Annotated in this window: 53 protein-coding genes and 8 pseudogenes (1 of these 61 only partly in view); 29 read left to right on the top strand and 32 right to left on the bottom strand. The window is 57.4% G+C overall.

Annotated elements, in window-relative coordinates; all coding sequences use genetic code 11:
* A protein-coding gene (locus RL_RS28515) for an LLM class flavin-dependent oxidoreductase (RefSeq protein ID WP_011654258.1) crosses the window boundary here: on the bottom strand, positions 1-122 show its start. It extends 1,228 nt beyond the left edge of the window; only the first 122 of its 1,350 coding nucleotides appear in the window; it begins with the start codon at positions 120-122; its stop codon lies off the left edge, out of view.
* A 25-nt stretch (positions 123-147) separates the two neighbouring features.
* Positions 148-1,140: an LLM class flavin-dependent oxidoreductase gene (locus tag RL_RS28510; protein WP_011654257.1), complete on the bottom strand. Its 993-nt coding sequence runs from the start codon at positions 1,138-1,140 to the stop codon at positions 148-150.
* Between the two features lie 220 nt (positions 1,141-1,360).
* Between RL_RS28510 and RL_RS28505 the strand changes: the two genes are divergently transcribed.
* Entirely contained in the window at positions 1,361-1,642 is a 282-nt protein-coding gene (locus tag RL_RS28505; protein WP_011654256.1) for a type II toxin-antitoxin system Phd/YefM family antitoxin, read from the top strand.
* A pseudogene (locus RL_RS28500) lies at positions 1,642-1,943 on the top strand (type II toxin-antitoxin system RelE/ParE family toxin). Before RL_RS28505 ends, RL_RS28500 begins: the two are co-directional and overlap by 1 nt.
* An 18-nt stretch (positions 1,944-1,961) precedes the next feature.
* On the opposite strand, the gene RL_RS28495 reads toward RL_RS28500, so the two are convergent.
* From RL_RS28495 to traA, 3 genes are all read right to left on the bottom strand, one after another.
* A complete protein-coding gene (locus tag RL_RS28495; protein WP_028743217.1) occupies positions 1,962-2,897 on the bottom strand; it encodes a nucleotidyl transferase AbiEii/AbiGii toxin family protein in 936 nt (311 codons plus the stop codon).
* Entirely contained in the window at positions 2,887-3,507 is a 621-nt protein-coding gene (locus RL_RS28490) for a type IV toxin-antitoxin system AbiEi family antitoxin domain-containing protein (RefSeq protein ID WP_011654254.1), read from the bottom strand. The genes RL_RS28495 and RL_RS28490 overlap by 11 nt, the downstream gene beginning before the upstream one ends.
* 482 nt (positions 3,508-3,989) lie before the next feature.
* On the bottom strand, positions 3,990-7,274 hold the full coding sequence (traA, locus tag RL_RS28485) for a Ti-type conjugative transfer relaxase TraA (protein ID WP_011654253.1): 3,285 nt from the start codon (positions 7,272-7,274) through the stop codon (positions 3,990-3,992).
* 287 nt (positions 7,275-7,561) lie between these two features.
* Between traA and RL_RS28480 the strand changes: the two genes are divergently transcribed.
* From RL_RS28480 to RL_RS28470, 3 genes are all read left to right on the top strand, one after another.
* Entirely contained in the window at positions 7,562-7,873 is a 312-nt protein-coding gene (locus RL_RS28480) for a hypothetical protein (protein WP_011654252.1), read from the top strand.
* Entirely contained in the window at positions 7,870-9,555 is a 1,686-nt protein-coding gene (locus RL_RS28475) for a type IV secretory system conjugative DNA transfer family protein (protein WP_011654251.1), read from the top strand. Before RL_RS28480 ends, RL_RS28475 begins: the two co-directional genes overlap by 4 nt.
* Positions 9,556-9,679: 124 nt before the next feature.
* On the top strand, positions 9,680-9,925 hold the full coding sequence (locus tag RL_RS28470; RefSeq protein WP_011654250.1) for a WGR domain-containing protein: 246 nt from the start codon (positions 9,680-9,682) through the stop codon (positions 9,923-9,925).
* Positions 9,926-9,987: 62 nt separating this feature from the next.
* On the opposite strand, the gene RL_RS28465 is transcribed toward RL_RS28470, so the two are convergent.
* Positions 9,988-10,908: an ArdC family protein gene (locus tag RL_RS28465; protein WP_011654249.1), complete on the bottom strand. Its 921-nt coding sequence runs from the start codon at positions 10,906-10,908 to the stop codon at positions 9,988-9,990.
* Between the two features lie 268 nt (positions 10,909-11,176).
* Positions 11,177-12,067, bottom strand: a complete 891-nt coding sequence (locus RL_RS28460) for a LysR family transcriptional regulator (RefSeq protein WP_011654248.1) — start codon at positions 12,065-12,067, stop codon at positions 11,177-11,179.
* 97 nt (positions 12,068-12,164) lie between these two features.
* Here RL_RS28460 and RL_RS38460 point away from each other — a divergent pair, with 97 nt between their 5' ends.
* The 3 genes and pseudogenes from RL_RS38460 (at position 12,165) to RL_RS28450 (ending at position 14,483) form a co-directional block, all read left to right on the top strand.
* Entirely contained in the window at positions 12,165-12,500 is a 336-nt protein-coding gene (locus tag RL_RS38460; RefSeq protein WP_028744357.1) for a helix-turn-helix domain-containing protein, read from the top strand.
* Between the two features lie 283 nt (positions 12,501-12,783).
* Positions 12,784-13,152 (top strand): annotated as a pseudogene (locus tag RL_RS38455) (transposase); the annotation flags it as partial.
* 617 nt (positions 13,153-13,769) lie between these two features.
* Positions 13,770-14,483, top strand: a complete 714-nt coding sequence (locus RL_RS28450; protein WP_003549684.1) for a GntR family transcriptional regulator — start codon at positions 13,770-13,772, stop codon at positions 14,481-14,483.
* A 358-nt stretch (positions 14,484-14,841) separates the two neighbouring features.
* Here the strand turns inward: RL_RS28450 and RL_RS28445 are convergent, their stop codons facing one another.
* The 14 genes and pseudogenes from RL_RS28445 to RL_RS28385 form a co-directional block, all read right to left on the bottom strand.
* Entirely contained in the window at positions 14,842-15,513 is a 672-nt protein-coding gene (locus tag RL_RS28445) for a Crp/Fnr family transcriptional regulator (protein WP_011654245.1), read from the bottom strand.
* A gap of 32 nt (positions 15,514-15,545) precedes the next feature.
* The gene (ccoS, locus tag RL_RS28440; RefSeq protein ID WP_003549679.1) at positions 15,546-15,704 is read right to left on the bottom strand and encodes a cbb3-type cytochrome oxidase assembly protein CcoS; all 159 of its coding nucleotides are present in this window, start codon (positions 15,702-15,704) and stop codon (positions 15,546-15,548) included.
* Complete coding sequence (locus RL_RS28435) at positions 15,701-17,986, bottom strand: cation-translocating P-type ATPase (protein ID WP_011654244.1); 2,286 nt, start codon at positions 17,984-17,986, stop codon at positions 15,701-15,703. Before RL_RS28435 ends, ccoS begins: the two co-directional genes overlap by 4 nt.
* Positions 17,983-18,468, bottom strand: a complete 486-nt coding sequence (locus tag RL_RS28430; RefSeq protein WP_011654243.1) for a FixH family protein — start codon at positions 18,466-18,468, stop codon at positions 17,983-17,985. Before RL_RS28430 ends, RL_RS28435 begins: the two co-directional genes overlap by 4 nt.
* Positions 18,465-20,033 (bottom strand): cytochrome c oxidase accessory protein CcoG, encoded by a 1,569-nt coding sequence (gene ccoG, locus RL_RS28425; RefSeq protein WP_011654242.1) that lies wholly within the window; start codon positions 20,031-20,033, stop codon positions 18,465-18,467. Before ccoG ends, RL_RS28430 begins: the two co-directional genes overlap by 4 nt.
* Before the next feature lie 176 nt (positions 20,034-20,209).
* Positions 20,210-20,395: a hypothetical protein gene (locus RL_RS28420; protein WP_041936821.1), complete on the bottom strand. Its 186-nt coding sequence runs from the start codon at positions 20,393-20,395 to the stop codon at positions 20,210-20,212.
* A gap of 11 nt (positions 20,396-20,406) precedes the next feature.
* Positions 20,407-21,270: a cytochrome-c oxidase, cbb3-type subunit III gene (gene ccoP, locus RL_RS28415; RefSeq protein WP_011654241.1), complete on the bottom strand. Its 864-nt coding sequence runs from the start codon at positions 21,268-21,270 to the stop codon at positions 20,407-20,409.
* 1 nt (position 21,271) lies between these two features.
* On the bottom strand, positions 21,272-21,424 hold the full coding sequence (locus RL_RS28410; protein WP_003549664.1) for a CcoQ/FixQ family Cbb3-type cytochrome c oxidase assembly chaperone: 153 nt from the start codon (positions 21,422-21,424) through the stop codon (positions 21,272-21,274).
* 8 nt (positions 21,425-21,432) lie between these two features.
* Positions 21,433-22,167 (bottom strand): cytochrome-c oxidase, cbb3-type subunit II, encoded by a 735-nt coding sequence (ccoO, locus tag RL_RS28405; RefSeq protein WP_003549661.1) that lies wholly within the window; start codon positions 22,165-22,167, stop codon positions 21,433-21,435.
* Positions 22,168-22,175: 8 nt separating this feature from the next.
* Positions 22,176-23,798, bottom strand: coding sequence for a cytochrome-c oxidase, cbb3-type subunit I (gene ccoN / locus RL_RS28400; protein ID WP_011654240.1), 1,623 nt, complete (start codon positions 23,796-23,798; stop codon positions 22,176-22,178).
* 401 nt (positions 23,799-24,199) lie between these two features.
* Positions 24,200-24,683: pseudogene (locus tag RL_RS28395) on the bottom strand (IS5 family transposase); the annotation flags it as partial.
* Positions 24,684-25,153: 470 nt separating this feature from the next.
* Positions 25,154-25,300 (bottom strand): hypothetical protein, encoded by a 147-nt coding sequence (locus RL_RS40835; RefSeq protein ID WP_155247461.1) that lies wholly within the window; start codon positions 25,298-25,300, stop codon positions 25,154-25,156.
* Between the two features lie 325 nt (positions 25,301-25,625).
* Complete coding sequence (locus RL_RS28390) at positions 25,626-26,459, bottom strand: hypothetical protein (RefSeq protein ID WP_011654238.1); 834 nt, start codon at positions 26,457-26,459, stop codon at positions 25,626-25,628.
* Between the two features lie 3 nt (positions 26,460-26,462).
* Complete coding sequence (locus RL_RS28385) at positions 26,463-27,134, bottom strand: hypothetical protein (protein WP_011654237.1); 672 nt, start codon at positions 27,132-27,134, stop codon at positions 26,463-26,465.
* Positions 27,135-28,204: 1,070 nt separating this feature from the next.
* Here RL_RS28385 and RL_RS28380 point away from each other — a divergent pair.
* The 12 genes and pseudogenes from RL_RS28380 (at position 28,205) to RL_RS38440 (ending at position 38,944) form a co-directional block, all read left to right on the top strand.
* The gene (locus RL_RS28380; protein WP_011654236.1) at positions 28,205-29,056 is read left to right on the top strand and encodes an electron transfer flavoprotein subunit beta/FixA family protein; all 852 of its coding nucleotides are present in this window, start codon (positions 28,205-28,207) and stop codon (positions 29,054-29,056) included.
* Positions 29,057-29,073: 17 nt separating this feature from the next.
* Positions 29,074-30,210: an electron transfer flavoprotein subunit alpha/FixB family protein gene (locus tag RL_RS28375; protein ID WP_011654235.1), complete on the top strand. Its 1,137-nt coding sequence runs from the start codon at positions 29,074-29,076 to the stop codon at positions 30,208-30,210.
* Complete coding sequence (locus RL_RS28370; protein ID WP_011654234.1) at positions 30,197-31,504, top strand: NAD(P)-binding protein; 1,308 nt, start codon at positions 30,197-30,199, stop codon at positions 31,502-31,504. Before RL_RS28375 ends, RL_RS28370 begins: the two co-directional genes overlap by 14 nt.
* Before the next feature lie 11 nt (positions 31,505-31,515).
* Positions 31,516-31,812 carry a ferredoxin family protein gene (locus RL_RS28365; protein WP_011654233.1) on the top strand — a complete coding sequence of 99 codons (297 nt, stop codon included), beginning with the start codon at positions 31,516-31,518 and terminating at the stop codon, positions 31,810-31,812.
* Between the two features lie 195 nt (positions 31,813-32,007).
* Positions 32,008-33,567, top strand: coding sequence for a nif-specific transcriptional activator NifA (gene nifA, locus RL_RS28360; RefSeq protein ID WP_011654232.1), 1,560 nt, complete (start codon positions 32,008-32,010; stop codon positions 33,565-33,567).
* A gap of 195 nt (positions 33,568-33,762) precedes the next feature.
* Entirely contained in the window at positions 33,763-35,256 is a 1,494-nt protein-coding gene (gene nifB / locus RL_RS28355; RefSeq protein WP_011654231.1) for a nitrogenase cofactor biosynthesis protein NifB, read from the top strand.
* 15 nt (positions 35,257-35,271) lie between these two features.
* On the top strand, positions 35,272-35,466 hold the full coding sequence (locus RL_RS38450; protein WP_003551816.1) for a 4Fe-4S binding protein: 195 nt from the start codon (positions 35,272-35,274) through the stop codon (positions 35,464-35,466).
* A 135-nt stretch (positions 35,467-35,601) separates the two neighbouring features.
* Positions 35,602-35,808, top strand: a complete 207-nt coding sequence (gene nifT, locus RL_RS28350; RefSeq protein ID WP_020048095.1) for a putative nitrogen fixation protein NifT — start codon at positions 35,602-35,604, stop codon at positions 35,806-35,808.
* Positions 35,809-35,943: 135 nt separating this feature from the next.
* A pseudogene (locus RL_RS41190) lies at positions 35,944-36,136 on the top strand (hypothetical protein); the annotation flags it as partial.
* A 306-nt stretch (positions 36,137-36,442) separates the two neighbouring features.
* Positions 36,443-37,303 (top strand): hypothetical protein, encoded by an 861-nt coding sequence (locus tag RL_RS28340; RefSeq protein ID WP_011654229.1) that lies wholly within the window; start codon positions 36,443-36,445, stop codon positions 37,301-37,303.
* A 145-nt stretch (positions 37,304-37,448) separates the two neighbouring features.
* Positions 37,449-38,018, top strand: a complete 570-nt coding sequence (locus RL_RS28335; RefSeq protein WP_011654228.1) for a glutamate N-acetyltransferase — start codon at positions 37,449-37,451, stop codon at positions 38,016-38,018.
* 163 nt (positions 38,019-38,181) lie between these two features.
* Positions 38,182-38,944, top strand: a protein-coding gene (locus RL_RS38440; RefSeq protein ID WP_122330916.1) for an IS5 family transposase whose coding sequence is annotated in 2 segments (ribosomal slippage) — positions 38,182-38,511 and positions 38,513-38,944 — 762 coding nt in all. Because the reading frame shifts where the segments join, the coding sequence is not laid out codon by codon here.
* Between the two features lie 173 nt (positions 38,945-39,117).
* On the opposite strand, the gene RL_RS28320 is transcribed toward RL_RS38440, so the two are convergent.
* From RL_RS28320 to RL_RS28305, 5 genes are read right to left on the bottom strand one after another with little or no spacing between them, the layout of a single operon-like run.
* Positions 39,118-39,897, bottom strand: a complete 780-nt coding sequence (locus RL_RS28320) for an ABC transporter permease (protein ID WP_011654225.1) — start codon at positions 39,895-39,897, stop codon at positions 39,118-39,120.
* 3 nt (positions 39,898-39,900) lie between these two features.
* Positions 39,901-40,935, bottom strand: coding sequence for a nodulation factor ABC transporter ATP-binding protein NodI (gene nodI / locus RL_RS28315; protein ID WP_011654224.1), 1,035 nt, complete (start codon positions 40,933-40,935; stop codon positions 39,901-39,903).
* Between the two features lie 37 nt (positions 40,936-40,972).
* Positions 40,973-42,250, bottom strand: a complete 1,278-nt coding sequence (nodC, locus tag RL_RS28310; RefSeq protein WP_011654223.1) for a chitooligosaccharide synthase NodC — start codon at positions 42,248-42,250, stop codon at positions 40,973-40,975.
* A 22-nt stretch (positions 42,251-42,272) separates the two neighbouring features.
* Entirely contained in the window at positions 42,273-42,923 is a 651-nt protein-coding gene (gene nodB, locus RL_RS38435) for a chitooligosaccharide deacetylase NodB (RefSeq protein WP_011654222.1), read from the bottom strand.
* Positions 42,920-43,510, bottom strand: coding sequence for a NodA family N-acyltransferase (locus tag RL_RS28305; protein ID WP_003551805.1), 591 nt, complete (start codon positions 43,508-43,510; stop codon positions 42,920-42,922). The genes nodB and RL_RS28305 overlap by 4 nt, the downstream gene beginning before the upstream one ends.
* Before the next feature lie 258 nt (positions 43,511-43,768).
* Here RL_RS28305 and RL_RS28300 point away from each other — a divergent pair, with 258 nt between their 5' ends.
* The 8 genes from RL_RS28300 to RL_RS40830 all read left to right on the top strand — a co-directional run bounded on the left by RL_RS28300 (position 43,769) and on the right by RL_RS40830 (position 53,215).
* Positions 43,769-44,701 (top strand): LysR family transcriptional regulator, encoded by a 933-nt coding sequence (locus RL_RS28300; RefSeq protein WP_003551803.1) that lies wholly within the window; start codon positions 43,769-43,771, stop codon positions 44,699-44,701.
* Between the two features lie 644 nt (positions 44,702-45,345).
* Positions 45,346-45,624 carry an acyl carrier protein gene (locus RL_RS28295; protein ID WP_011654221.1) on the top strand — a complete coding sequence of 93 codons (279 nt, stop codon included), beginning with the start codon at positions 45,346-45,348 and terminating at the stop codon, positions 45,622-45,624.
* Complete coding sequence (locus tag RL_RS28290; protein ID WP_003551798.1) at positions 45,625-46,836, top strand: beta-ketoacyl-[acyl-carrier-protein] synthase family protein; 1,212 nt, start codon at positions 45,625-45,627, stop codon at positions 46,834-46,836.
* A gap of 593 nt (positions 46,837-47,429) precedes the next feature.
* Entirely contained in the window at positions 47,430-48,002 is a 573-nt protein-coding gene (nodL, locus tag RL_RS28285) for a nodulation O-acetyltransferase NodL (RefSeq protein WP_003551796.1), read from the top strand.
* A 571-nt stretch (positions 48,003-48,573) separates the two neighbouring features.
* Positions 48,574-50,400, top strand: coding sequence for a glutamine--fructose-6-phosphate transaminase (isomerizing) (glmS, locus tag RL_RS28280; protein ID WP_011654220.1), 1,827 nt, complete (start codon positions 48,574-48,576; stop codon positions 50,398-50,400).
* 77 nt (positions 50,401-50,477) lie between these two features.
* Complete coding sequence (locus RL_RS28275) at positions 50,478-50,963, top strand: MaoC family dehydratase (RefSeq protein ID WP_011654219.1); 486 nt, start codon at positions 50,478-50,480, stop codon at positions 50,961-50,963.
* A gap of 167 nt (positions 50,964-51,130) precedes the next feature.
* Positions 51,131-52,579, top strand: coding sequence for an efflux transporter outer membrane subunit (locus tag RL_RS28270; protein ID WP_011654218.1), 1,449 nt, complete (start codon positions 51,131-51,133; stop codon positions 52,577-52,579).
* A 345-nt stretch (positions 52,580-52,924) separates the two neighbouring features.
* Positions 52,925-53,215, top strand: a complete 291-nt coding sequence (locus tag RL_RS40830; protein WP_225510626.1) for an IS110 family transposase — start codon at positions 52,925-52,927, stop codon at positions 53,213-53,215.
* Between the two features lie 20 nt (positions 53,216-53,235).
* Here the strand turns inward: RL_RS40830 and RL_RS28265 are convergent.
* From RL_RS28265 to RL_RS38420, 5 genes and pseudogenes are all read right to left on the bottom strand, one after another.
* Positions 53,236-53,632 (bottom strand): annotated as a pseudogene (locus RL_RS28265) (ATP-binding protein); the annotation flags it as partial.
* 1 nt (position 53,633) lies between these two features.
* Positions 53,634-54,093, bottom strand: a pseudogene (locus tag RL_RS40825) (IS21 family transposase); the annotation flags it as partial.
* Positions 54,044-54,205, bottom strand: coding sequence for a hypothetical protein (locus RL_RS40390; RefSeq protein ID WP_020048089.1), 162 nt, complete (start codon positions 54,203-54,205; stop codon positions 54,044-54,046). The pseudogene RL_RS40825 and the gene RL_RS40390, both read right to left, overlap by 50 nt.
* Before the next feature lie 50 nt (positions 54,206-54,255).
* The gene (locus tag RL_RS28255) at positions 54,256-55,110 is read right to left on the bottom strand and encodes a calcium-binding protein (protein ID WP_011654216.1); all 855 of its coding nucleotides are present in this window, start codon (positions 55,108-55,110) and stop codon (positions 54,256-54,258) included.
* A 286-nt stretch (positions 55,111-55,396) separates the two neighbouring features.
* Positions 55,397-55,545: pseudogene (locus tag RL_RS38420) on the bottom strand (SfnB family sulfur acquisition oxidoreductase); the annotation flags it as partial.
* A 595-nt stretch (positions 55,546-56,140) separates the two neighbouring features.
* On the opposite strand from RL_RS38420, the gene RL_RS28245 reads away from it, so the two are divergent.
* Positions 56,141-56,791 carry an outer membrane protein gene (locus tag RL_RS28245; RefSeq protein WP_026264773.1) on the top strand — a complete coding sequence of 217 codons (651 nt, stop codon included), beginning with the start codon at positions 56,141-56,143 and terminating at the stop codon, positions 56,789-56,791.
* Positions 56,792-56,814: 23 nt separating this feature from the next.
* Here RL_RS28245 and RL_RS39445 read toward each other — a convergent pair.
* A pseudogene (locus RL_RS39445) lies at positions 56,815-56,930 on the bottom strand (IS6 family transposase); the annotation flags it as partial.
* Between the last annotated feature and the right edge of the window lie 113 nt (positions 56,931-57,043).

Below are 57,043 nucleotides of genomic sequence, written 5' to 3'. Positions count from 1 at the left end.
GTCTTGACGAAGAAGTCGAAATTGACGCTGGCATCGGCCGGTCCGCTTAGATGCTTCCAGGCATTCATGTGACCGCCGGGACCCTGCAGCATGATGCCGAACGTGACGTGTCTTTGAGCCATGGGATCAATCCTTTTTTGGAAACGGTCAGGCGACGAGGGAAAGCCGCTCTTTGGCGAGCAGCTCGATGGAGGCCAGGCGCTCGGCGGCCGAAAGCGCCGGCGTGTCGAGCACGAACTCCTTGACCCCGTAGCGGCGGTGAAGTTCGTCCAGCTCCTTGCGGATCTGCTCCGCCGTGCCATGCAGCACGCTCGGCACCTTTTCCTCGATGCGGTAATCGGTGACGCCGGCCTGGCGGGCAAATTCGGCCGCCTGCTCCTCGCTGCCGACATTAACGGTCTGGCCGTTCGGCAGGAACACCTTGACGATGCGCAGCTTGCCGACGCGCTCGCGGGCATAGTCCTCGCTTTCGGCGGCGAAGGCTGCGAGCGCCAGGATCGGGCGCTTGCCGCCGGATGCCCGCTCATAGGCCTCGAAGGTTCTGCGCAAATTGTCAGGATCGCCGTTCAGGTGACCGGCGAAAACGAGTTCCCAACCCTTCTCGGCAGCGAGCTCGGCGCTTTCGACGCTGGCGCCGAGCAGGAAACGTTCGGGAGCAGCCGGCGGGAAAGGCGTTGCCTGCGCCCCCTCGTAATTCGGGTCGGCAGCGAGATATGTGTTGAGATCGGAAAGTTGGCTTGCGAAATCGGGCTTCCTGGCCGGATCGACGGCAAGCTGCAGGGCGCGCGTCGAGAGCGGAAAGCCGCCCGGCGCCTTGCCGACACCGAGATCGACGCGACCGGGCGCAAGCGATGCCAGAAGATTGAAGGTCTCGGCAACCTTATACGCACTGTAGTGCTGCAGCATGACGCCGCCGGAGCCGATGCGGATCCTCGAGGTCCTGGCGAGAAGATAGGCGATCAGTGCCTCCGGCGCGGAGCTCGCCAGATTGGACATGTTATGATGCTCAGCGACCCAGAAACGGTGATAACCGAGTTCCTCGGCCCGGGCGGCAATCTTGACCGTCGCCCGAAGCGCGTCCGCCGCGGTGAGACCATGTTCGATCGGGCTTTTGTCGAGAAGACTGAGGAGATAGGTCATGACGCCACGATCCGATCCTTGGTTGCAAAGTTTAGTCTATAAAATCAGTAGACAAACTTCATTATAAGAAATGGCATTCTCTTTCGAACGCGATGAGTGAAAAAAAGCGGCCGCACCTAAGATGGAAAATCGCCTGCCGTGGCTTTGTCTCACTGGCAGCGTAAGGCTTCTTTCCATCGCCACTTGATGGTCTATATTCTGGTCGAAACGGAGTAACCGCATGAAGCTGTCAGAACAGGTCAAGCCGATCAGCCACCTCAAGGCGCATGCGCCCGAGATAATGTCAAAGCTGAAGGATAACCTGCATCCGGTCATCATTACGCTTCACGGAGAGGCGAAAGCCATTCTTCAGGACGTCGGCCAATACGAAGAAACACCGGAGACGCTGGCGCTCCTGAAGGTGCTGGCGCTCACCAGCCGGCATGTCGAGGAGGGCAAACTGCGCCCCGCTGCGGAATCCTTCGCGCGCATCCGAAATCGTCTGGCTGACAGCCAACCCTGATGCCATCTCGTGTTCATTTCGCCGAGGACGCGGAACGCGAGATCGAGGATCGCTATCGCTTCATCGCCAGCGCGACGGCGCCGAGACGTCAGGGCACTTCCTGACGGAAATCGAGAGCGCATGCGCCGGCGGAAATATTCCGAAGGAGTTGGCGGGGATCGGAATTTCCGAATATCGGGAACTACACCATAAGCCGTAGCGCATGATCTATCGCATTATGGGCACCGATGTCGTCGGCTACTGCGTCGTAGACGGACGGCGCGACATGCAAAGCTTTCTCGAGCGAAGGCTCATCCGCTGACGTCCGGCATATCGTACTTCAGCGCTTTGGATATCCAAGCTGCTTTACTTGCAGCTGAATCCAGCCCTCATAAGGCTTCCAGCGCCATTCCCCTTCCACAGGCTGGGTCAGCGGCAATAGGAAGCGCCCGAGATCAGCGACCACCGTGCCCAAGGCGGGTGGTGCGGCCGCCATCCGTTCGCGACCAAGGAACGCCCGCCATTGCCGATCCCAGGCCTCAGCATAGGCTTCGCTGAGACCCGTTGGCCTCTCCATCGGAATACCCGTCCCTCGTCTCGCAAAGGTCTGGCGCACCGCCTCAGCGAGGGTGGACCGCTCCAGCTCGAACGTCTCGGCAATCAGCCAGAGATCATAGAAATCCTTCAGGCGGCTATTTGCCATGCCGAGCGTTACCAGCGCCTCGAATTTCTCGGCGACCACGGTCGCGACCGGATAGGCTCGCAGGCGCGGCACCGGCGCATCGAGTAGCGACGGATATTCTATGTCGACCGGTCCAGGCGTGACGGCGTCACCGAAACCTATGTCCACCTGAATGGGAATGCGCGCGCCTCCGATGGTGGCAGTGGTACGAACACGAACGCCGCCATATTCGACTTCCTCACGGATCGGCGCGGCTTCGAGTGCATCCACGTCGAAGACCACGCCATCAGCGTCGACCGGCTGCGTGCAAATGGCATGGAAAGTTTCGGCGATGGCCTTCGGGCTGTTTTCGCCGTAGCCCAGCAGATCGAGGTCCCGCGTCGGCCGAAACGGGTCGGCGACCCAGGTTACGAACAGCATCGCGCCCTTCAGGATAAAGCGGTCGCGATGCTCCGATAGGCTCAGCCGGTACAGGAGTCTTTCGAGCGCGTAGCGCGTCAGTAGGATCTGAAAGTCCGTACGCTCTGCGCGAGACCGATCCAGCAGCCGGGCGCGCACCGATGCCCCTACGTTTTTCTTGAGCTCACGCGCCATCGGCCACCGTCGCTTCGACATAGGGTCGCATGATCGACCAGATCCTGGCCTCTTTCGCATATGTCCAGAGGTCGTCGCTTGTGGTCTTGCGCCGGCGGAGCCCCTCGCGCAGCCCCTCCATCGCAACGTCGAGGCCGACCTTCGCCCGATAGCGGAAGCAATCGACGATCGAACGCGCCGGATTTGTGATCGGCACCTCGACGCCCTCGATGCGATGCCGTTCGACGCCCTCGGTGAGAGCGGACCCTTTGAAGCGTACGAACTTGATAGGCGGATAGTCGATCTTGGGGCGCCAGGCAGTGCGGTCGATCGCCATCCACACAGCCGAGGGCATCTGCAGCGTCAGTTCGTGGTATTGGAGGGCCGAGGTCAAGCAGACCACGCCCCTTGGAACCAGAACAGCCGCTTCAGCGAGTGCATGGGCCGCCTCAGCCTGAGTGTCTGGGAGTTGATACAGGCCTCGTGCCGGGCGGACTATTGCCTCCTCCCGAACGAGACGGGCGAGCGTCTCCGGTCCAATGCCTTCGGCAATGAAATCCTTCAGCCGGAGCATCCCCCGCGCTTTCAGGAGGTCGAGCGCTCGAAGTCTCTGGGCGGTGGTGAATGTCATCGCCTGTGACGATTCCTCTATTCATCGAATATATAGCAGAGGTTTTATCACAAAGCCGCTTGCTCGAAAATCCCCCATTTCGACAAAGCGGCAGGGCCCCCTTTTCGCCCGCCTGCTATACGGCGATCAGGATCAACGGCTTTCAGAGGCTAGGCTCGGCACGTCCTGATCGTCATCGCCGCCGTGAATGGCGTGGAGATTTCATGCCGCTCAACAAGCTCAAGAAGTCGGACCGGAACGCCCGGAGAACCTCGTAGAGCGAGGCTTCTGTGGAGGCGAAAGCGGCGAGCATTCACGCAAAGGGTTGTTCTGCAAAATCTGGTGCTGGGGCTATTTCGTCACCGTCGGCGAAGGAAGGAGGCTGGCCCAGCTGTGCGCGTCAAGCGCAAGCAGATCAAGAAGACCGAGCCGATCCGCTGCATCATCGACACGCAGAACGATCCGGCCGAAAACAAAAAAGACCAAAGGTCGGAGATGGAACTCTACATCCCCAATCCCAAACTCTTCGTGCGCGAAAGCGACCGCTTCAACTCCATCTGCTGGGTGAGCTCCGCGCGATGGCTACGGTCGGCAAGGCGAGCAACCTGGCGGATCCGCTCGGCGTCACCAGCCTGATCCGGCCCCACTCGCTTCAGCTGATCCGCGAGATCTGAGGGATCGGCGCGACCGAAGCGCGTTTCGATCGCGCTGACGATGTCCTTTGCCTCGGCAAGCGCTCGGCGGCCCTCCGGTGTCGCCGCCAGTCGTTCGACGAACTTTGCCTTGTCGCTATAGGCGAGATCGTCGAGCTGGCGCAGCAGCGCCTCGCTCCGGCGGCTCGGGCCCAGAATCTCGACCACGTCCTGCTTTTCCCGCTTCCAGCGCTCCGAGCCGCATTCAGCCGAAAGGCGACGCTGCCAGGTGTTGGCGGATTGGCGAACATGCGAGGCCAGTGCATCGATCCGGGAAAGCGCGTGTTTGCGTTCGGCGTTGTCTCCGAACAGGCCGGTCTTGCCGGCGAGCGCACCGATCGTTTCGGGCGAAGCGCTGAGTTGACTGGCGAGCGCGACCGGATCTGCATTCTCATCCAGGATGCGGCCGCGCAACACGTCCATTGCCGCTGGCGCGTCGTTGAACACCTGCGGCGCAAGCTGCTTTGCCGCGGCCCAATCTCGGTCGAATGCCGGCATCGCCTTTGACCGTCCAACCGCTTCCACGCTCATCGCATAGGTCTTCACGGCCGCAACGAGCACGCGGCGTTCATCGTCATTGCGGTCTTGGTGCGGAGAGCCGCCATCGGCGATGCTGCGCACTGCGAGCGGTGTCGGCGGCCGCGGCTCCTGCAGTGGCTTGGGAACCGCCGTGTCCGGAATGTGCTGTATCCCTTTGCTGATTCCCTGAGATGCGACCTCACTCTCGCCCTGCCCCCGGCGATCCTCCATGCCGCGCCGATTGGCAAAGTCATGCGTATAGTCGAGCGTCGTCTCCTTCACGCCTGAGCGGCTCAGCGTCTCCGTCAGGGCGCGCACCGTCTTGAACGCATCGAGCCCGGCATAGAGCTGCACCTCCTCGCGATGACGGGTCATCGCGACGTAGGTCAGATGCCGGTCCATCGTCGTCGACGCCAGAACAAAACTCCGGTCGACGGTAGCGCCTTGCGTCTTGTGGATCGTCGTTGCGTAGCCGTGGTCAAAGGATTGGTAACGATTGACCGGTACGGTCACCTGGCGTTGCCCATCTTGCGTCTGCGCCTTGCCGTCAAGCCGAACCTGTATTGCATCCGGCGCGACGGCGATCACCTCGCCCAGCATGCCATTCTTGACGCCGAGGTCGCGATCGTTCTCCAGGAAGACGATGCGATCGCCGCGCGCGAACGCCCGTCTCCCATTGTTGGTCTGGTAGGTGTGTTCCTCACCCTTATCGCCAGGCGGGTTGGTGCCCTTTGCCAGCTCACCGCGATCCTGCAACCGAGCACGAATGCCGGCATTGATGGCGCGCACGTCGTCGCGTCGATGGGCCATCGCAATGCGCGTGTCGTTGGGATTGGCCGATCGGTCAGCAACGTAATCGGCAATGATCGCCTTCAGCGTTTCCGCGCGATCCGTCTTCAGATGAACGCTTCCCCGTGCCTCGTAGGCCGACAGTCCGGCTGCGGTCCGATGCGAGGCGAAGTCGATCGAGGCCCGCTTTTGCCAATCGGCTTTTTGCCGGCGCACTTCCGAAAGCTGCGCATGGCCGACGGCTTCCGCGATCGCCCGGAACGGCGCGCCCGCTCCGATCGCCTGAAGCTGTTCATGATCGCCGACCAGGACGAGCTTGGCGCCGGCCCGTTTGACCTCGTCGACGAAGCGGGCGAGCTGACGACTGCCGACCATGCCGCCCTCATCGATGACGAAGACGTCCCGAGCATTGAGCCGACCGCGATCAGCTTGCCAGCTATATTCCCACGATGCCAAGGTGCGGCTCGTTATCCCGGACGATTGCTCCAGGCCTTCCGCGGCCTTGCCGGCCAATGCCGCGCCATGAACACGATAACCTTGCGCTTCCCAGGCGTGCCGCGCAGCCGCCAGCATCGTGCTCTTGCCGGCACCGGCAAAGCCGATCACGACAGCGATCTGACCGGGACCCGTGACATGCTCGATCGCATGGCGCTGTTCAGCCGACAGCCCCTGCCCCGGTGAAGGATTTCCCGCCTTGATCGATCTGTCCTGTTCGGCAATCGCGGCATCGACATTGCGCTTCGCCACACCGTGGTTTTGGCGCGCCTTCATCGCCATGACATTGCTGGCGATCACGCCCTCGATCGCCACCATCTCGACCGTCGAATAGCGTGCCTCGCCATCGCGCCCCCGAAGGCCCGTGCTTTCGGGCCTCAACTCGACGAGAGCCTTCGACGCCATGACCGCGGCAAAAGCATTCTGGAAGGTCTGCGGATCGTCGTTGATGTATCGATGCAGAGCCCTGGCAATGTCATAGCGGGTGAAGACGCTCTTCTCGTTGGTAATCAGCTTCAGGATCTCATCCGGGCGCCGCCGGATGGTCTCGGCATTTCGCTCGGCCGATTGCGGTGAGATGCGCACGCGCGAGACTGCCCCACCCTGCCGATTGATCTCAGTCGCATGCACACCGACATGTTCGGTCGGCTCGATCGTGATCCCGGCTTCCAGATGCGAACGGTTGTCGATACGGATATCGAGGCCGGCCCTCTCAAGGTGAGTGTTGGCAAGATGCTCCCAGGCCTGTCTGAGATCCTTCAGCTGCAGTTGCGATGGCGGCAGGTGATTGGCGAGAAGCCATCTGTTCTCCCGCTCGAGCAACGTCTTGTCGCCAAGACCGGCTTCCGTCACCTGGCGCGTCGTCATCATCAGATGCGCGTGGCTGTTTCTGATATCGCTTGCCTCGCCTGGCCGATGGATCGCGAAGTCGACGGCAGCGCCATAGCGATTGGCGAGATCGGCGGCAAAGGCCCGCGTCAGCACCAGGCGTTGATCCGGCGTCAGTTCGTGCGGCAGCGCGACTTCGAATTCCCGGGCAATCCGGGCGTCACTTCGCTTCTCGGCACGCTCGGCGGCATTCCACAAGGCGGATCGCTTCATCGCCCAATAGGCAGAAGAGCGAGCCGGCAAGACGATCTCGGCATGCTCGACACCTTGCCTGTTGCTAAAATCATGGGTCAGCCCATCGCGCTCATTGGTCAGTCTCACGGCGGCGCGATAGGCGGCGGACGCCACGGCGCTGCGGCCACCGCTGCGGGCGATCGGCTTCATGCTGAGATGATAGATCGCCATCGCATGTCCCCTATGTTAGCGGGCCGCCGGCCCGCGCTTTGAGTTGCCCCGCAACTCGTAAGTGCGCCCTTGTGCCTTCGTCGCTTCGCTCCTTCGGGCACTGGTGGGAGCATGCGGCAATCTCCCCATGACCTCGTAAGCCGTTCAGCCGGTTGCTTCCACGCGCAGATTTGCGGGTTTCGAAAGGCCGCTCTTCGAGACAACCTCGATCCAGGCACGCCGGCGGCTCTGATCATCCGTTCATCGCCGCGGCCAATGGCTGAACAGGAACAAGGGAGAAGATCATCATGGCGCGCAAAACCATCGGCGAACGGCTCGCCCAGCTCGAGGCCCAGCGCAAGACATTGCAGATCCGTCTCAGCAAGCAGGAACGCGCCATCGATACGCGCCGCAAGGTGCTGATCGGCGCACTGGTGCTGCATCGGCTGGAAAATGATCGCGATGTGCAGATCGGCGGAGGACTGGCAGCCTGGCTCAGATCGGAACTGCCAAAATTCCTCACCCGCGATGGCGATCGGGACCTGTTCGACGATCTGCTCGAACCACGCCCGCACGACCCGTCTCTCGGCAATGTCGGCAGCGGGAGTGCGGTATTATGATCCATGCCAACCAGATCAAAACTGCCTTCGCAAACATGATGCGCATGGCGGCCCGCGATCCGCTCTGGGCGATCGTCGCCCTGATCACGTTTCCACTTCGTTATGCCAGGTCGTTCCTGAAGGGTGCGGTCGGCTATGTCATCGTCATCGTTACCGTCTACTTCGGGATCGACTACCTCAGACGCGTGATCCTTGGCAGCAGCAGAGGTGACCTCGTCTGGCATATCGGCGACTGGGTATTCATGCTTTTTGCCGTCGTGCTGCTTATCCGGTTTTTGTCCGAGCCGCTGATCACGCATTTCGCGACAGCGAGCGACGCCGACACGCATGGGTCGGCGCGCTTTGCCGGCCGAAGAGAGATTGCGCCTCTGACAAAGGCAGAAGGCGGATTGCTGATCGGCCGTGCGAACAACTCCGGCCGGCTTCTTCGCTATAGCGGACCGGCTCATCTTCTGACCATGGCGCCGACGCGCAGCGGCAAGGGTGTCGGCACCATCATCCCCAACCTTCTGACCGCCGACCGCTCGATCATCTGCATCGATCCGAAAGGCGAGAACGCGAAGATCGCCGGTGATGCCCGAGAGACGTTCGGGCCGGTTCATATCCTCGATCCGTTCGGCATCACCGGCAGACCTTCGGCTGCCTTCAATCCGATGGACGGCGTTGATCCAGACAGCGTCGACGTCGCCGAGGATGCAACGACACTTTCCGATGCACTGGTGTTCGACGAACCCGGTGTTTCGGGGGACGCCCATTGGAACGAGGAAGCCAAAGCGCTGATCGCTGGATTGCTGCTGCATGTGATCGCCAGCCAGCCAGACGACAAGCGCACGCTGACCACGCTCAGGCATCTGCTGACGATGGCGCCGGCGGCATTCCAGAATCTGCTTCATGAGATGCAGGGGAATGATGCGATCGGCGGACTGATCGCGCGGGCCGCCAACCGTCATCTTGGCAAGTCGGACCGTGAGGCAAGCGGCGTATTGTCGGCAGCCCAGCGACATACGCATTTCCTCGACAGTCCGCGCATGACTGGGGTGTTGTCACGATCCGATTTTCGGTTCGGTGACCTCAAGGCAGACAAGGCGACCGTGTTCCTGGTCTTACCGCCGGACAGGCTTGCCGCCTACTCGCGTTGGCTGCGTCTGCTGGTGGCCCAGAGCCTGACCGAGATGGCGCGAACCGCACCCTCGCCGCATCCATCCACGCCGCCGGTTCTCTATCTGCTCGACGAGTTTGCCGCCCTTGGTCATCTGGCGCCGATCGAACGCGCCATGGGATTGATGGCAGGTTACGGTGTGCAACTCTGGCCGATCGTCCAGGACATTCATCAGCTGCGCGCCACCTATGGCCAGCGTGCCGGCACGTTTCTGTCCAACGCCGGCGTGCTGCAAGTGTTCGGGGTCAATGATCACGACAGCGCCCGTCTGGTCTCCGATCTGCTTGGCCAGGAGACCGTGGTGTTCAACACGGCGGCCCGTGCACTCGATTCGGAAAAGAGCGGCCTCTCCTTTGCCGAGCAGCATGTCGGCCGGCCGCTGCTGACGCCCGACGAAGTCCGCAACATGCATGCCAAGACCGAGCTGCTGTTCATCGCCGGTCAGCGGCCGATCGCGGCCACCAAGCTGCGCTATTATGCCGATCCGGAATTCGTCGGATTGTTTGCCAACCAGGCGAGATGAGCCAGGAGAGATAAGGCAGGAGCGATGAGCCAGGCGGTTCACATCACCCCGATGAATCGATCGGGCCTCATCGATTCACAAATGTCGTTGGACGCCGCCGCCTGGTCTTTGCGATTCTGCCGGCATGACAGTCCAGCCCTATCGTCTCTACATCGAACGTATCGATCCATCGAAGAACATGGCGCGCTTTTATGCGCTGTCGATCGAGCCGAACCTCTTCGGCGAGACATCGCTGGTGCGCAGCTGGGGACGCATCGGCAGTCGCGGGCAGCAGAAGATCCATGTCTTCGATAGCGAGGCAAAAGCCGTCGATCTCCTGCTCACGCTTTTGCGCAGGAAGCGCTCGCGAGGCTACCTTCCGCTGCAGTGATCGGCATCCGCGTCTCTCATGCCTGAGTGAAGGAAGAGACGGCCGAGTGAAGGAAAGACGGCTTACGCCGCCGCCTCCTCGTCGAGTTCCGGCTGCAAGGAATGCAGGTAGTCGACGGCGCGCTGCGCATGTGCTGCCGCCGAGAAGATGGCGCGCTTGTCGTTACCCAGAACCTTCAGCCAGCTATCGAGATAGCCTGCGTGGTCAGGGCGTGGTTCGAGCTCGGGGACGATGCCGAGATCGGCGCAGAGAAACGCGCTGCCGAGTTCGGCAATCAGCTCTTCGCGGGCGCGGTCGCTCCGGTCTTTTGCGTAGCGGCTGAGATCGCGATCAAGCCGTCGCGGTGCCCCGGTCCAGTGCGTCATCTCGTGACTGAGGATGGCCACATAAGAGGCATCGTCCCGGAAGGCATCCAGGCAGGGCATCTGGATGTAATCACGCTGAGCGGCATAATAGGCAGCCGATCCTCCGTGCCGGATCAGCGCGCCGGTATTGGCGAAGAAGCGGCCGGCATCGCCGATGCGGCTCATCGGATCCTCACCAGGTGCGACGTCGTCAAAGCGGCCGTTAAGACCGGCGATCTGATCGGTGTTGAACACCGTGTAGGCTTTGAGGAATGGAATATCCTGTTCGATCTCGGTGCCCGTCTCGGTCGTCTCGGTGCGGATGAACGAACTGGCAAAGACCACGGTTGTGCCGGTTTCGCCCTTGCGAACGGCGCCGCCGAGTTCGATTGACTGGCGAAACGTCATCCAGCGTGATGAGGCAAAGCCGCGGGCGATGGCTTGCGACCACAGCAGCAGGAAGTTGATCCCGGAATAGGGTTGGCCGTTGTGGCGCAGTGGCCGGCTGACCTCGGCTGTCGCATGTCCCGTCGTCCAGGGTTTGGTCCATGGCCGCACGCCGCCTTCGAGATCGGCGATGATCGTGTTGGTGATGCGGCTGTAGATATCGGATCGTTGATTGGATTGTTGCCTGCTCATGTTGGAACCTCCGTTTCGAGGTCGCGGCCATCGCGACCTGCTACGGCGGTCCGAAAGCCGGGCGGCAAGCGGCGCCTGCACCCGCAGGGCCGAAACGCAGTGGAGGACGGCAAAGCCGTTGCCGGCGGCGCGAGCCTGGCAGGACCAAAAGCCGGGGCAGGACGCGATGGCCGAAGTCTAGGTGGGGGATTAGACGCAGGCAGACATGGCAAATCTGCGAGGCGGCGTCACATCGCCCGCGTCACAGCTGAACCGCAGCGCAGATCGCTTACCTCACCGGCCGTGCCAATGACCTCGCGATATCGACGATGTCGTCGCGCGAGGCGGTTGGATCCTCTTTATTCCAGGCGACACCGAGCCCGATCCGGAAGTCGATGCCTCTCACCGCCTTCAGTTCGAAGGCCCGGTTCGGCAGGCCCTCGGTCCATTCCGGCGCAAAGCCGATGCCAAGGCCGGCCGAGACCAGCGACACCAGCGAATAGGTGTCGTCGCAGCTATAGGCGATGTTGCGGGTCAGATCGTATTCCTCGAACTTCTCGTTGAAGTACCGCTCGGTGTAGGAGAGGTTCTTGCGATTGAAGGCGATGATCTTTTCCGAGCGCAGGTCGTCGATAGCAATCTCCGCCTGCTCCGCCAGTGGGTTGCTCCTCGCCACCGCCAGAAGATAACGCTCATGGGCGATCGAGGAGAAGCGCAGCGAGCCGATGTTTTCCACCGGCCTGATGAAGCCGAGATTGATCTGGCCGTTCTCCAGGCCGCGGATGATGTCGCCGGTATTGCCGCTTGATATATGGATGCGGATATCCGGGTACTTGCGGGCGATCTTCGCCAGAAACGCCGGCAGCACGCCGGTGGTGGCCGGATAGACGGTGCCGATCCTGATCTGCCGGATGGTTTTGCCGGCCGCCGCCCTGGTGATCTCGGCCGACAGATCCACCTCGCTGAGGATCCCGACGCAGCGCTCGTGGAAGATCTCTCCTGCCCTTGTGAGTTCCACCCGCCTGGTCGAGCGGATGAACAGCGGGCAGCCGAGTTCGCGCTCCAGCGCCTGTACGTGGTTGGAGAGCGCCGGCTGGGCGATGCGGACCTTGGCCGCTGCCCGGCCGAAATGCAGTTCCTCGGCCACCGCGACGAAGTAGGAGAGCTGGCGTAATTCCATCGACACGACCTATCAAATTTGGAAACTACACGATGTAGTTATAACACTACATAACGTTCGTGGCCAGATCGTTATCAATGGGGAACAAATCGTTCCCATGGATATTCTGTCAAAGCGGCTTCGCGAAAGAGCTGAACAGCTAGGCATTTCGAACGCTGAGGCCGCTAGGCGAGTTGGCCTGGATGAGCGCCGATATGCTCACTACGTGGCGGGCCGAAGAGAACCCGACCTAGCAACGCTGCTACGGATAACGTCGTCACTGGGAACAACACCGAATTGGCTACTAGGCGTTACAGAACCCGCTGACGCCGTTGCTGAAATGTCCGATCTTTTGGAGCGATTCGCGAATGCCGCAAACGGTATGACGCTCGAAGAACTACAGCTATGCATCATACAGGCGGAAGCGATCGTAGCAGCAAAAAAACGGCGTTAATATTTCGGACTCGGAGGTGCTCTTGGTCGTCCCCGAAACCAATGCTGGTCGCCTTGAAGGGATTGGAACCGACGACATCCCACGCAGATCAGCTAAGTGCTTGGTAAGTCGAGTTTCGCGGCGTAACGTTGATTTATGGAACTAGGTTGTTCCCCCGACAATGCGGTATGCATGGCGGTTTGCCTGGTAGGAAGTGCGGGCGATCACGATTCTTGTTCAATCAACAGAAACAAAACGAAGCCGACGGTGACGCCGCTGTGAAGTGACGCGGAACGTCGACATCTGCCCGACCTGTGGTGGCGCATCGTTCCTGAAGGCGGCCGACAGGGTGGTCCAGGTGTTGGAGCACGTGCCGGCGTCGGTTAAGATTGTCCGCCATGTCGAAAAGCGCATGATCTGCAGGGATGGCGATACGACGGTAGCTGGCGAGATGCCTACCCTGCCGATCGAGCGCGGCAAACCCGGGCCGGGACTGCTCGCCCATATCATGATCGCTAAATTCGACGATCACATTCCCCTCTATCGCCTATCCGAGATGTACGAGCGGTTAGGGATAGACATCTCGCGATCCGTAATGGCTGACTGGGTCGGTCGCGCATCCAGTCTGCTAGCTCCTCTCGTCTCGGCTACTAGGGCCCATAGTGCCTCCCTCCATTCTAACGAAAATAATGCACCATCAAATGCCGGGACTAAACACCCAGAGCTTTTTCGATCCGCCAACCGGAATCGCCAACTCGGAAATCCGCGCAAACCTTTCAGCGGGCTGGATAATGCGTCACAAATTAGACGCTGCCTGAGTTCTTTGCCAACAGCAGAAAAAACAAAACGTTAAGGTGGCGCGATAGGCCAAAATATATCAAAAAAAATATCAATGTTATGTGTTGATATATCGCGGAGCGCCGTCTAGATCTGGTCAACAAGCGGCACGGGGGTCTACCCCGGTCAGCGACGGGAGGCTTAGGTGAACCGACGTGACAACATGCACCCAGACAAAATCAGATCCGACAGGCCAGAGATGAAGATCGCCCTCTTAGATGGAGAACGTGACAGCTTCCTCTTGCCCCATTCCGTTGAACTCAGCGGCGAGAGAGTGCGATAGCGGCCAGCTGCGGCCGCGGCTGTTATAAAGGTCCCGAATCTCGCCTGGGTTAAAACGCGTGCCGATATGGTGAGGCCAATTAATTCGGGCTTGAATCGGAACGCCGCCCGATATCAATGAATAAGCTCCTGTAGGGTCCCCGAAGGACATCGACAGAGGAAAACCATCAAATGCGGTGTTGCAAGAACGCGCCCCCACAGCGTGGGGCTGACACAAACTTTTCTACTGAACCAGAACCTGCAAAGGCCGATATTGCCTACGATGCTATTCGACGAATTCTCCACAATAACGGCCGTGTGCCGGGGCAACATCTCAGGGAACAGGATCTGGCGTCTAATCTTGATCTTGGTCGAACACCAATTCGCGAAGCACTTCAGCGACTAGCAGCTGAAGGGAAGATCCAATACATCCCTCAGAAGGGCTTTTTCACCAGGCCGATGTTGGAGGGTACTCTGTTAGATTTTTATGTTGTTGGAAGTGAGACGCTAATCTCGGCGTTGAATCGAAAGCGGCCGCAGATCCCAGAGAGCTGGGCCGTGGCAGATAAATTGTCCCCCGACGAACTCGCCCTAACGGCAGAAGCGATATTTACTAGAATCGCCGAAGAAGCATCGAATTGCGAGGCATGTAAAATCGTTCAACGATTCTGTTTTTGCACTCACCCTCTACGAATGGAAATAACTGCGTCGGAACTTAGGCCCGCATTTGTCGAAAGCCTCGAGAAATTAATTGCCGCAATGTCTGAACTAGGCGCCGCGACAAACTTGGTGGAGTCCGCGTTGATGAACCACCTTGACCTAGAACGCGATGCCGTCCCAAGGGTCGTACAAGAGGTGAACGAACGTGGGTTAACAGGGCTTCCTGGGCACGCGAAAAGCTTGTGATATCGCCGTAATCTGAAGCACTCGGCTCGAGCATTTAAAGCCTATGTCGGAATAAATGCCCGCATCATTGCGTTACTAATAGGATCGACACTATTGGGCTAGTCGGATTCTTCCGGTTCCCCGAACTCCGCGATAGATAATAAAATGATTGGCACGCGCTGGATGTTTAGACCTGGCATTAGATAGAGCGAATCTGGTGAAGCGCTCGGGTTATGAAGCCCATGCTTTGCAAATGAACTCGTAGTGTGTGGAGGCCTTGAGAGGCTTGAGTCTGCGGCGAACAGGTACCCCATTGACATGGTAGTTAATGGCAGGAACAGCGCGGCGAACTTCAACATGTGGCCCGGTGATCCAACGGTTAACATGCCTCCCGCAGCAGGTCGACGCTATCGACGAGGACGACCTTGCCTCTGACTTCGACCCCCGACGGGGCGAGCGCCGCAAACGCGCGGGAAAGGGCTTCCGGCGCCAGTCCCAGTTTGCCGGCCAGGATTCGCTTTCGGTAAGGAAGGCGGAACGTAACCCGCGAGGTGGCCGCCGAGGCGGGGCAGCGGCTCATAAGGTAGTTTGCCACCCGTTGCGCGGCTGTGAGCAAGCGGTCTCCGGCAATACAATCCATCGCGCCCAGCAGGTGCCTGCCCATGATGCGCATGACGTTCCTGTGTACGACCGGATGTTGGTCGGCGAACGCCTGCAACTCCGCAAGCGCAAACAGCGCGACCTCGGCCCCGTCGGCGGACCGCGCGCTATAAGCGTAGGAGCCGCCCCCCGCGAGTAGATATTCTCCAAAGGTGTCGCCCGGCTCGCACACGCAGATATCCGCTTCGCGCCCGGCGGATTCCGATTTTGAAAGTCGCACAAACCCGTTCATGACGCAGTAGACGAACGATTCCTGCTGGCCCTCGGCTACGATCTTCTCGTCAGCGGCGAAGGTTCGAAACTCAGCCGTTCCGGTGAATTGCTCCACAGTCGCCTGATCCAAGCCAGCAAACAGGTCAGACTGCAGAAGCATAGAATTTTTCGCAAGCATCCATCTTCCTTTCGTGTTTGGACCCACTGCGGTCAGGGTTCTCGTTGATCGGTTTCGTCCTCGGCGAGGATCCGCCAGGCGGCGCCTTGAAGGTCGTCATACTGGCCGCTCTTTAGCGACCAAAGGAATGCCAGGAGCCCTATTCCTCCCATCAACAGCGCGATCGGTATGAGATAGATCAACATGTTCATGCGGCTTTGACCTCCTCACTCCTGCCGATCCGCCCTCGAATGTGCATATCCCGACGCTTGCCGAAGGCGTTCAGGCGCAGGGCGTTCGTCACGACGATGATCGAGGATGTCGACATTGCCACCGCCGCTATCAGCGGCGTCGCCAATCCGGCGATGGCGATCGGCACTGCCAGAACGTTGTAACCGATGGCGAGAGCGAAGTTCTGCCGGATGAGGCTGGCGGATCGTCGCGCAACGGCGATCGCTTCCGGAACAGCGTCAAGGCGATCGTTGAAGAAAACCAGGTCGGCCGCCTGTCTTCCGATATCGGAGGCTGTGGCCGGCGCCATCGAGACATGCGCGGCTGCAAGTGCCGGGGCGTCGTTGATCCCGTCGCCAACCATGAGCACGCGACGACCTTCGCCATTCAGCCTCTGGCATTCCTCGACCTTCTGTTTCGGCGTCAGAGAGCCCAAAGCCCTGTCGATACCCAGGGCATGCGCCGTATTGTCGACGACGGTCTGCCTGTCTCCGGACACGATCAGCGTTTCAAGGCCGGCTGCATCGAGCCGGTCGATTGCCTCGCAAGCACCCGGACGAAGCGTGTCATCGAAGAAGAAGCGAGCAAGATCGACACCATTCTTCGACAGGACCACTTCCGAGAACGGACTGTCGGCGGTGCGGGGCACGATGCTGGTTCCGCAGGCAAACGCCAAGTTGCCCAATCGATAGACATCTGCTCCGTTCCTGGCTTCCAGTCCCCCGCCGGGGATTTCCGTGACGATGTCGAAGGACATGAGGTCGGTTTCGGTGTCCCGTACCAGGGCCCGAGAAAGGGGATGCCGTGAATGCGCTGCCAATCCACGGGCGATCGCGGTGGCGCTCTCGTCCATGGCATCCACTCTGACAAGGCGCGAACTGCCGATCGTCAAGGTGCCCGTCTTGTCAAAGGCCACGGTGTCGGTTTCGGCCAGTCTTTCGAGTGCTGAGCCGTCCTTCACCATGATGCCCTTCCGGAAAAGTTCGCCCGTGGCGACGACCTGGACCACAGGTACGGCAAGACCCAATGCGCATGGGCAGGTAATGATCAGCACCGCAACGGCGACCAGCATGGCCTGTTTCCAGTCTCCGCCCAGGAGGCCCCAGGCAAGGAAGGAGACCAGCGCCAGCAGATGCACGACCGGAGAATAGAGCGTCGCAGCGCGATCGGCGATCCTTCGATAGCGAGCTCTTCCGCCCTCGGCGGCTTCCATGAGGCCGATGATCTCCGAGAGAAGCGAATCCTTGGCAATTCTTGTCGCCCGCAGCACGAGGGAGCCGGTCAGATTCATCGCCCCGGAACTCACTTCGCTGTCGCTGGCGACGGCGACGGGGCTGCTCTCGCCGGTGACGATGGAGAGGTCCAGGTCGCTCTCTCCGCTGACGATTATGCCATCGACGGGAACCCGTTCGCCTGCGGCTATCGAGATTTCATCCCCCGCCGCGATCTCATCTACCGCAATGTAGCGTCGCGACCCGTCCGGATTGATCAGCAATGATCCGCGCGGCGCCAGTCTTGCGAGTCCGTTGATCGCCGCCCGAGCCTTTTCGCGCATGACATGATCGAGGGTTCTGCCGATCAGCAGGAAGAAGAGCAGCGAGACCGAAGCGTCGAACCACGCATGCTCGCCGTGATGGACGGTCTCCCACAATGAAACGGCATAGGAGAGCGTCACGGCGAGCGAAATCGGAACGTCCATGTTGGTGCGCCGGTGCCGCAGCGCATTCCAGGCCGATTTGAAGAAGAAGCGCCCCGCATAGACCAGCGCGGGCGCTGCTATCATCGCCGAGATCCAATGAAACATGTCGCGCGTCGCAGCATCTGCACCCGACCAGACCGATATCGAGAGCAACATGATGTTGGCAGCGGCAAAACCGGACACGCCGATCGCGAGGAGAAGTTGATTTCTGGTCTTGTCGTTCTCGGGAGCTGAGGGCGTGAAGAGATGCGCGCGATATCCGGCCGAGTTGATCGCTGCCAGGATCTTGGACGGATCGGTTGCGCGTGTCTCTATCTCCTCCTGGTAGACGCAGCTCACCCTTCGAGCCGTGAGATTGACTCGCGCTGTCTTGACGAAGGAAAGCGCCAACAACGCCCTTTCGATGGTCGAAATGCAGCCACCGCAGTGGGCGTCGGGGACGCTCAGGTCCAGCTGGCGCAATCCTTCGCCGAGCGGCTGGCTCGCAAGGCGAACCTCTTCGGCACTGAATGATGTCGTGCTGAGGGCAAGCACGCTTTCTGCGTCCATGGTACAGCAGCTCACTGGCCTAACTCCGCGGTATCGATGCGTTTTGCCTCATGCATGACGACCACGCCGCCGTTTCGCGAGATGGCCTCGACGATCCAGTCACCGTCGGCTAGATCATGCTCCGCTTCGAACCGCCCCGCGGCTGTCTTCCTGAGCGTAAGGAGGAAGTCCTCGTGGTCTCCGACCGGACGTTTGAAATTCAGAATGACGTCGTCGACGATCGCAGGCGATCCGCTCTTGTCGTGAATATCGTAGCGGATCTCGTGCCCCTTTATGGAGAGGTTGCCCTCGATGCCGGAAGCGGCCATTGCCTTCATCGCCGCCGCTTTGCGGTTGAACTCCTGACTGGCGACATAGGTGTTTTCCACGACCAGACCGCTCCAGCTGGAAGAGGCATAGAAGGCCATGGTGACGTTCACCGCGATCACCACGCCAAAGAATGCCGAGGTCGAAAGCAGCATGTGCAAGCCTGTAAAACCTTGAGCGGAGGTCTTCATTTGATGTCTCCCGGTGCATTGAACGCCGCGCGGTAGGTTGCCCGGTCGGCATGCTCGGTATCTTCGATAACGAACAGAAATTCATTGATCGCGGCTCCGGTAGGCTTGCGCGTAACGAAGACCTTCAGCGTCGTGGCGGCGTCGGGTTCGGCATGGACTGTAAAGCTGCGAGCGTCTTCCTTGCCGAACTCGGGAATGCGCATCGTCGCCCCCTCCAGCCCGACCAGGCTTATGTTCACATCCCTAGGCGTCGGCACCATGTTCAGGATACGAAGCGTGTAGCCATTCCGCAGCGAGCCGTCGCTTTCCAGAACATATTGGGGGTTTCGGTCGTGAACGACGTTGAGTTCAAGGCGCTCCCGAAAGGTGAGATGGACGAGCATGGCCACGCCGACCGACGCCCAGGCGACTGCGTAAAACACGGTTCTCGGACGAAAGATGATCCGCCAGTTGAAATGCCGGATCGCCGGAATGAAGGTCCCATCCTCGTTTCGAACTCTGGAGGGTTGGACGGCCGTTCGTCCTTCGTCGGTGGCAAGCGACATGTTGCTTGAGTATTCGCTCAGCGTGGCGTAGGCGATCAGGCCGCGAGGCTTTCCGAGCTTATCCATGACACCGTCGCAGGCGTCAATGCAGAGAGCGCATGTGATGCACTCCATCTGCTGTCCGTCGCGAATGTCGATTCCCATCGGACACACCGCCACGCAGGCATTGCAATCCACGCAATCCCCGACCGATAGGCCATTGACTAAAGCCTTCTTGGCGTGACGCGACCGCTGCTCGCCCCGCCAGTCATTGTAGGTGACGACGAGAGAATTTTCGTCGAGCATCGCACCCTGGATGCGTGGCCACGGGCACATATAGGTGCACACCTGCTCTCGCATGAGACCGCCGAGCACATAGGTCGTCGCAGTAAGGATGGCGACGGTGGTGTAGGCGGCTGCAGGAGCGTGGCCGGTGAACAGCGAAACAAGCAGACTCGGCGCGTCGGCAAAATAAAAGATCCACGCTCCGCCTGTGACGATGCCGATCAGCAGCCAGATCGAGTGTTTGACGACACGCTTCCTCAGCTTGGCAAAGCTCATAGGGCTAGCGTCAAGCTTCATTCGCGCGTTTCGATCGCCTTCTATCGCACGTTCGACGACGAGAAAAAGATCAACCCAGACCGTCTGCGGACAAGTGTAGCCGCACCATGCGCGGCCAACCGCGGAAGTGACGAGAAACAGCCCGAACCCCGCCATGACGAGCAGGCCCGCTACATAATAAAATTCCTGAGGCCAGATTTCGATGAAGAAAAAGAAGAAGCGCCGTGAGGAAAGGTCGATGAGGATTGCCTGGTCAGGCGCGTAAGGACCGCGATCCCAGCTAATCCATGGCGCGAGATAGTAGATGCCGAGCGTAACCAGCATGACGATCCACTTGATCCGACGGAATCGTCCCTCTGCACGCTTGGGAAAGACCTTCCTCCGAGGTGCGTAGAGAGGTTGCCGGTTGCGACGGGCATTGACCGGCTCGACATTGAGCCGCTCGATGTTATCGGGATATGGTGCAGTGTAGAGGTTCATGGGACCTGTCCGATTTCATCCGCCCTTGTCCCATCTGCCGCGCATCCGTTCCTTGATGCAGATCAAGAGACAAGGCCTTCCCGCGAAAGGAAAAGGCCACGCCCTGGAGAGAGGGCGTGGCCTAGAGGAGCTGTGGGAGAACAACCACCACTGGGAAGTCCTCGACAAGTCTAAAGCTAACGGCTTGTCTGCTCGTGGTCTTTGAGGCAGGTCAAACTGACGATCGAACTGCCGATCTTTGCCGGGTCGTCTTGATCGGAAGGCGGCGGCGTGGCCTTGGCGCGCGCCGACACGCGCGATCGTATGGTGGCGCGCGGCGTGCCATAGAGATCGAGGATCGGGTTGTGGCCGTGAACTGCCATGGCTTTTCTCCTCACGTCCCGCCGCCAAGCGAATGCACGAAAATGGTAAGTTCCTTGACCGTCGTATCGCCGAGACGCCCTGCCCAGGCAGGCATGACGCCATGCTTGGGAGCGGCCACCTGACGGATGATCGCATCCTCGCCGCGTGCCTTCAGCCAGATCGCATCGGCGAGATCCGGCGCGCCCATTTCGGCTTTTCCTTTGGCGTCGTCACCGTGACATGCGGCACAGTTATCGACGAAGACCTGTTTTCCGGCCTCTGCGAGACCGGGGTCCGACGGTGTATTGGTCAGTCCCCAGACGTAAGCCGCGACCTGCCTTGTTTGGAGGGGATCCAGAACTTCGGCAAACGGCGGCATCTCGGACGCATGAGTGTCCGTATCCCCGTCGAAACGAATCCCATGCGCGATCGTCGCCTGGATGGCATCCAGGTCTCCGCCCCACAGCCAGTCGTCGTCGTTGAGGTTCGGAAATCCCGGGCCGCCGCTTGCTCCCGAGCCATGGCATGTCGCGCAGTTCACCTTGAATGCAGATGCGCCGCCGGCGATCGCAAATTCGCGAAGGGCAGAATCGGAATCGATCTCGTGTACCGTCTTGGCGGCGATCAGATCATGAAGCGTCGTCTGCGATGCCTTGGCCTGATCCAGGTTCTGCTGCAGCTCGGCGCGGCTGGAAAAGCCCAGCATGCCCTTCGTGGCGTCGGTGATCATCGGGATCGCGGGATATGCGATTGCATAGCCCAACGCCCAGACAATTGTGGCGTAGAAGGTCCATACCCACCAGCGGGGCATCGGATTGTTGAGTTCGCGGATGCCGTCCCATTCATGTCCGGTCGTTTCGACGCCGCTAAATTCGTCGATATGTTTTTCCGACATCTCAATCTTCCTTCAGGGGAATATCAGCGGCCTCTTTCGCCGTCTGCTTGCTGCCTGGGCGAAGGGTGAACACAACGACGCCGACGAAGAATGCCGCCATTGCCAGGAGGCCCCAGCTGTCGGCGAAGTGTCTCATTGCAGTGTAGGTTTCCATGGATCACCTCATCGGTAGCCGGTCGCATCGTCGTAGGTCGAGAAATCGACCAACGTTCCGAGCATCTGCAGATAGGACACCAAGGCATCCATTTCGGTCAGCGCAGCAGGATCGCCGTCGAAATCGCCGGTCTTCGCCTTCGGATAGCGGGCGAGCAGCGCCGTCGTATCTGCGTTCGGATCGGCTTGGGCCTTCATGTCGGCCTCTGCGTTCGCCAGCATGTCGTCGTTATAAGGCACGCCCACATCCTCGTTGGCCTTCAGGTCCATTCCCACGTCCTTGACCGTCACCCTCTGTTCTTTGAGGAAGGCGTAACTCGGCATGATCGACTCCGGCACGACTGCCCGTGGATCCGCGAGATGCTGGACATGCCATTCGTTGGAGTAGCGTGCGCCGACACGGGCCAGATCCGGCCCGGTTCGCTTGGATCCCCACTGGAAAGGATGATCGTACATGGACTCGGCCGCGAGCGAGTAATGGCCGTAACGTTCGACCTCGTCGCGGAACGGCCTGATCATCTGGCTGTGGCAGAGATAGCAGCCTTCGCGGATGTATATGTTTCGTCCGGCCAGCTCGAGCGGCGTATACGGCCGCATGCCTTCCACTTTTTCAATCGTGTTCTGCAAGTAGAACAGCGGTGCGATTTCGACGATGCCGCCGATGCTCACGACGAGCAGCGAGCCAACGAGAAGAAGCGTCGCGTTCTTCTCGAGGATCTGATGTTTATCTAGTATCGATGCCATGTCTCACCTCATTCGGCAGGCTGTGCTTGGGGCACGAAAGTGGTTGGGATCGCAGCTTCGTCGCGCAGGCGGCCACGGATCGTCATGAACACGTTCCAGGCCATGACGAGACCACCCGCCAGGTAAAGCGTTCCGCCCACGGCGCGCAGCACGTAGTAGGGGAACATGGCCGCGACCGTCTCCGCGAAGGAATAGACGAGGAAGCCCTGGGAATTGTACTCGCGCCACATCAGCCCCTGCTGGATGCCGGCAACCCAAAGCACGGCGGCGTAGATGACGATCCCGAGGGTTGCGAGCCAGAAGTGCCAGTTGACCATCCGCGGGCTATAGAGACGCTCGCGTCCCCATAGCTTCGGCGTGAGATAATAGATCGCACCGAAGGTGATCATTCCCACCCAGCCGAGAGCGCCGGAATGCACGTGGCCGATCGTCCATTCGGTATAGTGACTGAGCGAATTGACGGTTTTCACCGACATCATCGGGCCTTCGAAGGTCGACATCCCGTAAAAGGCGATGGCGACAATCATCATCCGGATGATCGGATCGGTGCGGATCTTGTCCCAGGCGCCCGAAAGGGTCATGAGACCGTTGATCATGCCGCCCCAGGAGGGCATCCAGAGCATGATCGAGAAGACCATGCCGAGGGTCTGGGCCCAGTCGGGCAGCGCCGTGTAATGCAGATGGTGCGGGCCGGCCCAGATGTACATGAAGATCAGCGCCCAGAAGTGGATAATCGAGAGCCGGTATGAATAGACGGGTCGGTTGGCCTGCTTCGGCACGAAGTAGTACATCATACCCAGGAAGCCGGCGGTGAGGAAGAAGCCGACGGCGTTGTGGCCATACCACCATTGGGTCAGCGCGTCCTGAACGCCCGAGAAGACAGAATAGCTCTTCGATCCCAGGAACGAGACGGGCACTGCAAGATTGTTGACCACGTGCAGCATCGCGATGGTGACGATGAAGGCGAGGTAGAACCAGTTTGCCACGTAGATGTGCGGCTCTTTGCGCTTCAGGATCGTTCCAAGATACACGGCGAGATAGGCGACCCAGACGATGGTCAGCCAGAGGTCGACGTACCACTCGGGCTCGGCATATTCACGGGCCTGGGTGATTCCGAGAACGTATCCGGTCGCAGCCATCACGATGAAAAGCTGGTAACCCCAGAATACGAACCAGGCCAGGCTGCCGCCGAAAAGACGCGCGCGACAGGTGCGTTGCACCACGTAGAACGACGTCATGATCAGCGCATTGCCGCCGAAGGCGAAAATGACCGCCGATGTGTGAACGGGCCGCAGCCTTCCGAAATTGAGATAAGGGGCGATGTTGAGGTCGGGAAAGGCCAGTTGCAGCGCGATGACCACGCCAACCAGGAAGCCGACTACGCCCCAGAATACCGTGGCGATCAGGCCATACCGTATCACCTCGTCGAAATAGCCTGATATATCGACTTTCCGCCGTTGGCCTGCCGGCGAAAAATCAACTCTCCTGATCAGGACAGCAGCGCCCGCGGCAAGGCAGAAGCAAAGTATCCCCATATGGACCGCAAAGAGATGATCATGCGCGAATGCGGCTAGTAGCAGCGCTAGAAACGCCGCGACCGCGATCACCATCGTTTCCGTTGTGTAATTCATGATGTCGTCCCCAGTACGCCGACGACCGCGTCGCGGCCGTCTTTCTCGCCAGGACTGTCATGAAGCGGCAAATTGCGCCTTGATCTGCGTCAACGAGAGGGCCGGTAAATGGGACAGCGCTACGCGTCTTAAGTCGTTGGCACATTCCGACTGTCATACCGTCACCCAGGGTGTTCTTGGTTCGATCTCGCGTTTTGCTGGTGGATCAGTTCTCTGGATTGCCGGAAGCATGTTGCTTTCAGCTTGTCGGTCATTCCAGACATTGCGCTGACCACGGCGATAATCTTATTTCTTCCTGCACCGCAACTCAGCTAAATGCCGAACAACTCGAGCGTAATGACAAAGATCTCGAAAACTCGACTCTCCGAATTTGACAATGGTCGTCTTTATGTTTCACCTAGAATATCGGCGCTGTGAACCACCAGGCCGACCATCAGTCCAAGCGTGTCGACGACGATATGACGCTTGCGTCCCTTGATCTTCTTGCCCGCGTCAAATGCCGCCGCTTTCCGTGGTTTTTACGCTTTGACTGTCGATCACGCCCGCAGACGGCGAGGCTTCCCGGCCTTCCAATTCACGCGCCTCCATCACAAGATGATGGTTGATCCGACCCCATAACCCTGTCGCTCGCCATTCATAGAAATAGGACTGCACAGTTGTAAAAGGCGGAAAATCCTTGGGCATCATCCGCCATTGGCACCCAGTCGTGGCGATGTAAAGCAACGCATTCACGACCTCGCGAAGATCGGTGCTACGCGGCCTGCCCAGCCGCCTCGGTTCGGGCAGGCAAGGCGAGATCAATCCCCATTCCCGGTCCGTCAGATCGCTTGCATACCGCATTGCGCGTCGGGCATATTGCCGACGGGTGAAATCAGTCCAGCCCATTGTGGTCTCCGTTCGTCCTAAGCAAACAAACAGAATCACAACTGGCTGATTTAACTCAACTCTTTTTCGGTCAGGCTCTTAGAGATCCTTACAATGTTCTTATGAGAACTTTTACTCAAATCACTGCCAGCTTTATTCTATTCTAAGCTTTATGGCCGCCCAATGCTGGCGGGAATGCAAATCGTCAGCGTCTGGGCGGCGCGCATGACGAAGGGCTGGTTGACCGACGGAGGCCGCTGTCGCGGCCGCCGTAAACAAGACCCTCGGAGCAGGCAAGATTACATGCACGCCGGCCACCGCCTATGAACTGCTCATTAGCTGCAGTTTCTTTCATCCGCCGATTGCTTCGTAGCGTGCAGAATTGGGGCCTCAGGGTGACGAGCGCGCGACAGCGGGCGGAGGTGGATATTCGACTTTCCGCCTCAACCTTCGCGCAAGACCAGAAGAGAATTGTGGGTGTAGGAAACCCCTTACTGGCAGGCGGTCAGGCCGCCCGGATTTCGAATGGCGGCAAAACCGACGCCGTCGATCGTGTTGTCGTTACGGACAATGAAGCAGTAATTCATCGGCGGGAGGTGCGGCGACGATGCAGGAGTTGGCCCCAGCCGGAATGACATAGGTGTCCGCTCCGACGATCGCAAAGACGGAGGCCGTTCCATTCGGATGGGGCACCGGCTGCTTGGTGAACAGGATCGCATCGTTCGGCGGTGCGACCGCAATGGCCTGCTAGTTCCGGGAATCGGACGAAAATACGAGTTGTGCCGCGTCGGGCAGCGCTGTTGCGAGGATAGAGACGGTGGCAATGGCAAGCCCGGCAGCGATTTTACCGCGACGTGCTGTTTGGTCAGCGGATTTCAATGTAATACGTAACGTTGCTATATTCCTTTTGTTCAAGGGTTTATTGGCTTGCTCAAGCGTCAGTGATGATCCGGATCTCTGGGTCTATGGTCCTCCTGTCGCCGAAAAGGTTCCGTCAGCTTTGTAAGTCACGGTGTAGGCCGCGTAGCCCATGGTGAAATCGCAGCATGCCGAGTTGCTCTCGTCATAAGCGACGGTGCTTCCGACCGGCTGGTAGCCCATCTTCACGAAAAAGATCTGCTTCGGTATGCAGTTCATGACGGCGTTGGGGACAGGAGCGACAAAGCTCGAGAGTATAACCGCCTGATTGTTGTTCAGGGCGACGACGCCGCAATAGAGTTCGGGATGCGGCAACGGGGTATAGGAAGGCACGTTCATGCCAAACCCTCCGATCGCAATTCCGGCTTGATTGGCGGGCGCGGAAAGTCCGAGCGGATCGAGCGTCAAGGTCGTGCAGTTGTCCGGCGAACCGTCAACCGTGGTGAGCGTAACCGGTCGGAACGCGGATGTGCTACCGACCACGGATAGTGTGGCGGCATTGAGCGAGAGAAGCGCGATCAGCTGCGAGGGCGACGCCGCCTGTTTGGTGCTGAATGCACCTGCATAGACCTGACTGTCCAAACCGAAATTGACTTGCGCTCCCGAACTTGCGTAATTGCCGATGCTTTGGCAGCCGAGACTGCCGCTGAAGACGAGACCAGGGCTCGGCAGCAACGGAAATGCGGCCTGCTTCTGGAACACATAGAAATATTGCGTCGTCTGCGAAAAGTTCCGAACGATGATCTGGTAGGACGAACTGGTCATTGCGTGTGACAATCCCCTTAGAGATCCAGCCTGTCCGCGCCCGGGCGGCGGCGGCAACCGCGAGGATGGTGCGCAGGTGAAGAGGGGACGGTTCTTCACCTGCATGGGTGCCAAGGCTTACTGGAGCTGCGTGGTCCAGGTGCCGTCAGATTTCAGGCTGACGTTGCAGACGGAATAGCCGCCAGTGAAATCGGAAAGCGCCGCGTTCACGCTCGATTGCGTGAAGTTCATCACGACACCTGGCGTGTAGGCGCCGGTCTGGACATAATATTTAAGGATCGGCTGGCAATCGGTATTGCTGGCGGGGTTTGCCTGCACGAAGTTGGAGAGCACGATGCCGCCATTGACGGCAACCGCCGAGCCGACATTGAAATAGGGCGGCGCGTTGAAGACCGGCGTGGTGATGCGGAAGGCGCCAGGCTGCACACCCTCCCCGTAGATCGGCGAGGATAGTCCGAGCGGATTAACCGTCGCGGTCGTCCAATCGTTCGGTTTGCCGCTGCTACCGGAACTCGTAGCAAGATCGATGGCGCGGCTGGCTGACGAGTAGCCGGAAGAGGCGCCGATTTGCGGCTGTGTGTTCGCCGGCTGGATGCCGGCATAATATTGCAGGTTAACCTGGAAGGTCAGGATCGCGCCCGTGTTGTCATAGTTGCCGAGCGATTGCGAGAAAAGGCTATTCGAATAGACTCTCCCCCCGCCGGTATAAATGGCCGGCTGCTGGAAGAAGTAGAAGGTTTGCGTCTGGGGTTCGCAATTTTTCACGTTGATGGTCAGCATTGTAGACATGTCGGCAACCCTTCTGCCTGAGGGATTTTGCACTTACGTGCAACAGTCGATTTGTGAGATACTCACGGCTGGTCGGCGTGGCATGTTTCGTTCCTGTTGTTTGATCTGCGACACGTTTCAGGTGCTGTGGGGTGTTAAATGCCGCACCCGATCCTCCTTCTCATTTATTTTCCTCCACGTGTTCGAACCGATGCGGTTATCCCGCAACGCGGATGCGAAAGCCGTTCCGCTGCCTCGCAATAGCTCACAAGATTCGTGCCAAGCAGGCCGATAGAGATGACGAACAATATTTACTGCGATTCCAGTTATGTGGGCGCAAAATGCGCGATTGAGAACAGGAACGCTTGTCACGTAAACGACAAAGGTGATGACAATGTCGCAAATTGTTGTATGCGTCTGAAGGACCACAAGCTGGCGCTGGCTCAGCAGTAAGGCGCGTCAGATCAAGTGGCTTCGGCTTTGGTTATGCGGTAGCTCGCCCAACCGATCAGAACGGCGTTGATGTAACGATTGAGGCGGAGAAAAGCCAAGACCTCGACGCGCTGCAGCAGCTTTTATGGACGGCTTTCGATTGATATTTCCAGCAAGGGTTACTCGACGCTTCTGGCAATCATCCTGTTCACGCCCGCAACATCAGCTAAACCGCTTGTCCAAGCCTCACTAGGCGCCCGCAGCGTTATTTTCTCGATCGCTGTGCTTCTGATCGCGCATACGGTGTCGCTAGTCAGATTATCAACGGCAAACCGAAGCGCGATACACGCCCACCGCACCAGAGCTTCAGTCCCCGTGCTATCTCCCGGGGGATTATTCGGCGTTGAAATCTTCCAACTCGTGGCGCAGCTATCATGGACTTGTCCGACCTGAAGGCTATCGAACCGCCCCTCCACTCGCGGTGGTGATCGGGGCGGATTGCGACACGACATGTCGGCAACCCTACAAAACCCCTTCGCATAGCGACAACGAAACATGTGCAATCTCGAAGGCTTACCGGCGCAACCTGATTGGCACGAGCAGTGCTCAGAGTTAGCCGGGTCCCTAAAGCCCGAATCCGATTGGGAGCTTAAACGACGATGCACATCGTGGTCTGTATCAAACAAGTGCCGGACTCAGCGCAGATACGCGTCCACCCGGTGACAAATACGATCATGCGCCAAGGCGTACCGACCATCATTAACCCATACGACCTGTTTGCTCTCGAAGAGGCACTTCAGGTTCGTGACCGCTATGGGGGCGAGGTGACCGTTCTAACGATGGGACCGCCCATGGCTGAGCAAGCGCTACGCAAAGCCCTTACCCACGGCGCAGATCGCGCAGTGCTTCTGACCGACCGCCACTTTGCCGGATCTGACACGCTGGCGACCTCGTATGCTCTTTCTCAAGCAGTAGCGAAGATTGGCGAGAGCTATGGGGGGCCTGATATCGTCTTTACGGGAAAGCAGACAATTGACGGCGACACGGCCCAGGTCGGACCCGGAATTGCAAAGAGGCTGAACCTCCAGCAACTGACTTACGTAACGAAGATTGTCTCCATTGATCCCACTTCGCGCGAGCTCATGGTTGAACGGCACGCGGAGAGCGGCACGCAGATGCTGAAGAGCACGTTGCCATGTCTCATCACCGTGCTGGAAGGTGTCAATGCTATCCGCCGGGGCTCTCTCGATGATGCTTTCCGTGCAGCGCGAAGCCAGGGTCTTAAATGGGGGGCCGCTGACGCCGGCATTGGGGAGTTGACCAAATGCGGCCTACGAGGATCGCCGACGGTCGTGAAGCGAGTATTCGCTCCTGGTCCGCGCGCCGAAAAAGCTATGCAAGTGGACATTAACGACAAAACGTTGGCCGAGGTCGCCGCGGACACGGTCGTTGCAATTTTTGCCCGCCAGCCCGTTTTGGAACGCAAGCTCACGTCCCATGGCAATCGGTGAGCAGCGAGGAGTAGATTTTGGTCGCTAGAAAAAATGAAACGCCGTCAAACGCGGTCGGCCGCGCCAGCTCAGGGAAAAAGCTGCTTAAGTGTTTCGAAGATCACCGGCACGTCTGGGTCTTCATGGAACTTGAGGGCGGCAATGTTCATCCCGTATCGATTGAACTCCTCGGCGAAGGCCGCAGACTAGCTGACAAACTGGGTGTCCAACTGGCCGGGGTAATCCTCGGTTCGTCTGAAGGCGTGGGCACCAAGCCGGCGATCGAAGAGGCCTTCGCTTACGGAGCTGATGTCGCCTATCTGGTAGAGTCGCCCCTCCTCGCCAACTATCGAAACGAACCCTTCACCAAGGCTTTGACGGATCTGGTCACTACTCACAAACCAGAAATTCTCCTTCTCGGCGCGACTACGCTCGGCCGCGACCTCGCCGGTGCTGTTGCAACGACCTTACAAACAGGGCTCACGGCTGATTGCACCGAGCTGGATGTTGATGGAGATGGTTCACTCGCAGCGACGCGGCCAACTTTCGGCGGGTCCTTGTTGTGCACGATCTACACGCTGAACAGCCGGCCGCAAATGGCAACGGTGCGGTCCAGGGTCATGGCGACGCCACAACGCTCGGATAAGCCAATTGGACGCGTTATCCAACATCAACTCCTGATGGTTGAGGAGGAGATCGTCACCAAAGTGCTCGCGTTCCTTTGTAACAGCGGGTCTGAGCAATCCGATCTGGCCAACTCCGACATCGTGGTTGGGGGCGGACTCGGCCTCGGCGCTGCAGGAAACCTTCAATACTTGAGAAACCTGGCAACGACGATCGGCGGGGGAGTCGGGTGCTCGCGCCCACTGGTCCAAAAAGGCTGGATGCCTGCTGATCGACAAATTGGTCAGTCCGGCCATACCATTAGACCCAAGCTCTACATCGCGGCGGGAATATCTGGCGCGGTCCAACATCGCGTTGGCGTCGAAGGAGCCGATCTGATTGTGGCTATCAACCTTGACGAGAACGCTCCGATCTTTGACTTCGCCCACATCGGCGTTGTCGCATGCGCGCTGGAGTTCTTGCCGGCGTTGACAGAAGCTTTCGCCAAGCGAATGCCACCGCACAACTCTATCAAGGTTATGGACCGAGGAAGGCTAGATGACCAAGGGTAAGTTCGACGCGATAGTCATTGGCGCCGGTATGTCCGGCAACGCCGCAGCGTATTCGATGGCTAGTCGCGGTCTAAAAGTGCTGCAGCTGGAGCGCGGAGAACATTCAGGCTCTAAAAATGTTCAAGGGGCTATATTGTACGCCAACATGTTGGAGGCGATTATCCCAAACTTCCGCGATGACGCTCCTCTTGAACGGCATCTGGTAGAGCAACGATTCTGGCTAATGGATGACTCGTCGCACACGGGCGTGCACTATCGCTCTGATGACTTTAACGAACTGAAGCCAAACCGGTATACGATCATCCGCGCCCAGTTTGACAAGTGGTTCTCATCCAAGGTGCGCGATGCCGGCGGCACAATCCTTTGTGAAACGACAGCGACTAGGCTCGCTCGGAACCTGAGAGGTAAAGTAGTAGGCGTTCACACGGACCGGGAGGGCGGTGTGATCCTCGCGGACGTGGTCGTCCTCGCTGAGGGCGTAAACGGACTGCTTGGAACTCGAGCCGGCTTACGCGATATACCGAGGCCAGAAAATGTGGCCCTCGCTGTCAAGGAAATGCATTTCATGCCGGAAGAGGTCATCGCAGAGCGCTTCGGCCTCAACGGTAGCGAAGGCTGTGTGATCGAAGCCGGCGGCACGATCTCACGCGGAATGGCCGGACTGGGCTTCCTTTATACCAACAAGGAGTCGATCTCGGTGGGGATCGGCTGCCTCGTCTCCGGTTTAGCGGGAGGCATGGAAAATCCGTACCGCCTTCTTGACGCCTTCAAGCGACATCCCTCGATCCGACCATTACTGGCCGGATCAGAGATAAAAGAATACGCCGCGCATCTTATTCCCGAAGGGGGCTTCAAGGCAATCCCGCAACTCTTTGGCGACGGGTGGGTGGTCGTGGGCGATGCGGCGCAACTAAACAATGCCGTGCATAGGGAGGGATCAAACCTCGCGATGACATCAGGCCTCATGGCCGGCGAAGCGATCTGTCAGATAAAGAGCCGTGGCGGCTTGATGACGAAGCGCAATCTCTCTCTATATAAGGGCATGCTGGATAAGTCGTTCGTCATGAAAGATCTGATAAAACACAAAGATCTTCCAAGCCTCCTCCACACTGACAGTCACAACTTTTTCATGACGTATCCAACGCTTATATCTCAGGCAGCGCAAAATTTTGTGCGCGTCGACGGTGAACCTAAAATCAACAGGGAGAAGGCCACAGCCGCCTCCTTTATCAAGGCACGATCCCGTTGGGGGTTGATTAGCGACGCGGTCCGCTCCGCCGTATCTTGGCGTTAAAGGAAAATTCGATGAAGGCGACCATCATTGAGCGCATTGAGGACAAGCTGTACCAAAACCGATATCTCGTCGACACTGGACGTCCGCATATAACAGTGCGACCGCACCGGTCGCCAAGCCCGAACCTGCTCGCCTTGACGCAAATCTGTCCGGCCAAATGCTACGAGCTGAACGAAATTGGTCAGGTGGCGATTGTTCCCGATGGCTGCTTGGAATGCGGCACATGCAGAGTGTTGTGCGAAGCTAGTGGCGACATAAAGTGGAATTATCCCCGGGGCGGGTTCGGGGTCCTCTTCAAATTCGGATGAGGAGTCCCTACCTCCGGCGGGATAGCAGCGACCGATCCAGCTGCATTAGCGGCGGCGATTGAATGTGCATCCACTCAACCTTTCGAAAGGCTAATTTTTGCGCCGTCGATAACACCTATTTTTAACTTAGGAATATGCGTTAGCATATTTCGTGCAGCAGGGTAAAAAGCAGTGCACCCTCCCCTGTTTGTAGGCATGATTAAACCAGAGGCGCGGCTCCATATACTCTACGACATATCCAAAGAGCTTATCTCTTCTTTTCCTCTAGACAACGTCCTGAAGGCTGCGATGAACGCCCTCGCCGAGCATCTGCGATTGCGCGATGGCGGAATCGTGATTCACGGCTCCGGAGGAGAGCCCTGGATAAACGTACGGGCTCCCATTGGGCACGACGTTCGCTCACGTTCTCTTACGATTGAACAGGCGGACACAATAAATCGTGTCATCGCTAGCGGGGAAAAGCACTTTGGGAAAAATTCTGTCGTTCTCCCCGTTAAAGTGAACCGGAAAGCAATCGGCGCATTATGGATAGATTTCGCTCAGCAAAGCGGAGCTCAGGACGAAAGCCTTCTGGCAATGATTGCCGTCCTGATCGGCTTAGCCTGCCAGCGCTATCGCGAATTGTGCAGCGATGGCTGCTCAGTCGCCGAGGAACAACAAGCAGGACAGATTCCCAAAATCAAGCCGAAGTCTCATCCCACCCAAGTCGATAAAATCGACTGGATCGTTGGGGAGAGCCTCGCGCTCAAGAGGGTATTAGCTACCACCAAGATCGTGGCCGCGACGAACTCCGCGGTGCTCTTGAGAGGAGAGAGCGGCACTGGCAAGGAATGCTTTGCAAGAGCAATACACGCGTTATCGATACGGAAAAGCAAGGCGTTTATTAAGTTGAATTGCGCCGCGCTGTCGGAGACCGTTCTGGAATCCGAATTGTTTGGCCATGAGAAGGGCGCTTTCACCGGCGCTCTCCTTCAACGAGCTGGACGTTTCGAACTGGCCAATGGCGGAACGCTGTTGCTTGATGAAATTGGCGATGTATCGCCACAATTCCAGGCAAAGTTATTGCGCGTGTTACAGGAAGGCGAATTCGAACGTCTCGGCGGAACGAAGACATTGAAAGTAGACGTTCGAGTCATATGCGCCACCAACAAAAACCTTGAAGTGGCCGTCCTTCGAGGTGAGTTCAGAGCCGACCTCTATTACCGGATCAATGTGGTGCCCATCATTTTGCCGCCACTTCGGCAGCGCGACGGTGACATTTCGCTTCTAGCGCAAGTGTTCCTCGAGCAATTCAACAAGGCAAATGATCGAAATTTCGACTTCGCGCCGTCGGCAATAGGCATTATGTCGAAATGCGCCTTCCCCGGCAATGTTCGCGAGCTGGACAACTGCGTACAAAGGACCGCTACTCTCGCCAGTTCAAATACGATCGCTTCATCAGATTTTGCCTGTCAGCAAGGCCAGTGTTCTTCGGCGCTCCTCTGGAAAGACGGCCGCGATGGCATTGACAACGACGCGGTGCATAGTCTCAACCCGCGAGATACAATGTCGAGCGGACTGGGGCTCTACGCAGGTACCCCCAGCGGTGCCACAGCCACAATGGAGGCACCGGGTCTCACTGAGCGTGATCGACTGATCAATGCAATGGTGAAGGCTGGTTGGGTGCAGGCCAAAGCAGCTCGTATCCTGGGTAAAACGCCGCGGCAGGTCGGCTATGCGCTACGCCGGTTTCGTATCGATGTGAAGAAGGAGTGACCGCGATCGCCAAGAGCTCCGTAAGCGTGGCACAACGACTTCGGGGGCGAGCTATTCATTTCTACAAGACATCTCCGGCAGCAAGCGGGGAAACGGGCGGTAAGGCGACATAAGAGCTGAAACAATAATATCTCATCGCTCGAAATCTCTCTTGCTTTTGGAGATCTAACCTTTCCTCACCAGTGGAACAGTGCAATGTCGGAACCGGAGATAAAGGTCGGGAAGACCAGCAGTGCCCTCTTCGACCGGGCGCCGATGGCTCCCTCTATGCCCGGCGGCCGCGCATCTTCGTCCCATGGCCTTTCGGTGACGGATGACATAGATGCGCGGATCTGGGAGAGAATCAAAGACCATCCCTGCTTTTCAGAGCAAGCCCACCACTATTTCGCTCGCATGCATGTCGCGGTCGCGCCAGCCTGTAACATCCAGTGCAACTACTGCAATCGCAAATATGATTGCACCAACGAAAGCCGTCCCGGGGTCGCATCAGTAAAGCTAACTCCCGACCAGGCACTACGCAAGGTGCTTGCCGTCGCCAGCAAAGTGCCGGAGCTTTCCGTAATCGGCGTTGCCGGACCGGGCGACGCTTGTTACGACTGGAGGAAAACAGTCGCGACGTTTGAAGGAGTTGCGAGAGAAATACCTGACATGAAACTATGCATCTCCACCAATGGATTGGCGCTTCCGGATCATGTCGATGAGCTAGCTGACATGAATATCGATCACGTGACGATCACTATCAACATGGTGGATCCGGAGATAGGGGCGAAGATCTATCCATGGATAATTCACGGACATCGTCGATACACTGGCATAGCAGCTGCCGGGATCCTTCACGAGCGCCAAATGTTGGGTTTGGAATTGCTGACCAAGCGCGGCATCCTCACCAAAATCAATTCGGTTATGATTCCAGGCGTCAATGACACGCACCTCGTCGAAGTTAACCGATGGATCAGAGACCGCGGCGCATTCATGCACAATGTGGTGCCCCTGATTTCCAAGCCTTCGCATGGTACTTATTACGGTCTTACGGGTCAACGTTGCCCGGAGCCGTTCGAACTGAAGGCACTTCAAGACTGTCTCGATGGCAACATTAAGCTTATGCGCCACTGCCAACAATGCCGGGCCGACGCCATCGGTTTGCTGGGCGATGATCGCGAGCGAGAGTTTGCCCTCGACCAGATCTCCACCAAAGTTGAATTCGACACCAGCAAGCGCGAGGCCTATCGCAAGCTGGTCCAGCATGAGCGAGGGGATCAACTGGCAGCAAAATTGGACGCGAACAAAGCAGTCAAGTCACTGGGTTCTTCGGGAACCCTTGCAGTTGCCGTGGCGACTAAAGGTGGCGGCCGGATCAACGAACATTTCGGTCAGGCAAGGGAACTCCAAGTGTATGCAGTCTCACTAAAGGGGATCAACTTGGTGGGACACCGCAAGGTCGAGCAGTATTGCCTCGGTGGTATAGGCGAGAAGGCCACTCTCGATCACACCATCGTTGCACTCGACGGCATCGACATTCTGCTTTCTTCCAAAATCGGCGATTGCCCAAAAAAGCGGTTGGCAGAAACTGGCGTGCGAGCCAGTGACGCATTTTCCTATGATTACATCGAGTCTGCGATTGGCGCGCTATACGCCGCCGAGTTTGGCGGCAAACCGGCAATGCCGACGGCTTTAGGCCCCTCTAATTGAATCAGGAGCTAAAACATGGCCTTCAAGATCATTGTATCCCAATGCACCCAGTGCGGCGCTTGCGAATTTGAATGTCCCTCAGATGCGATCAGTTTCAAAGGTGAGGGATATGTTGTGGATCCAAAAAAATGTACCGAGTGCAGGGGTGAGTTTGACACGCAACAATGCGCTTCGGTGTGTCCGATGCCGAAGACCTGCGTCCCTGCCTGATCGCCACCGGACTAAAGCGCAAAGACAGAGCCACGCCGGAGATATCGGCCTGCGCATATGTCGTACTAAAATAGCAGGCTTTGATAGCGCTCGACTTCCGGAGCTCCAAAGCCGCCGCAGCGAGAAGGGACATGCATGAGAGTGACAATCAGCAGAACTGACGTCGGCTTATCGGTCTATATTCACAAGAAAGACCTTGAGGAACCGATCATTTCGGTTGAGCACAAAAACCTATGGGGCGGCTTAATTTTGCTGAAAAATGGATGGCGGATAGCCCTCCCCGACCTATCGCAGAACAGGCGCCTGCCCGTTACTGTCGACGCGAGGAGGCTATCCAGTTAGCATGTGCGCAGGTTGATAGATGAGCGTCGATGCGAAGGGCAAGCTGCATACACGCCAAATAGGGGGCATCGAGTTCCCGATCCCTTGAAGGCGGCCATCGGCAAGAGGCCGCTCGTAAATCAGGCGGAATCCGATATGACGCAACTCAACGAAACAACGCTCAAAGGCCTCGTTGGCCGCATCCTTGACGATACTGGCGGAGCGTTTAGCGTGCCACTGGTACGGATCGGAGATGCACTCGGGCTATACAGGACACTGAAGATCGGGCCGGCGAATGCCGACGAACTTGCCGATGCCTCGGGATGCGCACCTCGTATACACCCGACAGCAAGGTGAAGTGCACTCCTGAATTCCAGAGCACTCGCTTCAACCTCGGACAGGCTTTCATGCAAATCAGGGAGATAGGAGACATGCTCGCTGATCCAAGAGAAACTGGGTTGCTAGCGATTGCACAGCAGTCGGCGGAGGGCGCTCTTCAATCTTCATCCAACGCGGCAAGGCGAGCCTCGGCACGGGCCGTATCGGTAATCCAAGCAATAGCCCTAATCATCAGCTTGTAACGGCATTCGTCCCCAGTGGTTCTGACATGACTTGCCTTGCAGCAATGTTCAGATCTCAAGCAGGAGAGAAAGACATGGCCCGTATCCAGGAACATGACCAATGCTACTCAAATAAGGACTACGACATCGCACGTGCCTTTTTTCACGCTAAGCCGCTGTTGCTGGCACAGATCGATGCCGCTGCCCCAAGCGACGATACAGTAGCCAACGATCAGGGGACGGTACAGTTCCACCTCATCGGCCAGAAGACCGATGATCCGCAATACAGCGGCATCATGAATGAAAACCAGGACAATCTTCTGGCAATCGGCGGTCTCATCCATGATTATATGCACACCAACTATCCTGATATTGGCTCGAAAAAGCTCGACATTAATACCTGGACGAACGTCGTCGGCCACATTCCCAACCTTTCGGCCGGACCGCAGAAACAGAAGAGCTATTCCAACAAAGTTGCCGGCACATCCGTCTCCGGCACTTTCCTCTCGCTAATCGCAAAGGCCATCGTTACCGACGGGGCATCTCTGATGACGGACTTTCAGTCGTTCTTGACCGCGATGAGCAACCTGACTTTCAGTGCCAACCGCAAGACGCCACATTACAAAGCGGTGACATGCACCTATCAGAATTATCTTCTCGGCAACGGCGGCGGGGGATACTTCGACTACGGCGCCATCGTCTTGCGGGAGATCGAGATCAAGGAACATTTCCTTGAGCTGAAATCCTGCTGCTCGTCGACGCAATACGTCAACATCGACATGAGCTACACTGAGGTCACCAATATCGTTCAAACCCGGCGCATCCGAAAAGGCGGTCCGGATTACGAGAAATTTCAGGAACTGGTGAACAAGAATTCCACCGAGCAGTTCAGGAAGGCTCAGAACTTCTTCAACGGCGGTTCGACGCCGCAACACGACATCGAGCCGCAAGTCTGACACCGGGTCGGCGCATTGCGGCTCACCCGACAAAAGTTCGGCTTAGGACGAACGCATCGACTCCAAGGAAGCGACAGGGCAACGGGGATGCTCTGTCGGGTCGTCAGATTTCGTGATCTCCGCGGCGCTCCGGAAAGGAACTGACATGAACCCATTCGCCAAAACAGTTGCGGGTCTTTTCCTCGTGGTCGGCCCTGAGAGCAATAGCCCCCTCGACGCAGAGAGGATTTGTTCAGGCTTGATCCAGAAACTGTCGGAAGATGCCTCCCGCAATCTGGATGCCCGAACCTGGGAGAACGCCGTGCAGATGGTCCCTGATCAGATAGAAAGTGCGACAACGTCGCAAACGGTGAACTGCATAATGCCGCTCGGGGGTTTGCCGGGCAACCTTGCGATGTTTTGCACCGGAGCCGTCAGTGGAAGCCATCGGCCCACACTGGCGAAATCCATTGGCTCCTACTTGGGAAAATTTGGGAAACCGACAGCGTTCAACTGCCTCATTCTGGATCAATCCGACACGGCTGAAATCCACCTCTATCTCACGTGCCTGAATGTAACGGAGGGCCGAAAATCGGAGAAATTTAGCATCTCGTCGACCCAACTTTCGGCGACGCTGAATCTTTCGAACAAGCAAACGCAGGCCACTATCACCAAGGTCTTCGGCTCCTTCCCGGCGACGAGCGACCAACCTTTCTACCTCCGCATGCTGAATTGATGCAGATGCTCACCTAATCAAGCTCAATGGAGGATATCCGTACCCGATGCTCTGGCCGCACGTAGTCCCGACTAGTTTTATCAGTGACCATGGACTAGGCGTGGACTCTTGGGATTCCCAAGTTTGAGCAAATCAGATTCAAGTCTGTCTTTTGGAGGCAGTCATGGGTGTTTTGGATCGATTGGTGCTGCGGGATGAACAGTGGGAGCGGATTGCTCCCCACATCATTGGTGACGAGCGCACGCGCGGTTCGTCAGGCCGCGACAACCGAATGTTTGTGGAGGCCGTGCTTTGGATCGTACGCACTGGCTCGCCCTGGCGTGACCTACCAGAGGTCTTCGGCGAGTGGAACAGTGTCTTCCGCCGTTTTAGCCGCTGGAGCCAGAAGGGTATCTGGTGGCGCATGTTTGCGGCGATGTCAGACGATCCAGATTTTGAATATCTGATCATCGACTCCACCATCATCCGCGCCCATCAGCACGAACTGCCGGCGCAAAAAGGGGGCTGAAGATCAGGCCCTTGGTCGCTCTCGCGGCGGCCTGAGCACCAAGATCCACATGGTGGTGCGCGGGTTGGGCTGCCCGGTTCGCTTCACACTCACCGCAGGCCAGAAAGGAGATGCGCCGCAAGCCGATGCCCTGATCGAGGGACTTCCCGCCAAGGTCGTCATGGGTGATACCGCCTATGACAGCGATCGCCTGCGCGCCGAAATCGCCGGAAAAGGCGCAGTCGCCGTCATCCCCAACAATCCTTCTCGTGCCAAAAAATATCCGCTGGACAAGGACCTCTATGCTCAGCGCCATCTGATCGAATGCTGCTTCTCAAAACTCAAGCAGTTCCGAAGGGTCGCCACGCGCTTCGAGAAAACCGCCCGAAACTACCAAGCTGTCGTCACAATCGCCGCAACCGTGCTATGGCTCAGATAACTGTCCACACGGCCTAGCGCCTCCTCCACCAAACGCGCCCGGTCAGAAATTTTGTGCGCGTGGGGATAGTTTCAAAGCAGGTCTGGATGCCATTGGAGCCGAGGTTTCCATGGCCTAATAGGATAACGGCATGGAGAGGCGATTCTTTCCTTCGAATCGTTAAGCAGCATTCATCACCGCATTAGTCGCCGCCGAAGCAATGCGGTCGACACGAGGAACGGTACGACTATGTAGATGCAGAGAACACCGATATGCAGGCAGACATTGGCGATTGGTTGGCCCAGCATTGTCGGGCGGATAAGATCTATCGAATGTGCCAAGGGCAAGAAGGCGGCTATCTGTTGGAATGCTACGGGCAATTGGTCTACGGGAAACACTGCGCCTGACAAAAACAACATCGGTGTGATGACAAGGGTTTGGTAGAATATGAAGTAATCGTAACTGGGCGCGAGGGCCGTGACGACCATTCCAAGGCTCGCAAAGGCTAAGCCCGTGATGGCGATGACCGGAAGAGCATAGAGAAGAGCCAGCCAGTGAGTGTATCCCAACATGGCGGCGACGATACCAATACCGGTGCCTGCGAGCGACGCCTTGGTTGCTGCCCACGCCATTTCCCCAACGACGATATCCCCTAGCGTGAGCTGTGTGTACAACATTGCTTCCCAGGTGCGCTGGCCCTGCATTCGGCCAAAGGCCGCATAGATAGTCTCGAAGGTTGCAGCAGTCATCGCGCTTGTCGCGATCATTCCAGCCGCCAAAAATGCAGTGTACGATACGCCGTCAACGCGCCCGACCATCACTCCCAATCCAGCGCCGAGCCCGAATAGGTATATTACGGGATCGGCTAGATTTCCGAGAATGGATGCCAGCGCCGCTTTTTTCCAAGCCAGATAGTTTCTGCGCCAAACTGCGAGCCAGTTCAAACCGCCGGCGGGTAATGTTGCTACGCCCATCGTCTACTTCTCCATCTCGCGTCCGGTTAACCGCAAGAAGACATCCTCTAGATTTGGTGGACGCTCCAGCAAGCGCAGGTTCGAATATGCACGCAGTTGCGCGCGCACCTGCTCTGGATCAGGCGTGTAGCAGAACAGGGTCTCTCCGCTGATTTCCAGTCGCCTAGCATTTGGCCTGATCAAAAGACTTAGCTCCTGCGGATCGCCACCATAAATTTCGATCACGGGACAGCCAATCTGCTCCTCGATCAGGGCATGCGGTCGGCCTTCGGCGATCTTTCGGCCAGCTTCAAGCACGCACAGCCGGTCGCACAAGCGCTCCGCCTCTTCCATGATATGGGTCGTCAGAAGAATTGTCTTGCCGCGTGCCAACAGCGATCGAAGTCGTTCCCAGATCAAGTGGCGCGCGTGTGGGTCGAGACCGGTGGTCGGCTCGTCCAAAATGAGTAGCTGCGGGTCATTAATGAGCGCACGCGCCAAAGTGAGGCGCCGCTTCATTCCTCCCGATAGGTCTGCCACACGCGTATTCGCCTTGCTTTCAAGTCGCGCAAATTCAAGCAGCGATGGGATGACCGTTTCGATTTCTCGGGTGCTCATGCGGAAGTAGCGGCCGTATACCAAAAGGTTCTCACGGACCGTGAATTCCAGGTCGAGATTATCGAACTGAGACACGATCCCGATTTTCGCGCGCGCCAAGCGAACCTGGCCCGGCTCCTGCGCTCCGAGTACAGTGATCTTGCCTACACTCGGCGACGTCATTCCTAGGATCATACGGGTGATCGTGCTTTTACCTGCGCCGTTCGGTCCTAAAAGACCAAAACATTCTCCTGCGGCGATAGTAAACGACAAGTCATTGACGACGATTTTACCACCATATGATTTCGAAACGCCGGCCAGGTCGATTGCGACTGGGGACAATGAGCCAGAAGGCGAATCCATTGCCTTAAATTTCCATTGGTGCTGCCGCTCCGATAGGATGAGATGATCCTGGTGCCGATCAGCGATCGTCGTCTTCAAATTCGTTAATTGCCCGTTCATTTCTTGTCCCAGATTTTGAGCTGCAGTGACGCGTTCATCACTCGCCACTATAGGCAATTTCAGATGTAGCCCGCCCTGGCATTTTGGTAGCGCCCTGCTGCCCAACAGTGGGCGCAATCGCGACTGATCCGCGCGACAGCCAATCGCTATTGGATAGGGTACAAAGGGCATAGGCCTTCAAGGGAATTAAGAGAAAGATGTTCACGAGCGTGTGGAGAGCAAAACCCAAAAACCTAAGTTCGCGGGCGCGATAGGCAGCCACGCTACAGCGTACAAGAGTCATGGATCCAATGACCAGGATCGTCCACCAGGGCAGTGTGGCGGTCAGCGCAAACTGGCCAATTCCTGTCAATACCGACAGCGCAAGAAGTAGCAGGCCGACATTTTGCCCGATTGCGTCCAGCGTGAGATACCGATCGAGACCAGGCAGTACAGGAAGCGCAAGCAAAGTATCCCGAAAGGTGCTGCGTGCCCACCGTAGTTGTTGGCGTAGATAAACACCCATCGTGTCTGGAACGACTGTCGCCGCGATGGCGCTCGGAACATACTCAGTTCGAAAGCCTGCGCTCAGCATGAGAATCGTCAAATGGCGATCTTCGCCGAAGTCACTCGGCTTGCCGCGATAAAGCTGCGTCTCGTACTGATCGAGCAGCGAAAGCATAGCAGACCGACGGTACATCGCACATGGGCCGCAGCAACACATAACTGCACCGAAGCGAGCTTGTGCCGCGCGCTCCTCGTTGCAGGCAAGCCAGTACTCCATGTCAATCAAGCGAGTTAGCCAGGTGTCCGCCTGGTTACTGGCTTTCATTTGGCCCATCGCCGCACCGACTGCTGGATCCCGCATTTTGTGGGCAAGCTTAGATACGACGTCGGGGGCGATCGTGGTGTCTGAGTCCACATTCAAAATGAGATCCCCAGAGGACTGGGTTATAGCGGCGATTTGCGCTTTGCGCTTTCCAACATTTTTAGGGAGAATTGTGAAGTTGAATCTCTCATCGTCTGCATAGGCAGCGCGCTGAGCCACAACCGCGTCGCGATTTTTGGAACCGTCGTCGACTACATAGATGCGCAATTTTCCGGCATAATCTTGCTCCGCAAGCGACGCGAGGCATTCCGAAAGAACGATTGGGTCCTCGTTGAAGCACGGCACGATGACATCAACGCTTGGCACGGGGTTGGTTTCAATGTCTTTCGCAGGTGTTGTTGAAATCGTTGTCCGCCTAGCATGAAAGACCTGCGCGCTCTTGTAAACGGTGGCGAGCATTGCATAAAGCGAGATGGCGGCGATGCTGGTTGTTGCGAGCAGGGTCATGGTTTCTCGTTTGTCCAGTGTTTCAGGGAAGTGAACGAATCTCGAATCCGCGGCTATGCAGTGCCGGAATAATTCGAGAGAGTGCTATGAGCGTCTGGTCACGGAGTCCGGCAAGCGAGCATTGCTCCACCTCATCGGGAGGACACCCGTCGTGCAAAAGCACGATTGCCCCAGGCCGAGCAGCAGCAAGCACCTCATCAACGATCACGTCGACGCCCGGGCAAGACCAGTCTCTAGGGTCGGCCGACCAGTGAACGGCTCCAAGTCCAGCCCTCACCGATGCTGAAAGGACGTCTTCAGTCCAAACCCCGTAAGGCGCTCGTAAGTGCCGGACCAAGGCTTGGGGACAGGCCGAGACAATAGCTTGATGCGCCTCGTCTATTTCACGTTTCACATCCTTGGGATCGCAGGTGGCGAGGTCGGGATGCGTCATGGTATGATTGGCGACATCATGACCTTCCGCCACAAGACGCCGAATGAGTTCGGGGTGATCCTTCACGTATGAGCCGATAGCAAAAAATGTCGCCGGAACGCGGTGCTCAGCTAGAACATCCAGGATTTGCGGCGTGCAGAATGGATTAGGACCGTCGTCGAACGTCAAGTAAACGCAGCGAGCTTCCTGGCCGCTTGTGTGATTGACCGGTACTTCGCTCATATATGCGGGCCGCTTCATAGTTCCGACCCGTTTCGTTCAATCAACGAGCCCGCGGGCCACTCAGTCATTGGACGGTCGACGGGAACCACCAATACGAGGACATCTTCAGTGCGCGTGGCTGGCAGGTCGGAATGCGCGTCTGGAAGCGTCGAGCGCACACGCAGCCCGGTCATGATATTTGCGGTACCGTCTCGGCAGTATCTTTCCATATGATTCCGCATGGCGTGGCGAACTGTTCCGAAAGCAAATGGAACGCTCAACTCGCGCAGAATCGGAAACATAGCGCGGACCGAGTGAGCGATTCCTAATCCTTCTAGATCCGGTCGCACTCCGTACAGGCCTAGCTCGGCCACAAGCAAATCAGTCGTACCGACTTTTATGAAGCGGCGTAACAAGCCCATGTGGCTAGCGACGCCGTGCGAGTCATATGCGATTGCGCGGCGTTCGGGCCTCGCACCACCCCAGCTTCGGCCAGTCTCGAACGGCTTGGCATTGAACGCTCCCGTCGGCCCATAGGTCTTGCAAAAAAAATCGGCGAGTTCCGCGTGGTCGGAAGCTTCCAGCTCATTTTCCCAGCATATTTTCCATCGCACTTCAGAAGACATGCAAAAGCTCCAAGTTGTTTCGTCGCCCAACCACGATCAGAGCTGCGCGATATTGTTGCGCATACTTGTTGGATTGCCGGTTAGGCAATCGAGCGGTTAAGAGATGTAAGAGTCTCAAATCGGGCCCCTGCCCGGCGCTTCGTTTTTTAGTTCCTGGTCCTGATATTGATCAAGTTCCGGGTTTTCTATAAGTGATCCGAAAGATTGGTAAAATTGATTGTTTGGATGGCAATCATCTATGGAATGGATATTCAACCCATGCGTTTTAAAGGCCTAGATCTAAACCTTCTTGTAGCACTCGACGCTCTAATGACCGAGCGCAAGCTCACAGCAGCGGCGCGCAGCATCAACCTCAGCCAACCCGCCATGAGCGCTGCCATCTCTAGGTTGCGCGACTATTTCCGCGACGACCTTTTTATCATGCAGAGACGGGAGCTAGTTCCGACCCCGCGTGCAGAGGCACTTGCCCCCGCTGTTCGCGAAGCACTCTTGCATATTCAGCTCTCCGTTATCGCTTGGGATCCAATAAACCCAGCGGAGTCCGACCGCCGATTCAGAATTATCCTCTCAGACTTCATGGCACTGGTCTTCTTCGACAAGATAATACTGCGCTTAGCTCGGGAGGCGCCAGGAGTCAGCTTCGAGTTGCTGCCACTTGACGACGATCCGGAGGAGCTTCTCCGCCGTGGTGATGTCGATTTTCTGATCCTCCCGGACTTATTCATGTCCGGCGCCCATCCGAAGGCAAGGCTTTTCGAAGAGAGACTGGTGTGCGTCGGCTGCCCTACGAACGAGCAGTTACAAGGGCAGCTCTCCTTGGAGCAATATATGTCCATGGGACATGTTGCGGCTAAGTTCGGACGTGGTCTCAAGCCTTCCGTAGAGCAATGGCTATTGATGCAGCACGGCCTCAAGAGGCGTATTGAGCTCGTCGTCCCGGGGTTTAACTTGATCCCGCCATTGCTGTCTGGCACTAATCGAATAGCAACCATCCCCCTGCGGCTGGTCAAACATTACGAACGAACTATCCCACTAAGAATCATTGAGCATCCTTTGCCGCTTGTTTCGTTCACTGAGGCTGTCCAATGGCCGGCTCTTCACAACACTGATCCTGGAAACATCTGGATGCGCGAGATTATGATCCAAGAGGCTTTGCGCATGGAATCTGAGATGGAAAGTTGTACGTCGTAAGCGGCACCGTCGGCTCATTTCACAGCCCCAGTAATTAGATCCATACGCATTGGCTGTGTTCCCAAAGGAGGTATTACGTTACAGGCGGCCCCCCGCCGCCTCAGCTCAGCTAGCAATCGAAGCTATTGCCGAGAGCGATCGTTTCTATCTGAGAAGGTGCGATTCGTAATGCTTTCCCTGGCCTCATGCAAAAGTGATTCAAAACTTTATTCCTGTAACTTATGTTCGGCCCATCGCGGAAACCAGCATCCAGCTGCGGCGACTTCCACGACCTTCCGCACATGCCTTCTGCGCGAAATTGAGCAACGCGCCGACCCGGGATAGTAGCCGAAGCTCTACTTTCGATCCCGCAATACTTGTTCTTGAGGATTTGCAACGGCGCCGGCGCGAGAAGTTAGCCGCGGCAATATGTCGAGCCACAATCCATAGTGTGGATGCTTTTGATCCACACAATCAATTTTACCAATGATGCCATATGATCCATAGCAGGGCAGCCGCGCGGCGAGATTCCGGTAAGTTTTATTGGTTTCTGTCGTCACTTCGCAGACGAGCCGGAACATCTTCCGATGTTCGCAGCAATTAGATCGAGCCTTCTCGCAAGGCCGTCGGCTTGTCGAAATTAGGCATGATGGAGAGGAATACAAATGGCTGATCAACTCACACTGGAAATTATCAGTGCGATCAATAAGCTCGTCAAAGCTGAAAACGGCGAAAGAACGAGCGTAGCCCTCGGCGAAATAACGACTGACACTGAGTTGACTTCACTTGGCATCGATTCGCTGGGTTTGGCCGATGTCCTTTGGGATCTGGAGCAGCTCTACGGCATTAAGATCGAGATGAATACGGCCGATGCCTGGTCGAACCTCAACAATATCGGCGACGTGGTGGAAGCCGTCCGTGGCTTGCTCACCAAGGAGGTCTGAATGGACAGGCGCGTCGTTATCACCGGATTGGGCGGACTGTGCGGACTGGGCACCGATGCTTCCTCTATCTGGACGGAGATGCGCGAAGGCCGCTCCGCCATCGGCCCGATCTCAAACTCAGAGATTCATGAGCTGAAGGGGATGATCGGGACCGAGATCAAGGTGCTGCCTCAACACGACATTGATCGCAAACAGCTCATCTCCATGGACCGCTTCAGCCTGCTAGCCGTGCTTGCAGCTAAACAAGCCATGCTACAGGCCGGCCTTTCGTGCAATGAAGGAAATGCCCACCGTTTCGGCGCGACAGTGGGCGTTGGCTTTGGCGGCTGGGACGCTACCGAGAAGGCCTACCGCACCCTCCTATTGGGCGGCGCGACTCGCACTGAGCTATTCACTGGGGTAAAGGCAATGCCTAGCGCGGCTGCCTGTCAGGTAAGCATGAACCTCGGGCTGCGGGGGCCAGTCTTCGGTGCCACCTCTGCCTGCGCCTCGGCCAACCATGCGATCGCTTCAGCGGTAGATCAGATCAAGCTCGGTAGGGCGGACGTTATGCTAGCTGGAGGAAGCGACGCGCCACTCGTGTGGATCGTGCTTAAGGCATGGGAAGCAATGCGCGTACTCGCTCCAGATACTTGCCGGCCATTCTCGGCCGACAGGAAAGGACTAGTTTTGGGCGAGGGTGCGGGCATGGCCGTGCTGGAAAGCTATGAGCATGCCGCCGCCCGCGGTGCAACGATGCTTGCCGAGGTCGCCGGCATCGGCCTTTCCGCCGATGCCTACCACATCGCTGCACCAGCTGTGCATGGGCCGGAGGCGGCGATGCGCGCCTGCCTTGTTGATGCGAGTTTAAATGCCGAGGATGTAGACTACCTCAACGCCCATGGCACCGGCACCAAGGCCAACGATCAGATCGAAACGACGGCGATTAAGCGCGTCTTTGGTGACCATGCTCGATCGATGTCCATCTCTTCTACCAAATCCACTCACGCGCACTGCCTCGGGGCAGCAAGTGCGCTCGAAATGATAGCCTGCGTGATGGCGATCCAAGAAGGTGTCGTGCCGCCCACCGCCAACTATCGCGAGCCAGACCCCGATTGTGACCTGGATGTGACCCCTAATGTGCCCCGGGAGCGAAAGGTGCGCGTGGCCATGAGCAACGCCTTCGCCATGGGCGGCATGAATGCTGTCCTTGCGTTCAAGCAGGTGCCATGAAGTTAAGACCGCCACGATTGAACCCCTTGTAGGGCCAGCAGCAAATGCCTGAACCAGGCGCCGCCGATTCCCTTCAGCAAGGCTTCGCTGCAATTCCGCAGATACTCAGGCATCTGAAAGCTCACGCTACACCGAATTCACCACGTGTCGCGGGGAGCTGGAGCCCGCTATTTTTCGACGCCGGGAGCTCTCACGCGGCTCGCCGGCGACCAAAGTTTAGGCCTCACCTTTTCTGCCCGCGAATAAGGAGTGTTGCTTTCGATTCCACCTCTGCCTTCACCCGATATCCCGCCAGGTGCCAGCTTGATCGCGAATTAGTCGCTGGTCCGGTGTTTTTGGGGCGCTTGCCGCTGAGTACGGAACCTGCCAAGTTGAATCCGCACATCTGATTGTGCCCTCCCCAAGCTGGTGAAACGCAAGGTCGCTGGTGCCGTCAGCCCCTTGTGCAGGATTTGCCTCGCTTGAGCAGACGACTTCAACCGGCCGCCAAAGGGGAAAGATTGCTGTTTACTCCTCTGTGAGCTCTGCCGTTATTAGTTGAATTCCAGCGGCAATCACCGACCACCCCCACGAACAAGATCTGAGAAGATACGATGACACGCAGCCAAAAAGAGAAGATGCTAGCAGGCGAAATGTACAACGCAGCGGACCCCGAGATCCAAGCCGAGTTGCTCCTCACCGGGGCTTGGTTGAAGCGGTATAATGACACGCTGGGCGACTCCGCCGAGCGGTGGAATGGGCTCCTTTTAGAACGATTGGGAGCAGTCGGGCTTGGAGCGGTTATTCGTCCTCCGTTCCACTGCGATTACGGGTTCAACATCCGGATCGGAGCTTGGGTTTACATCAATTACAACTGCGTCATTCTTGACGTGGCAGCGGTAACTATCGGTGACGGAACCGCAATAGGCCCTGCTGTGCAGATTTACACCGCGGACCATCCACATGATCCAGAGCAGCGCCAGGCTGGACTGCAGTTGGGACGACCTGTCAGCATTGGCAGGCACGCCTGGATTGGCGGTGGAGCAATCATTCTCCCGGGCGTGACAATTGGCGATCACGCTGTCATTGGCGCTGGTAGTGTGGTCACGCGAGATGTTCCTGCAGGAAGCACGGCCATGGGAAATCCAGCTCGGGTCAAGGCTGGTGGACGCTTGCCGAAATCATAAAAGCAGGCCTTGGGGTAAATCCGGCGGTAAAGGGCTGGTTTCTTTGCTTCTGCGAACGGACTTCTGGCCGCCATGGCCCTTTCGGTTCCAACTGTCGGCACTTTCACTCTGACGCCAACCTCTTTGCAAATGCGGCTGCGCAGTCCTGCTGACCGATTCGTGATCATGTTTGCATGCAAAGGGGCAACTACGCCTTAGGGTCAGCCCGCAGACACATACCGCTTCACCTGCAGAAAAACGAATTGCCTTTCAGCCCGTGCGCCGATGAAAAACAATTGGCGGCATGTCGTCGGCAAATAACAATTCCTGTTGGCGCGAACATTTTCAGAGGCAGGCCCCACGCCCCGGTCGTAGCTTATCAGTCGACACTTTGCAGAAGGCATCATGCGCTGCCTACAGCGTCTAATCGACGCAACCCGAGTGGGCGACATCCATATCGTGGATGATAGCTATCCCAACAATCAATTTTACTAATCTGTTTGGATTTATTAGCACGCGCTGGAGGACACGCGCCGAGCGGCGTCCGCCTCCTGATTACCTGTCGGGGGCTCTTGGGACATGGGTGACGAGCATGTGTGGGATTGTTGGCATAGTGGGACATAAGCCCGTGTCGGAGCGGCTGATCGAAGCCTTGGGGCGGCTGGAATATCGCGGCTATGATTCATCCGGCGTTGCTACGATCTTCGAAGGAGAATTGCACCGGCGCCGTGCGGAAGGCAAGCTCGGGAACCTTAAAACGAGATTGAAGGAAGCGCCCCTGAGCGGCACTGTCGGCATTGCCCACACACGATGGGCGACCCATGGCGCACCGACAGAATGCAACGCTCACCCGCACTTTACCGATGGTGTAGCCGTTGTTCATAACGGCATCATCGAAAATTTCTCCAAGCTAAAGGACGCATTGGCGGAGGTAGGGACCAAGTTCCAGACTGACACGGACACCGAGGTGATTGCGCATCTCCTGACAAAATTCCGCCGGGATGGCATGGGATGCCTTGAGGCAATGCATGCCATGTTGAAGTGCGTCGAGGGCGCCTTCGCTCTTGCCATCCTGTTTGAGGATGATCCCGCGACCATAATGGTGGCGCGCAATGGACCACCGTTAGTGATAGGCCACGGCGATGGTGAGATGTTTCTAGGCTCCGACGCGATCGCTCTTGCTCCGTTCACCAATGACATCACATATCTGAACGATGGCGATTGGGCTGTTGTAGGCAAAACGAGTGTCCAGGTTTTCGATATCGAAGGCAATGTCGTTACGCGCCCACGGCACATATCGCTTGCTACCGCAGACCTGGTCGGCAAGGGCAATCACCCGCATTTTATGGAGAAGGAAATCTACGAGCAACCGGAGGTCATCGCCCGTGCTCTTGGTCACTACATCAATGTCAACGATAGTCATGTCACAACGACTTCAACCGACATCGATTTCGCCGGGGTTGAGAGCCTCGCGATCTCCGCCTGCGGCACGGCATATCTTGCGGGACTAATTGGCAAATATTGGTTCGAGCGCTACGCACGCTTAATCGTTGAAATTGATGTCGCCTCTGAATTCCGTTATCGAGAAATCCCGTTGTCGCCGCGGTCGGCAGCGCTCTTCATCTCTCAATCTGGTGAGACGGCTGACACGCTTGCATCGCTGCGCTATTGCAAAGCACATGGTCTGAGAATAGGCGCTGTCGTCAATACGCGAGAATCAACTATGGCCCGCGAGGCAGATGCCATCTTTCCGATCCTCGCCGGGCCAGAGATCGGCGTTGCTTCTACCAAGGCATTCACTTGCCAGCTTGCTGTTCTCGCTGCGCTAGCCATCGGCGCAGGCAAGGCGCGGGGCACGATCACAGACGACGAGGAACAGGTGCTCGTCCAAAGTTTGGCGACCTTGCCGGGCGTTATGCGACAGGTGCTGAACGACATCACGCCGGAGATCGAACTCTTGTCTCGGGAATTGTCGCATTACCGCGACGTGCTCTATCTCGGCCGCGGCACGAGTTTCCCATTGGCCATGGAAGGTGCGCTGAAGCTCAAGGAGGTTTCCTATATCCATGCTGAAGGTTATGCGGCAGGAGAATTAAAACACGGTCCGATCGCCCTGATCGATGAAAATATGCCAGTCATTGTCATCGCGCCACATGATCGGTTCTTCGATAAAACTGTCTCCAATATGCAGGAAGTGGCCGCCCGCGGCGGCCGCATCATTCTGATCACCGACGAAACGGGAGCTTCGATGTCAAAGCTTCCCACCATGCACACTATCGTATTACCCGATGTTGCGGAGATTATCGCGCCGATGATCTTCTCTCTCCCGCTGCAGCTTCTTGCGTATCATACCGCGGTCGTTATGGGGGCAGATGTGGACCAGCCGCGGAATCTAGCTAAATCGGTCACAGTCGAATGATTGTGACGATTGGTTAGATCGCAAATCGCCTCCCGGAAAATCCAGGACTTGATCAGACATCAAAAAAGTGAGGTCGTATGCACGAACTTTCGCTCGCCGACGTGCCGTCGCGAATTGGCCAGGAGCTCGGTAAATCCGAATGGATCACCGTCGATCAAACTACAATCGATCTCTTTGCCGATGCGACACACGATCATCAATTCATCCACGTGCACCCGGAACGCGCGGCAGTCGAAAGCCCGTTTGGTGGCACTATCGCTCACGGCTTCCTGACACTCTCGCTTCTGTCGGCGATGAACTTCAGCGGCATGCCAAAGATCCGCGAGCAGACCATGGGCCTTAACTACGGCTTAGACCGGGTGCGTTTCATGTCACCAGTTAAGACCGGCAGCCGTGTGCGCGGTCGCTTCGTTCTCTCTGAATGTCAATTTCGCGGCGCAAGCATGCTGGTGACTACCTACGAGGTTACGGTGGAGATCGAGAACGAGAACCGACCGGCACTCACTGCTAATTGGATCACTATCATTCAGTTTGATCCGAACGACAGGCCTAAAGGGATTTGACGCCAGCTCGCGCCAGCGGGTGTCGACTTGTTGTTTTGGCTGCACGCGATTTCGTAGTGTCACGCCGGAATTCTCGATCTGCTGCGTCGGCAATTGCGCGCTGGCATCATCCTTTGGGCAGGCGAAACGGGTTTGAGTTGAATTTCGCTGTAATGGAGGCTGATTGATTGCATTCGTTCCGTCTGGCCGCTGCGGTGTTGCCGCTACTTTTGTCATCTTGCATGCTCGGGCCCGACCATGCACCGCCGGAAACGCCTTTGCCGGAGAAGTTTTCCGAGGGTGCAAAACAGAGCGCCGGCGATGTTGCGGTGTCGGCGTGGTGGGATTCGTTTTCAGATCGTACGCTCAACCAGTACGTTGCCTCCGGCCTGGATGAGAACCTCAGTGTTCAGCAGGCGCTCGAAAGGGTTAATGCCGCCGCCGCGGACGTCACCATCGCTGGCGCCGGGGGCCTTCCCAAGGCATCACACACGACAAGCGGCGAGATCGGCAAAGGGGGAGATATCACGAGCACACAGAATATCTCCAGCGTGCAACTATCGTTGACCTGGCTGCTGGACGTATTCGGTCAGTACCGGCGCAGCACTGAAAGCGCACTGGCTTCTCTTGATTCTGCGCATGCGGCTGTCGACGCCGCAAAGCTAGCTCTAATCAAAGATCTTGTTTCCTCCTACATCGACGCCCGGTACTACCAGCAGCGCGTCTCGATTTCCCGAGCGAACCTGAAGTCCCGCCAGGAGACCTACGATTTCACGAATCTTCAAGTCGAAGCGGGAGCGGCTTCCCGGCAGGATGTCTTGCAAGCCGAAGGACTTGTCCGATCGACGATTGCCGAAATACCAAGGCTAGAACTGAATTTTCGCGTGTCGGCGCATCACATTGCGGCCCTCCTCGCTTTGCCGTCGGAAACAGTGATCAAGCAACTGCAGAAAAGTGAAGGGCAGCCGGTCTATCGCGGAAAGATCAATGCCGGCATTCCCGCCGATCTTATTCGCAATCGATTCGATATTCGCCAGGCTGAACGGGATCTCGCCGCCGCGACTGCACAGATCGGCGTGGCGGAAGCACAGCTTTACCCCGCGATAACGCTCTCCGGCTCGATCACCCCTTCCTATATCAAGCAGCGCGGCCGTCACGGGGGTATCTTGAAATGGTCCTTCGGGCCGAGCCTTGACCTCCCAATTCTGGACGGCGGCCGTTTGCGGGCAAACGTGGAGACTTCTAAATCGGACGCCGCAGCAGCCTACATAAGCTGGAAATTAACCGTCCTGACAGCTGTGCAGGAAGTCGAGGACGCTTTGACAGCCGTCCGACGCGACGTTCACACAGAGAACTCACGTCGCAGGCAAGTAGAAACGATCGAAGAAGCACTGAAGCTTTCGACGGCCTCGTACACGGATGGCGCCTCTTCTCTCCTCGATGTTCTCGAAGCGCAAAGGCAGGTGTCCAGCGCTCAGGCGAGCCTCGCTGCGGCGATCCAGCAACTGGCCAAGGATCACGTGCGGTTGAATGTAGCAATCCGCGGTGGTTTTGCGGCTCCCAAAGTCGCGTCACCCAGGGAGGCCTCGACGGTTGCAGCCGCAAATGCAAACATCCAATCCGCACATTCGCCATAGCCGAGCGCTGGATGCGGGATGGTTTAACCTGATCAAGTCATTAGCGCGCCAGCGCCTGAGTTGTATTGGCGCCGGCCGGGAGGTCGTCCAATCGCGGCACATGCCCTTCACCACCTCCCGCTTACGAGCAGGGCTTAGAGCTAATGGGATGGTCCGCCCTGTCTCCCGAGAGCATAACGGAGGTGGGCAAAGGAGGGCTGAAATTATGGATCGCAACCAACTGCGCCAATGCGCCGTCTTCGGCATCGATATCGGAAAGAACCTCTTCCACGTGGTCGGCCTGGATAGTTCCGGCGCGAGACGCTACTGCAGTTCTTCGAACGAGCGAACAGAACGCTTGTCGGAATGGAATCCCGTCCGGGTTCCCAATGGCTTGCGCCAAGTTGCAGACGATGGGGCATTCCGTCCGCATCATCCCGGCGCAGTGAAGTCTACGCAAAATCGAACAAGAATGACATCATCGATGCTGCGGCGATCGCAGAAGCTGCAAGGCGACCGACGATGCGCTTCGTTGGCATTAAGCAAGCCGATCAGGTCGATCTTCAGATGTTGCATTGGGTGCGTATTCCGATGAAACCGGCCACCGATTCCGATTTGAAGCCGGCTATTTTTCGGGCTGATCCTGGGTCTGTTTGATGTTTGGATCGGGTTTTGTGTCAGGTCAAGCTTTGCTGTGTTTCAAGCGCCATCGGTGAACGCTGTTTGCGCATACTTTCGCCAATGAGATCGATGCCTCGGCGTTGTGAACGAGGCGATCCAGTATCGCATCGGCGGCGTTGGGTTTGAAATAATTTCCCACCAGCGATCCAGGGGCACCTGGCTTGTGACGATCGTCGAGCGACGCTCGTAGCGGTCTTCGATGATCTCGAGAAGATCGCGGCGCTGATCATCGTTGAGTTTTTCCGGTCCCTAGTCATCGAGGATCAGCAGGTCGGTCTTGGCGATAGATTTGGGGATTCTGCCGTATCGCCCGTCACCCCTTGCAAGCGCGAGCGTGGCGAACAGCCGGGGAACGCGGTGGTATGCAACGGAGAAATCCTCGCGGCATGCTTTGACCGATGGATGCGGCCCAGCGCCGAAAGCGATCTGGTGTCCACTCAGCGTATCGCCGGTGGGAACTGGGCATGTGATCTGGGTCGGTTCCATGACGACAGCCGCCATAGCGGCGCTGATGGACGGCGATGCGCTTGCCGCGGTAAAAGATCTCGATGGTGCGCGCCGTTGCTCTAAGATCGACCTGCTGGCGAATGAGGGCATGAGGGACGGAATAGAAGAAGCTTTTGAACTCGACGTGATAATCGGTCGAGACACGGAGCAGACGCCATTCGGCGAATTCGTAGTTTCACCCGGGAGGCTAGCGAGCGCAGCACGTTCGACACGTTCAAATACTTGCCGCCGGGTAAACACCCAATCGACGCATGAGGTGATCGTTGATGCGATCAAGTGCCAATAGCGGCATTGGCCTCAGCCAGCGAGAAGAAAGTCAGCTTGCGCAACCGCCCCAGGATGCAGGTGGCGCATGGCGGCGTCGTCATCGGCGACGAGAACTTGTTTCAATGGCGTACCTTTACTGGTGCAGTCGATCAATAAAATCACGTCGTTTCTATTTTCAGTTCCCTGCGCCATGTTGGAAAAGAGAAGCGCCCCAAGGGTGGAACGCTCCTCGGATCATCGAATTAAATGAAGCCGAAATTTTCCGCCGTAAGCGAGGTAAGATCCGACATGTCGTGCAGATTGTCGACATGAGCGAAGGCATGCGCGTGGTTCGCAGAATCGACATAGGCTAGTGTCGCACCGTGAGTTTCGCCATCTTGACCGAGAGTTTTTTGATCATGGAAGACAATGATGTCACCGCGGGCTTCGTGATCAATAGCAGTCGCGGCGGCAGCGGCAGACGCAAAGCCTCGATCAGTGATTACCACGACGTGCTCGCCGTGCGCGCCTTCGGCCGCGCCGTTGTAGAAGGTGTCCACAAATTCGCCCGGAAAGCCCTTGGAATGATTGATGAAATTTGCATCAAACAGATTCCGGTCACCACCGAAATCTGCGGCGTCCAGGACAAAGCGGTCCTGCTTCGTGTCGAAATCCATCACACTCGTATAGCAGTGCGTTGTTCCAACCATAGGGTCGTGGAACCGAAACACGAAGGCGTCGCCGTCGTCGCCGCCAGTCAGAACATCTGCGCCGTCACCAGCCACAAGTATATCGCTGCCAGGGCCGGCGTAGAGCACGTCATCGCCCTCGCCGCTATGCGGTATTACGCGGTGAGGGTCGGTGACGTATAAGGGGTAGGAGGCGTCGCTGTACAAGAGATCGTCACCACCGTCGGCATGGATTACGTCTGAGCCTTTCCCGGCCCAGACAATGTCATGGCCCGGACCGGCCGTGATGCTGTCTTGGCCGTCACCAGCTTTGATCCGATCATCGCCGTTGCCGGCATCAATCCAGTCGTTCTTCTTGCCGCCATCGATTATGTCGTTTTCAGGGGATCCTTTGATAAAACTGCCGTTATCACTGCCTTTGATATTCATCGCATATACTCCTTATTAGGCAACGGGCGCCGCCTGTGCCCCTTATCTTTTCCAAGAGCGAATTAGTGAAATCCATTGTTTTGATATGACCTATTTGAATGACGGATGCGAAAATGTTTATCTCGGCCGCACGGCACGCCCTTCGTAGTTGGCCGGCAGATATGAAAACGACTGGGGGCTATGACGATCGGCGGCCGTTGACGAAGGCCACAACTTCTTCCCTCGTATACGCTGAAGACAAATCTGCAGAGCACCTGATCTCAGGGTGCTTTGCAGATCGAAAACCTCAGCTCCAGGCGTGGAGCGGTGGCTTCTCGCCGTTCAGGAAATACTTACCCAAAATGGCGTACTTCCAGCGGACGGGTCGTGCAGAGTATGGGTGCGGGCGTTGCGCCAGTGGCGATCAAGCCCGTGCTCTGCAAGGGTCGAGCGCGTTGAGTATCTTCGCTTCGGCGGTAACGATCTGGGCTTCCGCAACGGCTCAGGAAGAACAAATTGCGATGCTGATCACCAGCAGGAACAGCGCCGAGATACTGGTCTCGACGACGCCGTCAATGTTCTGAATATCCTCACTAAACTATAATATATTTGAAAATATATGACGTATAAGTTTGCTTTAAATGGCGAAGTATCAATCCATTACCGATTTTTGATATAACATAAACGAATATACGATTAAATATATCCTCTGCATCTCTTGTCTTAAATCAGGTAATTGTAGAGAGTCTGCTTATGAAAGCAGGTATGACAATGCTGAAATATTCAACAAGGGCTGTCGCAGGGAGGAACGTCGGGGGCTATGGTCCAGGAGGAAGGCTCCAGCACAGCAGGGACAACGCCTCCTATGTCCCGAAGAGCGTCGGGTCGACTCAAGACCCAACGGACGCGAGGCGAAACTTGATCCAGTCGAGCGATTTGGCTTTTCTCATGGAAGCTCATGATGCCCTCTCCGCGAGTAAGGCGTGGTTTGCAGACCCTTGCGCGTCCAGCCCAGCACCGGATGTTAGTTTCGTTCGTTATCGAGTTACATATGTCGCTAATTAAAAGAAAAATCTTCTCCGTGGGCGTCTCGATGCTAATGGCATGCGGCGCGTCGGCGGCCGATCTAGCTGACCACAGCGTTCCGAGCGCCCCCTCTTATGACGCACCGGGAACCTTCTCGTGGGCCGGGGCTTACGCCGGTCTTCATGGAGGTGTCGCGGCCTCCAAATTCAACCCGTTCAACAATGGTCGCGCCCCAGCGGTGGGCGCTCAGGTAGGTTACAATTTCCAGGCTGGATCGGGCGTTTTCGGCGCAGAACTGGAAGGCTCTTACTTGAACAACGAAGTACGTGTGCCCGTCGGCAACGTGGAAAGCCGCTTCCGAGGTGCCGCGAAAGCGAAGGCTGGCTTGGGCTTTGATCGCACTTTCGTCTACGGCACCGCGGGCGTCACAACGACCGAGTTCGAGGGCCACCGCCTCGTATCCGGATCGGACAAATGGAAATCCGGGCCGGATAGCTGGAAACACGGCTACCTCTTTGGTGGCGGCGTCGAGCACGCGTTTTCGGGCGGCGTGTCGGCAAAGATCGAGTACAACTACGTCATTAACAACGCCGTCCCGACCACGAGTGGAGGCATCAGCTCAAGGTCCGACCTCAACGATAATGTAATTGAGGCGGGCCTAAACTTTCGCTTCTGACGAATTCGTCTGAAGCCTTGAGCAAAACCCAAATACAAGGCAACCGCCCGCACGATCAGCCATGCCTCGAACAATGCCGGCGCTTGAAACCATCCATCGATTGCCGCTTCAGCTTTTCGGCAATAGCATTCAGAATCATCGGCTCGCTCCACAACTTTCGGAACGGCAATCATCTTCCCATGTCAACATACCGTTGAGCGCCAAAATTTGCGACAGGCCCTGCTTTGAAGTTCTCAGTCGTCTGCCGTACGG

The organism is Rhizobium johnstonii 3841 (assembly GCF_000009265.1).
In the GTDB taxonomy this organism is placed as follows: Bacteria; Pseudomonadota; Alphaproteobacteria; order Rhizobiales; family Rhizobiaceae; genus Rhizobium; species Rhizobium acaciae.
This window is presented reverse-complemented; position numbering and strand designations above follow the sequence as displayed.

Bases quoted from the DNA above. Each gene is read 5' to 3' on its own strand.
- RL_RS28510 (WP_011654257.1), bottom strand. From the start codon at position 1,140: ATGACCTATCTCCTCAGTCTTCTCGACAAAAGCCCGATCGAACATGGT.
- RL_RS28505 (WP_011654256.1), top strand. From the start codon at position 1,361: ATGAAGCTGTCAGAACAGGTCAAGCCGATCAGCCACCTCAAGGCGCAT.
- RL_RS28495 (WP_028743217.1), bottom strand. From the start codon at position 2,897: ATGGCGCGTGAGCTCAAGAAAAACGTAGGGGCATCGGTGCGCGCCCGG.
- RL_RS28490 (WP_011654254.1), bottom strand. From the start codon at position 3,507: ATGACATTCACCACCGCCCAGAGACTTCGAGCGCTCGACCTCCTGAAA.
- traA (WP_011654253.1), bottom strand. From the start codon at position 7,274: ATGGCGATCTATCATCTCAGCATGAAGCCGATCGCCCGCAGCGGTGGC.
- RL_RS28480 (WP_011654252.1), top strand. From the start codon at position 7,562: ATGGCGCGCAAAACCATCGGCGAACGGCTCGCCCAGCTCGAGGCCCAG.
- RL_RS28475 (WP_011654251.1), top strand. From the start codon at position 7,870: ATGATCCATGCCAACCAGATCAAAACTGCCTTCGCAAACATGATGCGC.
- RL_RS28470 (WP_011654250.1), top strand. From the start codon at position 9,680: ATGACAGTCCAGCCCTATCGTCTCTACATCGAACGTATCGATCCATCG.
- RL_RS28465 (WP_011654249.1), bottom strand. From the start codon at position 10,908: ATGAGCAGGCAACAATCCAATCAACGATCCGATATCTACAGCCGCATC.
- RL_RS28460 (WP_011654248.1), bottom strand. From the start codon at position 12,067: ATGGAATTACGCCAGCTCTCCTACTTCGTCGCGGTGGCCGAGGAACTG.
- RL_RS38460 (WP_028744357.1), top strand. From the start codon at position 12,165: ATGGATATTCTGTCAAAGCGGCTTCGCGAAAGAGCTGAACAGCTAGGC.
- RL_RS28450 (WP_003549684.1), top strand. From the start codon at position 13,770: ATGCGGTGTTGCAAGAACGCGCCCCCACAGCGTGGGGCTGACACAAAC.
- RL_RS28445 (WP_011654245.1), bottom strand. From the start codon at position 15,513: ATGCTTGCGAAAAATTCTATGCTTCTGCAGTCTGACCTGTTTGCTGGC.
- ccoS (WP_003549679.1), bottom strand. From the start codon at position 15,704: ATGAACATGTTGATCTATCTCATACCGATCGCGCTGTTGATGGGAGGA.
- RL_RS28430 (WP_011654243.1), bottom strand. From the start codon at position 18,468: ATGAAGACCTCCGCTCAAGGTTTTACAGGCTTGCACATGCTGCTTTCG.
- ccoG (WP_011654242.1), bottom strand. From the start codon at position 20,033: ATGAACCTCTACACTGCACCATATCCCGATAACATCGAGCGGCTCAAT.
- RL_RS28420 (WP_041936821.1), bottom strand. From the start codon at position 20,395: ATGGCAGTTCACGGCCACAACCCGATCCTCGATCTCTATGGCACGCCG.
- ccoP (WP_011654241.1), bottom strand. From the start codon at position 21,270: ATGTCGGAAAAACATATCGACGAATTTAGCGGCGTCGAAACGACCGGA.
- RL_RS28410 (WP_003549664.1), bottom strand. From the start codon at position 21,424: ATGGAAACCTACACTGCAATGAGACACTTCGCCGACAGCTGGGGCCTC.
- ccoO (WP_003549661.1), bottom strand. From the start codon at position 22,167: ATGGCATCGATACTAGATAAACATCAGATCCTCGAGAAGAACGCGACG.
- ccoN (WP_011654240.1), bottom strand. From the start codon at position 23,798: ATGAATTACACAACGGAAACGATGGTGATCGCGGTCGCGGCGTTTCTA.
- RL_RS40835 (WP_155247461.1), bottom strand. From the start codon at position 25,300: ATGTCATTCCGGCTGGGGCCAACTCCTGCATCGTCGCCGCACCTCCCG.
- RL_RS28385 (WP_011654237.1), bottom strand. From the start codon at position 27,134: ATGTCTACAATGCTGACCATCAACGTGAAAAATTGCGAACCCCAGACG.
- RL_RS28380 (WP_011654236.1), top strand. From the start codon at position 28,205: ATGCACATCGTGGTCTGTATCAAACAAGTGCCGGACTCAGCGCAGATA.
- RL_RS28370 (WP_011654234.1), top strand. From the start codon at position 30,197: ATGACCAAGGGTAAGTTCGACGCGATAGTCATTGGCGCCGGTATGTCC.
- RL_RS28365 (WP_011654233.1), top strand. From the start codon at position 31,516: ATGAAGGCGACCATCATTGAGCGCATTGAGGACAAGCTGTACCAAAAC.
- nifA (WP_011654232.1), top strand. From the start codon at position 32,008: ATGATTAAACCAGAGGCGCGGCTCCATATACTCTACGACATATCCAAA.
- nifB (WP_011654231.1), top strand. From the start codon at position 33,763: ATGTCGGAACCGGAGATAAAGGTCGGGAAGACCAGCAGTGCCCTCTTC.
- RL_RS38450 (WP_003551816.1), top strand. From the start codon at position 35,272: ATGGCCTTCAAGATCATTGTATCCCAATGCACCCAGTGCGGCGCTTGC.
- nifT (WP_020048095.1), top strand. From the start codon at position 35,602: ATGAGAGTGACAATCAGCAGAACTGACGTCGGCTTATCGGTCTATATT.
- RL_RS28340 (WP_011654229.1), top strand. From the start codon at position 36,443: ATGGCCCGTATCCAGGAACATGACCAATGCTACTCAAATAAGGACTAC.
- RL_RS28335 (WP_011654228.1), top strand. From the start codon at position 37,449: ATGAACCCATTCGCCAAAACAGTTGCGGGTCTTTTCCTCGTGGTCGGC.
- RL_RS28320 (WP_011654225.1), bottom strand. From the start codon at position 39,897: ATGGGCGTAGCAACATTACCCGCCGGCGGTTTGAACTGGCTCGCAGTT.
- nodI (WP_011654224.1), bottom strand. From the start codon at position 40,935: ATGAACGGGCAATTAACGAATTTGAAGACGACGATCGCTGATCGGCAC.
- nodC (WP_011654223.1), bottom strand. From the start codon at position 42,250: ATGACCCTGCTCGCAACAACCAGCATCGCCGCCATCTCGCTTTATGCA.
- nodB (WP_011654222.1), bottom strand. From the start codon at position 42,923: ATGAAGCGGCCCGCATATATGAGCGAAGTACCGGTCAATCACACAAGC.
- RL_RS28305 (WP_003551805.1), bottom strand. From the start codon at position 43,510: ATGTCTTCTGAAGTGCGATGGAAAATATGCTGGGAAAATGAGCTGGAA.
- RL_RS28300 (WP_003551803.1), top strand. From the start codon at position 43,769: ATGCGTTTTAAAGGCCTAGATCTAAACCTTCTTGTAGCACTCGACGCT.
- RL_RS28295 (WP_011654221.1), top strand. From the start codon at position 45,346: ATGGCTGATCAACTCACACTGGAAATTATCAGTGCGATCAATAAGCTC.
- RL_RS28290 (WP_003551798.1), top strand. From the start codon at position 45,625: ATGGACAGGCGCGTCGTTATCACCGGATTGGGCGGACTGTGCGGACTG.
- nodL (WP_003551796.1), top strand. From the start codon at position 47,430: ATGACACGCAGCCAAAAAGAGAAGATGCTAGCAGGCGAAATGTACAAC.
- glmS (WP_011654220.1), top strand. From the start codon at position 48,574: ATGTGTGGGATTGTTGGCATAGTGGGACATAAGCCCGTGTCGGAGCGG.
- RL_RS28275 (WP_011654219.1), top strand. From the start codon at position 50,478: ATGCACGAACTTTCGCTCGCCGACGTGCCGTCGCGAATTGGCCAGGAG.
- RL_RS40830 (WP_225510626.1), top strand. From the start codon at position 52,925: ATGGAATCCCGTCCGGGTTCCCAATGGCTTGCGCCAAGTTGCAGACGA.
- RL_RS40390 (WP_020048089.1), bottom strand. From the start codon at position 54,205: ATGGCGCAGGGAACTGAAAATAGAAACGACGTGATTTTATTGATCGAC.
- RL_RS28255 (WP_011654216.1), bottom strand. From the start codon at position 55,110: ATGAATATCAAAGGCAGTGATAACGGCAGTTTTATCAAAGGATCCCCT.
- RL_RS28245 (WP_026264773.1), top strand. From the start codon at position 56,141: ATGTCGCTAATTAAAAGAAAAATCTTCTCCGTGGGCGTCTCGATGCTA.